Origin of the sequence: Enterococcus casseliflavus NBRC 100478 (assembly GCF_001544095.1) — a bacterium.
Classification (GTDB): domain Bacteria; phylum Bacillota; class Bacilli; order Lactobacillales; family Enterococcaceae; genus Enterococcus_D; species Enterococcus_D casseliflavus.
The window spans coordinates 115,344-169,803 of sequence record NZ_BCPT01000007.1; the positions used below are offsets into that span (position 1 = coordinate 115,344).

Annotated in this window: 53 protein-coding genes, 1 rRNA gene and 1 pseudogene (1 of these 55 running past the window's edge); 38 read left to right on the forward strand and 17 right to left on the reverse strand. The window is 42.0% G+C overall.

The features are described 5' to 3' along the window. From ECA1_RS07865 to ECA1_RS07890, 6 genes are all read left to right on the forward strand, one after another. On the forward strand, window positions 1–68 hold the final stretch of the coding sequence (locus ECA1_RS07865) for a serine hydrolase domain-containing protein (protein WP_060792160.1). It extends 916 nt beyond the left edge of the window; 68 of the gene's 984 nt are visible here — the last part of the coding sequence; the start codon falls outside the window, past its left edge; it ends in the stop codon at window positions 66–68. A 270-nt stretch (window positions 69–338) separates the two neighbouring features. Beyond that, window positions 339–713 (forward strand): hypothetical protein, encoded by a 375-nt coding sequence (locus tag ECA1_RS07870; RefSeq protein ID WP_005230091.1) that lies wholly within the window; start codon window positions 339–341, stop codon window positions 711–713. A 164-nt stretch (window positions 714–877) separates the two neighbouring features. Then, window positions 878–1,180, forward strand: a complete 303-nt coding sequence (locus tag ECA1_RS07875) for an antibiotic biosynthesis monooxygenase family protein (RefSeq protein WP_060792161.1) — start codon at window positions 878–880, stop codon at window positions 1,178–1,180. A 58-nt stretch (window positions 1,181–1,238) separates the two neighbouring features. Next, entirely contained in the window at window positions 1,239–1,703 is a 465-nt protein-coding gene (locus ECA1_RS07880; RefSeq protein WP_005230093.1) for a hypothetical protein, read from the forward strand. Between the two features lie 48 nt (window positions 1,704–1,751). After that, window positions 1,752–2,210, forward strand: a complete 459-nt coding sequence (locus ECA1_RS07885; protein WP_060792162.1) for a DUF3788 domain-containing protein — start codon at window positions 1,752–1,754, stop codon at window positions 2,208–2,210. Between the two features lie 315 nt (window positions 2,211–2,525). Next, a complete protein-coding gene (locus ECA1_RS07890) occupies window positions 2,526–2,939 on the forward strand; it encodes a VOC family protein (RefSeq protein WP_060792163.1) in 414 nt (137 codons plus the stop codon). Between the two features lie 88 nt (window positions 2,940–3,027). On the opposite strand, the gene ECA1_RS07895 is transcribed toward ECA1_RS07890, so the two are convergent. Beyond that, the gene (locus ECA1_RS07895) at window positions 3,028–3,912 is read right to left on the reverse strand and encodes a LysR family transcriptional regulator (RefSeq protein WP_060792164.1); all 885 of its coding nucleotides are present in this window, start codon (window positions 3,910–3,912) and stop codon (window positions 3,028–3,030) included. Window positions 3,913–4,123: 211 nt separating this feature from the next. Here ECA1_RS07895 and ECA1_RS07900 point away from each other — a divergent pair, with 211 nt between their 5' ends. From ECA1_RS07900 to ECA1_RS07910, 3 genes are all read left to right on the forward strand, one after another. Then, a complete protein-coding gene (locus tag ECA1_RS07900; protein WP_060792165.1) occupies window positions 4,124–5,221 on the forward strand; it encodes an alpha/beta hydrolase in 1,098 nt (365 codons plus the stop codon). A gap of 122 nt (window positions 5,222–5,343) precedes the next feature. After that, window positions 5,344–5,856, forward strand: a complete 513-nt coding sequence (locus ECA1_RS07905) for a cyclophilin-like fold protein (protein WP_060792166.1) — start codon at window positions 5,344–5,346, stop codon at window positions 5,854–5,856. A 22-nt stretch (window positions 5,857–5,878) separates the two neighbouring features. Further along, window positions 5,879–6,448 (forward strand): sugar O-acetyltransferase, encoded by a 570-nt coding sequence (locus tag ECA1_RS07910; protein WP_060792167.1) that lies wholly within the window; start codon window positions 5,879–5,881, stop codon window positions 6,446–6,448. A gap of 78 nt (window positions 6,449–6,526) precedes the next feature. Here the strand turns inward: ECA1_RS07910 and floT are convergent, their stop codons facing one another. Together floT and ECA1_RS07920 are read right to left on the reverse strand one after the other, a co-directional pair. Then, on the reverse strand, window positions 6,527–7,981 hold the full coding sequence (gene floT / locus ECA1_RS07915) for a flotillin lipid rafts scaffold protein FloT (RefSeq protein ID WP_060792168.1): 1,455 nt from the start codon (window positions 7,979–7,981) through the stop codon (window positions 6,527–6,529). Between the two features lie 25 nt (window positions 7,982–8,006). Further along, window positions 8,007–8,534 (reverse strand): NfeD family membrane protein, encoded by a 528-nt coding sequence (locus ECA1_RS07920; RefSeq protein WP_060792169.1) that lies wholly within the window; start codon window positions 8,532–8,534, stop codon window positions 8,007–8,009. A gap of 427 nt (window positions 8,535–8,961) precedes the next feature. Between ECA1_RS07920 and ECA1_RS17810 the strand changes: the two genes are divergently transcribed. Further along, window positions 8,962–9,090 carry a hypothetical protein gene (locus tag ECA1_RS17810; protein WP_005236316.1) on the forward strand — a complete coding sequence of 43 codons (129 nt, stop codon included), beginning with the start codon at window positions 8,962–8,964 and terminating at the stop codon, window positions 9,088–9,090. 80 nt (window positions 9,091–9,170) lie between these two features. Here the strand turns inward: ECA1_RS17810 and spxB are convergent, their stop codons facing one another. The 3 genes from spxB to ECA1_RS07940 all read right to left on the reverse strand — a co-directional run bounded on the left by spxB (window position 9,171) and on the right by ECA1_RS07940 (window position 12,390). After that, complete coding sequence (gene spxB, locus ECA1_RS07930) at window positions 9,171–10,904, reverse strand: pyruvate oxidase (RefSeq protein ID WP_060792170.1); 1,734 nt, start codon at window positions 10,902–10,904, stop codon at window positions 9,171–9,173. A 127-nt stretch (window positions 10,905–11,031) separates the two neighbouring features. Further along, a complete protein-coding gene (locus ECA1_RS07935; RefSeq protein WP_060792171.1) occupies window positions 11,032–11,724 on the reverse strand; it encodes an N-acetylmannosamine-6-phosphate 2-epimerase in 693 nt (230 codons plus the stop codon). Window positions 11,725–11,904: 180 nt separating this feature from the next. Then, on the reverse strand, window positions 11,905–12,390 hold the full coding sequence (locus ECA1_RS07940) for a MerR family transcriptional regulator (protein WP_005230125.1): 486 nt from the start codon (window positions 12,388–12,390) through the stop codon (window positions 11,905–11,907). Between the two features lie 137 nt (window positions 12,391–12,527). Between ECA1_RS07940 and ECA1_RS07945 the strand changes: the two genes are divergently transcribed. Both ECA1_RS07945 and ECA1_RS07950 read left to right on the forward strand, forming a co-directional pair. After that, a complete protein-coding gene (locus ECA1_RS07945; protein ID WP_015509856.1) occupies window positions 12,528–14,006 on the forward strand; it encodes an MDR family MFS transporter in 1,479 nt (492 codons plus the stop codon). Further along, window positions 14,003–14,710, forward strand: a complete 708-nt coding sequence (locus ECA1_RS07950) for a DUF4811 domain-containing protein (RefSeq protein WP_060792172.1) — start codon at window positions 14,003–14,005, stop codon at window positions 14,708–14,710. Before ECA1_RS07945 ends, ECA1_RS07950 begins: the two co-directional genes overlap by 4 nt. A gap of 133 nt (window positions 14,711–14,843) precedes the next feature. Here the strand turns inward: ECA1_RS07950 and ECA1_RS07955 are convergent, their stop codons facing one another. From ECA1_RS07955 to ECA1_RS07965, 3 genes are read right to left on the reverse strand one after another with little or no spacing between them, the layout of a single operon-like run. Beyond that, window positions 14,844–15,998: a pyridoxal phosphate-dependent aminotransferase gene (locus ECA1_RS07955; RefSeq protein ID WP_060792173.1), complete on the reverse strand. Its 1,155-nt coding sequence runs from the start codon at window positions 15,996–15,998 to the stop codon at window positions 14,844–14,846. Window positions 15,999–16,015: 17 nt separating this feature from the next. After that, window positions 16,016–16,738: an amino acid ABC transporter ATP-binding protein gene (locus ECA1_RS07960; RefSeq protein WP_005230134.1), complete on the reverse strand. Its 723-nt coding sequence runs from the start codon at window positions 16,736–16,738 to the stop codon at window positions 16,016–16,018. Continuing rightward, the gene (locus tag ECA1_RS07965; RefSeq protein ID WP_005230136.1) at window positions 16,731–18,212 is read right to left on the reverse strand and encodes an ABC transporter substrate-binding protein/permease; all 1,482 of its coding nucleotides are present in this window, start codon (window positions 18,210–18,212) and stop codon (window positions 16,731–16,733) included. The genes ECA1_RS07960 and ECA1_RS07965 overlap by 8 nt, the downstream gene beginning before the upstream one ends. Before the next feature lie 415 nt (window positions 18,213–18,627). On the opposite strand from ECA1_RS07965, the gene ECA1_RS07970 reads away from it, so the two are divergent. From ECA1_RS07970 to ECA1_RS07990, 5 genes are all read left to right on the forward strand, one after another. Then, a complete protein-coding gene (locus ECA1_RS07970; RefSeq protein WP_015509852.1) occupies window positions 18,628–19,290 on the forward strand; it encodes a 2,3-bisphosphoglycerate-dependent phosphoglycerate mutase in 663 nt (220 codons plus the stop codon). Window positions 19,291–19,393: 103 nt separating this feature from the next. Beyond that, window positions 19,394–19,660: an ACT domain-containing protein gene (locus ECA1_RS07975; RefSeq protein ID WP_005230142.1), complete on the forward strand. Its 267-nt coding sequence runs from the start codon at window positions 19,394–19,396 to the stop codon at window positions 19,658–19,660. Window positions 19,661–19,668: 8 nt separating this feature from the next. Next, a complete protein-coding gene (locus tag ECA1_RS07980; RefSeq protein ID WP_060792174.1) occupies window positions 19,669–21,018 on the forward strand; it encodes a PFL family protein in 1,350 nt (449 codons plus the stop codon). 140 nt (window positions 21,019–21,158) lie between these two features. Further along, window positions 21,159–22,751 (forward strand): TPM domain-containing protein, encoded by a 1,593-nt coding sequence (locus ECA1_RS07985; RefSeq protein ID WP_060792175.1) that lies wholly within the window; start codon window positions 21,159–21,161, stop codon window positions 22,749–22,751. Between the two features lie 216 nt (window positions 22,752–22,967). After that, window positions 22,968–23,585: an HAD-IA family hydrolase gene (locus tag ECA1_RS07990; protein ID WP_005230151.1), complete on the forward strand. Its 618-nt coding sequence runs from the start codon at window positions 22,968–22,970 to the stop codon at window positions 23,583–23,585. A 72-nt stretch (window positions 23,586–23,657) separates the two neighbouring features. On the opposite strand, the gene ECA1_RS07995 is transcribed toward ECA1_RS07990, so the two are convergent. Next, window positions 23,658–25,100 carry a sensor histidine kinase gene (locus tag ECA1_RS07995; protein WP_060792176.1) on the reverse strand — a complete coding sequence of 481 codons (1,443 nt, stop codon included), beginning with the start codon at window positions 25,098–25,100 and terminating at the stop codon, window positions 23,658–23,660. Continuing rightward, window positions 25,090–25,758, reverse strand: a complete 669-nt coding sequence (locus tag ECA1_RS08000) for a response regulator transcription factor (protein ID WP_005230154.1) — start codon at window positions 25,756–25,758, stop codon at window positions 25,090–25,092. Before ECA1_RS08000 ends, ECA1_RS07995 begins: the two co-directional genes overlap by 11 nt. A gap of 170 nt (window positions 25,759–25,928) precedes the next feature. Between ECA1_RS08000 and ECA1_RS08005 the strand changes: the two genes are divergently transcribed. After that, window positions 25,929–27,728: a penicillin-binding transpeptidase domain-containing protein gene (locus tag ECA1_RS08005; protein ID WP_060792177.1), complete on the forward strand. Its 1,800-nt coding sequence runs from the start codon at window positions 25,929–25,931 to the stop codon at window positions 27,726–27,728. A 198-nt stretch (window positions 27,729–27,926) separates the two neighbouring features. Next, entirely contained in the window at window positions 27,927–28,967 is a 1,041-nt protein-coding gene (locus ECA1_RS08010; protein ID WP_060792178.1) for a CAP domain-containing protein, read from the forward strand. Window positions 28,968–29,084: 117 nt separating this feature from the next. Here the strand turns inward: ECA1_RS08010 and ECA1_RS08015 are convergent, their stop codons facing one another. Continuing rightward, window positions 29,085–30,110, reverse strand: a complete 1,026-nt coding sequence (locus ECA1_RS08015) for an AraC family transcriptional regulator (RefSeq protein WP_010749643.1) — start codon at window positions 30,108–30,110, stop codon at window positions 29,085–29,087. Between the two features lie 167 nt (window positions 30,111–30,277). Here ECA1_RS08015 and ECA1_RS08020 point away from each other — a divergent pair, with 167 nt between their 5' ends. From ECA1_RS08020 to holA, 6 genes are all read left to right on the forward strand, one after another. After that, window positions 30,278–31,567, forward strand: coding sequence for a PTS sugar transporter subunit IIC (locus tag ECA1_RS08020; protein WP_060792179.1), 1,290 nt, complete (start codon window positions 30,278–30,280; stop codon window positions 31,565–31,567). A gap of 19 nt (window positions 31,568–31,586) precedes the next feature. Next, window positions 31,587–34,181, forward strand: a complete 2,595-nt coding sequence (locus ECA1_RS08025; protein WP_060792180.1) for a family 78 glycoside hydrolase catalytic domain — start codon at window positions 31,587–31,589, stop codon at window positions 34,179–34,181. A gap of 87 nt (window positions 34,182–34,268) precedes the next feature. Next, a complete protein-coding gene (locus ECA1_RS08030) occupies window positions 34,269–34,910 on the forward strand; it encodes a ComEA family DNA-binding protein (protein WP_060792181.1) in 642 nt (213 codons plus the stop codon). Window positions 34,911–35,003: 93 nt separating this feature from the next. Further along, entirely contained in the window at window positions 35,004–35,501 is a 498-nt protein-coding gene (locus ECA1_RS08035; RefSeq protein WP_005230159.1) for a ComE operon protein 2, read from the forward strand. Continuing rightward, a complete protein-coding gene (locus ECA1_RS08040; protein ID WP_060792182.1) occupies window positions 35,473–37,716 on the forward strand; it encodes a DNA internalization-related competence protein ComEC/Rec2 in 2,244 nt (747 codons plus the stop codon). Before ECA1_RS08035 ends, ECA1_RS08040 begins: the two co-directional genes overlap by 29 nt. 31 nt (window positions 37,717–37,747) lie before the next feature. Further along, entirely contained in the window at window positions 37,748–38,767 is a 1,020-nt protein-coding gene (holA, locus tag ECA1_RS08045; protein ID WP_034869424.1) for a DNA polymerase III subunit delta, read from the forward strand. Window positions 38,768–38,819: 52 nt separating this feature from the next. On the opposite strand, the gene rpsT is transcribed toward holA, so the two are convergent. After that, window positions 38,820–39,074, reverse strand: coding sequence for a 30S ribosomal protein S20 (gene rpsT, locus ECA1_RS08050; protein WP_005230162.1), 255 nt, complete (start codon window positions 39,072–39,074; stop codon window positions 38,820–38,822). A 236-nt stretch (window positions 39,075–39,310) separates the two neighbouring features. On the opposite strand from rpsT, the gene ECA1_RS08055 reads away from it, so the two are divergent. Then, entirely contained in the window at window positions 39,311–40,366 is a 1,056-nt protein-coding gene (locus tag ECA1_RS08055) for an inorganic phosphate transporter (protein WP_060792183.1), read from the forward strand. 12 nt (window positions 40,367–40,378) lie between these two features. After that, window positions 40,379–41,002, forward strand: coding sequence for a DUF47 domain-containing protein (locus tag ECA1_RS08060; protein ID WP_005230171.1), 624 nt, complete (start codon window positions 40,379–40,381; stop codon window positions 41,000–41,002). A gap of 76 nt (window positions 41,003–41,078) precedes the next feature. On the opposite strand, the gene ECA1_RS08065 is transcribed toward ECA1_RS08060, so the two are convergent. The 3 genes from ECA1_RS08065 to ECA1_RS08075 all read right to left on the reverse strand — a co-directional run bounded on the left by ECA1_RS08065 (window position 41,079) and on the right by ECA1_RS08075 (window position 43,419). Then, window positions 41,079–41,912 (reverse strand): undecaprenyl-diphosphate phosphatase, encoded by an 834-nt coding sequence (locus ECA1_RS08065; RefSeq protein ID WP_005230172.1) that lies wholly within the window; start codon window positions 41,910–41,912, stop codon window positions 41,079–41,081. Between the two features lie 148 nt (window positions 41,913–42,060). Next, window positions 42,061–42,765 (reverse strand): histidine phosphatase family protein, encoded by a 705-nt coding sequence (locus ECA1_RS08070; RefSeq protein ID WP_005230175.1) that lies wholly within the window; start codon window positions 42,763–42,765, stop codon window positions 42,061–42,063. Between the two features lie 33 nt (window positions 42,766–42,798). Then, window positions 42,799–43,419: an MBL fold metallo-hydrolase gene (locus tag ECA1_RS08075; RefSeq protein ID WP_060792184.1), complete on the reverse strand. Its 621-nt coding sequence runs from the start codon at window positions 43,417–43,419 to the stop codon at window positions 42,799–42,801. A 98-nt stretch (window positions 43,420–43,517) separates the two neighbouring features. Here ECA1_RS08075 and ECA1_RS08080 point away from each other — a divergent pair, with 98 nt between their 5' ends. From ECA1_RS08080 to ECA1_RS08090, 3 genes are all read left to right on the forward strand, one after another. After that, entirely contained in the window at window positions 43,518–43,931 is a 414-nt protein-coding gene (locus tag ECA1_RS08080) for a GNAT family N-acetyltransferase (RefSeq protein ID WP_236596044.1), read from the forward strand. A gap of 280 nt (window positions 43,932–44,211) precedes the next feature. Further along, window positions 44,212–44,748 carry a hypothetical protein gene (locus tag ECA1_RS08085; RefSeq protein WP_016611127.1) on the forward strand — a complete coding sequence of 179 codons (537 nt, stop codon included), beginning with the start codon at window positions 44,212–44,214 and terminating at the stop codon, window positions 44,746–44,748. A gap of 256 nt (window positions 44,749–45,004) precedes the next feature. Next, window positions 45,005–47,503 (forward strand): ATP-dependent DNA helicase, encoded by a 2,499-nt coding sequence (locus ECA1_RS08090; RefSeq protein ID WP_060792186.1) that lies wholly within the window; start codon window positions 45,005–45,007, stop codon window positions 47,501–47,503. Window positions 47,504–47,594: 91 nt separating this feature from the next. Here ECA1_RS08090 and ECA1_RS08095 read toward each other — a convergent pair whose 3' ends face one another. Then, a complete protein-coding gene (locus ECA1_RS08095; protein ID WP_060792187.1) occupies window positions 47,595–48,086 on the reverse strand; it encodes a YajQ family cyclic di-GMP-binding protein in 492 nt (163 codons plus the stop codon). Between the two features lie 153 nt (window positions 48,087–48,239). Here ECA1_RS08095 and ECA1_RS08100 point away from each other — a divergent pair, with 153 nt between their 5' ends. The 8 genes and pseudogenes from ECA1_RS08100 to ECA1_RS08135 form a co-directional block, all read left to right on the forward strand. Then, complete coding sequence (locus ECA1_RS08100) at window positions 48,240–49,175, forward strand: YitT family protein (protein ID WP_005230189.1); 936 nt, start codon at window positions 48,240–48,242, stop codon at window positions 49,173–49,175. Between the two features lie 74 nt (window positions 49,176–49,249). Further along, window positions 49,250–49,579 carry a metal-sulfur cluster assembly factor gene (locus tag ECA1_RS08105; protein ID WP_005231940.1) on the forward strand — a complete coding sequence of 110 codons (330 nt, stop codon included), beginning with the start codon at window positions 49,250–49,252 and terminating at the stop codon, window positions 49,577–49,579. A gap of 755 nt (window positions 49,580–50,334) precedes the next feature. Beyond that, window positions 50,335–50,652 carry a DUF2500 domain-containing protein gene (locus tag ECA1_RS08110; protein WP_060792188.1) on the forward strand — a complete coding sequence of 106 codons (318 nt, stop codon included), beginning with the start codon at window positions 50,335–50,337 and terminating at the stop codon, window positions 50,650–50,652. A 452-nt stretch (window positions 50,653–51,104) separates the two neighbouring features. Then, window positions 51,105–51,636: pseudogene (locus ECA1_RS18025) on the forward strand (zinc-binding dehydrogenase); the annotation flags it as partial. 209 nt (window positions 51,637–51,845) lie between these two features. Then, window positions 51,846–52,784, forward strand: coding sequence for a dihydroorotate oxidase (locus ECA1_RS08120; RefSeq protein ID WP_060792189.1), 939 nt, complete (start codon window positions 51,846–51,848; stop codon window positions 52,782–52,784). Window positions 52,785–52,849: 65 nt separating this feature from the next. Next, window positions 52,850–53,371, forward strand: coding sequence for a GNAT family N-acetyltransferase (locus tag ECA1_RS08125; protein WP_060792190.1), 522 nt, complete (start codon window positions 52,850–52,852; stop codon window positions 53,369–53,371). Between the two features lie 139 nt (window positions 53,372–53,510). Then, window positions 53,511–53,696, forward strand: a complete 186-nt coding sequence (locus tag ECA1_RS08130) for a hypothetical protein (protein WP_005230211.1) — start codon at window positions 53,511–53,513, stop codon at window positions 53,694–53,696. A gap of 541 nt (window positions 53,697–54,237) precedes the next feature. Next, a 16S ribosomal RNA gene (locus tag ECA1_RS08135) occupies window positions 54,238–54,460 on the forward strand; the annotation flags it as partial.

Sequence of the window (54,460 nt, forward strand, 5' to 3'; positions counted from 1 at the left end):
TTAAGCCAACTGTCTTTGATCGCATCGACTTTATCGAGACAGAGCTAAAACCGTTCCTTTTGCACTAATGAGCGTTAAGAAAAAGCAGTCTGCTGTCAAAAGTTGATTGCTTTTTTTGTAGGCGAAAGCTTAATGATCCCTTTTGTGACTATGGCAGGCAGGTGACCTACTGATAAAGCTCGGCTGCTAGCCTTTTTATGAAATTATAATTTAGCAATTTGATCCCGCAGGTAGTAGGCTAAATCAATAATAAACGGAAGATAAATGAGAAATGAATAAAATGACCAAACTATCAACGACGTAAACTTGGTATACTATAATTGAGAAGAAAATCACAAGTGAAAGGAGCGGTCGGGGTGTTTTCAGAAATCAGTATCTATCAAGTGAAACCCAGTAGTGTTGAGACCTTTGAAGCAGTCATGCAGGAAGCAACAGAGGCAATGAAGGCCATGGAGGGGGCTTTGTTCTTTCGATTAATGAAACGAACCCATTACATCAAAGAAATGAGGACCATCAAGGAAGGTCGCCTGCCAGATCCATTGACGAGAGTCATAAAATGTGTGAAATATGCTCACTATTGGGAGTTTGATAGCGAAGAAAATTATGGCAAAGCTCAAAAAAAGTTGTATGAAAGTTACTGGAAAGCAATGGAGAAATGTTTGATCGTTCCCCACGACAAGCTATTGGGGGAAGTTCTTGAGTGCTCGCTTTAGTTCCAAATGCTCTCCTGCTGAACGGACTTTTTGTTGCAACTGTTAAGAAAGGACAGGGTAGAAATACAATGGATGTTAAAAAAGTCATTTGAACGGTTGAATGGAGGACTGGTATTTTTTTAAACACTCTATTTCTTGAAGGAATCTAAAAGGAGGAAGCCCCGATGACACAGGTTGCTTTTCATAATTCGTACAAATTAAAAAAAGGCGTCTCAACAGCGGAATTTGTTCGTGTTGTTGAACAATTAAACCGAGAATACATTTCCAAACAAAGAGGATACCTTTCTTTTGAATTATTAGTAGATGGAGAAACTTGGGCGGACATCACCAAGTTCGAAACGAAAGAAGATGCGGAAACATTTGCCCGATGCGGCACGCCTAATGCCTTTGCACAAAAGTTTTATTCATTCATCAATCTAAACAGTTGCAGCTCTCACCTATACACGATTGAAAAAACGTTCCAATAACTAGCCACCATGGAAAGAACAGCGCAAAAAACAATTCATATGAAAAGAGGAACTTCTTATGACAAAACCAGCAGAATGGTATCAAGGAAAAGCCGGTCGGGCAGAACATTTGGTCTATTTAAATAAGGAAGCCAAAGAGCTTGAGAAACTGATTCACGGTGACAAAACAATGATCATTCGGGGGGCAGCCGGCAGAAAATCACCTTTAGGAGGAAGAGCCAAAATCAACGATCTTGTGTATTTTGTGGAGACCGGCGGCGATTTGACCATCACTCATCGGGGCATCATTGCCAACGTGATTGAATCTGAAAAGATGACGAAAGAAGAATCCATAGATTTTGTAAAACGCTATGAAAAAGAGTTGAATTTATCGAAAAAACAAGTCGATCGTTGGGCAGGGAAAAAGTATCTAGCGGTCTATGAAATCGCTGAATTAGAAGAAATAACACCATTTCAGTACAATCGTGAAAAAAATATGGATGATTGGGTCATCACAGATGATATCAACAAAATCAAATTGTAACGTAGCGAAAACCTTAAAAAACGAAGCGCAAAGGAGTTGAGTGGAAGGATGGACGGCAAAAAGCAATTGTTTCGAGACAAAAACGTGAAACCAACAGAGCAGCTGATTGCTGAATCTCTGGGTGAAGGATATGTCATTTATCAACGTTTTATCGAAACCCTTGAAAACGAGGGCATCTCTCTTATGGATTGGCGCTATTACCAAGATGGAAAAGCGTGGTTGTCAAAAGGCGAATACAAATGGACAACGACTCGTGGAACGAATAAAGTGAAACCAATTTTTTGGCTCTCGATGTGGGAGGGCTTCTTCAAAGTCTCCTTTCACTTTAGCGAGAAAGTCCGAACACAGTTATTGTCTTTACCAGTCAGCGATGAGACAAAGGAAACCATTCTTAAGGCGCCAACTAATGGCACGAAAATGAAGTTTTTTTCTGTGATTTTTGATGTCGCTAATCCATCACTCTTTGAAGATATCACCGAATTGATCGTGTTCAAAAAAAGTAAATAAAGTAAGAGTATGTTTATTTAACTTGGATAGTCTGATTTTATTACATCTATCAAAAAGGAATCTTTGTTATAGTTTACCCATTTTTTAGGTTAAGAAAAGTAAAAGTCAATCAGAAGACTCTAAGTTTATCGCCTTTCCTCTGATTGGGTTTTAATATAAGTAACTCTTGGGAAAACCAACGCTAATTTTGATTAGATTATCGGATAAAATTCACAATGAAATAAATTTTACTCGCTAAATATGCTATTATGGGTAAAATATGCTTTAATTACTTATGAATTGATGGAAGACACATTGGAAAAGGAGAAAAGACCAATGACTATTCAACGAATCACAGCTTGCGTTCAAGTCAAAGGAGACTATCAGAAGTGTTATCATTTTTATACGGAAAAAGTTGGTTTGGTACCAACTTATGGCGATGAGTCAGGTCCTTATACAAGCTTTGCATCGAAGAAAGAGGAGGCGCCTTTTTTTGGTATGTTCCAAGTGGATGCCGTGATCGATCAAATGGAGGGCTATCCGATTTCGGATAATCGGATTTCATCTGATACGCTTTCGGCAACGTTTCACACCACGGATTTTGAAGAAGATTATACGAGAATGAATAATGCTGGTGTAGTGTTTGAAGTGAGTAAAACCGTTTTTGGGGAAGGGGACCAAGCTTTTCATATTGCTTATTTCCGCGATCCAGAAGGAAATTTGCTAAGCTTGGAGGATGGTGGTGTCTAAAGAGGTCACATTTAAAAAGAATCAGAAAAAAACGTAAAGAAAGATTTATCTCATAATTGTTTTGAGATAAATCTTTTTTTATTTGAAATCATTCCTCTATAAAGCGTTCCTTCATCCGCTCCAAGAAAAGTCCAGAGGCTTTTGAAAAAACTTGGGTGTTTTTCCAAATGACCGCAAGATCTGATTCAAGGGTGGGACTCAATTTTCTAAAGCATAAAGGACTGTCAGGGGTGAAGTTGATTAATTTGTCGAGGGTCAACGCATAGCCGACACCTTCTTCAACTAACTTTGACGCATTGTACACGAGATTATACGTAGCAACGACAGTCAATTTGTTCATGTCTTTTTTCAACCATTTAGAAAGCTCACTGCTGACCAGACTTTGTCGTGAAGTAATCAAGGGAACCTCCCAGAGATCCTTTGGTGTGATGACTTCGTTACTAGCAAGGGGACTGTCTTTTCGCATCAAGACGCCCCAGGTGTCTCTGGCAGGTAAGCGCAAGGAATGGTATTTTTTGACGTCGACGGGGCTGATCACGACGCCAAAATCCAACAATCCTTTGTCCAACCGTTCTTTGACCTCGTCAGCATTGCCGCTAAATAAATGAAATTTGACGTTAGGGTACTCAACTTGAATCTCCTTGATGATTTTTCCCAACAGCTGGATCACGAAGGTTTCTCCAGCACCGATCGACACGTTGCCGGCAATCGTATCTCGAGGTGACAAAAATTCTGAACGGGTCTTTTCTATCAATTCTACGATTTCTTCCGCCCGCTTACGAAACAAGAGGCCATCTTCCGTCAGCGTAATTTTGCGATTGCCTCTGGTGAACAACGTCACGCCTAATTCTTTTTCTAACTCCATTAACTGTCGTGACAGGGATGGTTGCGAGAGATGCAGATGCTTTGCGGCAGCTGAAATCGTTTCTTTTTCTGCAACTGTTAGAAAGGTGGTTAAACTTTTTAATTCCATAGGTCTATACTCCTTTTTCTATGCTGTATATGAATAGTTGGGTATTTAATATTAGTATTTTACATAGAAAGATGCGGCAAGTACAATAGGTTTATCCAAAAATAGCTCAAGCGATCAAGAAAAAACGATCATCCAGACCTTGATCATTTGAGAAACATTGGACAATCGCCCTAAGGTACAGGATAGTTGACCGAGAAAGAAGGCGAATGAAATGAAAAAATGGCAAAAGAAGGCCCTTGTGTCTTTAGTTGTGCTGGCACCGTTGGTTTTAGGTGCTTGTAGCAGCAATAATGAGGAGACGAATGAAGAGCCGCAAGCCAGCTCAGGAGGAGAAACGATGACAGAAAATGTTTCATTGACAGATGAATGGGATAAAGTCTTCCCAGAAAGTGACACGGTGAATCACCGAAAAGTGACTTTCCAGAATCGTTACGGAATTACTTTAGTTGCTGATCTTTATGAACCAATTGATGCGCAAGGACCACTTCCAGCAATCGCTGTTAGCGGACCTTTTGGAGCAGTCAAAGAGCAGACATCTGGTCTATATGCGCAAACGATGGCAGAGCGTGGTTTTGTTACGATCGCTTTTGATCCGTCCTATACAGGTGAAAGCGGTGGCGAACCACGCTATGTGGCTTCCCCAGACATTAATACAGAAGATTTTCAAGCAGCCGTCGATTTTCTATCTGTCCAAGAAAACTTAGATGAAGAAAGAATCGGTTTGATCGGGATTTGTGGCTGGGGTGGTCTAGCTTTGAATGCCGCAGCCATCGATACCCGTGTGAAAGCGACTGTTTCTGCCACCATGTATGACATGTCGAGAGTCAATGCTCAAGGGTATTTTGATGAAATGGGGGCTGAAGGACGCCATGAATTGCGCCAGCAGCTGAACGCCCAACGTACAGTTGATTTTGCCAATGGCAGCTACGAACGAGCAGGTGGGGTACCAGATACACTGCCAGAAGATGCGCCTGTCTTTATGCAGGATTATTTTTATTATTACAAAACAGAACGAGGCTACCACGAACGTTCCTTGAACTCTAATGATGGTTGGAATGTCACGTCTTCGCTGTCATTCTTAAATATGCCACTTTTGTCTTACATTGATGAGATCCAAAGCGCCGTTTTATTGCTTCATGGAGAAGAAGCCCACTCACTTTACTTCAGTCAAGACGCTTTTGAGCAATTGCAAGGTGATAACAAAGAGCTAACAATTATTCCTAATGCTTCGCATGTTGATCTATACGACCAAACAGAGGTGATTCCTTTTGACCAAATGACCGAATTCTTCCAAGAGCATTTGAATTAAACAGCAACAACCAGCTGCACGACTGTTCAGTCCCATATCTTCTGCTGAGCAGTCGTATTTTAGAAAATAAGCATTCCGTTGCCCGCCGCTACATCGAATCATCAGCAGAAAGGAGTGAAGCCATGTTGATAAAACTCATCCCTGCTGTCTTGCTGTTCCTACTAAGTGCCTGTGGGACAAATGGAACAGAGGAGAGGCATGCGCTGTCTGCCAGCGAAACTTCCTCTGAGGCAAGTCAGGATCATGATCAACCGACGATTGAATCAGCAACAGATGTGGTCATTACGGTTGGTCAACAGGATTTTATAGCAAAGTTTTATGAAAATGAGGCGTCTGAATACCTAATGAATCAAATGCCCTTCACGTTGACAATGAGTGACTTGAACAATAACGAGAAATATTATCGTTTTTCTGAGAATTTGCCAGAAATGACTACAGAACGGCCGGAGATCCTTCACGCAGGAGAAATCATGAGCTGGAATAGTCATACGTTGGTGCTGTTTTATCAGACCTTTACCAATTCTTATAGTGGCTATAGTCGTATCGGCGTTATTGAAGATCCAGCAGGATTAAGGGAAGCGTTGGGGGGAGAAGACGTGGAGGTTGTCTTTTCGCTAAAAAATACTCGTGAGTAACGAATGATTAGGAGAAAAACAAATGACGATCGATCAATTAAACAAACTTATGGCAAGTGGTGAACCCTTACTTGCCGGTTCGCAAGCTTCAAAACAAATGGTGGCTTTGAGTGCTGAGGCGAGAAAACTGACCATGAAAATCAATACGGTTTATCATGAACCTCATGAATTACAAGAACTTTTTGCCCAATTGACTGGGAAAGCAGTTGAACCGACATTTTCGCTTTTTCCGCCTTTTTATACAGATTACGGCAAAAACATCCGCATTGGTAAAGGGGTGTTTCTTAACGCCGGTTGTCATTTTCAAGACCAAGGAGGGATCACGATCGGTGATGGTACCCTAATAGGGCACAACGTAGTTCTAGCTACCTTGAATCATGGCCTTCACCCTGAAGATCGTAGTACGCTTTATCCAGCACCCATTACGATTGGGAAGAATGTCTGGATTGGCTCAAATGCAACGATCGTTGCTGGTGTGACCATCGGTGACCATGCGATCATTGCTGCTGGGGCAGTGGTGACCAAAGATGTCGCTGAACGCACGATCGTGGCTGGTGTACCTGCAAACTATGTCAAAGAGGTCGCTGAGTAAGCACAATAGCAATGAGTAAGAAAAAAACTGCTGTTCGCCTTGTCGCTTTTGAAGCGATGAAGACGAACAGCAATTTTCTTATTCTTGAGGCGGCTCGCTCGTATTGGAACCGGCGAAGTTTTCGATCAACGATTTCACATCGAGACCGAGGGTTTCTTTCAAAGTTTCTTGTGTGGTCGATAGGAGATTGGTGGCGTAATTGGTGACACGATTGGCACCGCCGCCTTCACCTGATCCTGTATCAACGACCGAAATTTTATCGATATTGCCTAATGGGGCGGCAGCCTCTTTGACTAATTGCGGCATGATCTCAACGATCATGCTAAGGATCGCTGCTTCATCATATTTCTTGAAGGCTTCAGCGATTTTTTCCTTCGTTTCAGCTTCCGCCGTTCCTTTCGCCAAGGTCGTCTCGGCTTCTGCCAAACCAATCAGACGAATTTTATCGGCTTCAGCTTTTGCCAACGACTCTGTTCGAAACTGCTCAGCTTCAGTGGTTGCTAACGCAGACGCTTTTTTCGCTAATGCTTCTTGTTCAAGCGCATAACGATCGGCATCGGCTTTTTTCTTGATCTCAGAATCAAATTGGCGTTCACGACGCAAGATTTCTTTTTCTTCCAATTCGATTTGTTTTTGTCGTTCAACGACTTCGACTTCAATCTCTTGTTCTCGGACTTTTTGTTTCATGATGGCACTTTGCAGATGATAGGCTTGATCGGCATCGGCTTTGGCGATGTCTTGTTCTTTCTTATAAAGCGCCAGCTTCAATTCTTTTTCCTTCAATGCTTCAGCGATTTCGGTCATGCGTTTTGATTCCGCTGTTTGCGATTCTTGTTCCGATTGGGCTTTTTTGATGCGGGTTTCTTTCAGCGCTTCGGCTTCCGCAATTTCAGCATCCCGTTTGACTTGGGCGATTCTAGGTTTTCCAAGAGAATCTAAATAGCCATTTTTGTCTCGTACTTCTTTGATCGTAAAGGAGACAATGATCAAGCCCATTTTCGCTAGATCGACAGAGGCCACTTCTTGCACGCTTTGGCTAAATTTGTCGCGATTTTGATAGATTTCTTCGACGGTCATCGAACCAAGGATCGAACGCAGGTGACCTTCCAAGACTTCTCGTACCTCATTTTCTAATTCTTCACGGGTTTTTCCTAGAAACTGTTCCGCTGCCGTTGCGATTTCTTCCACGGATGAGCCGATCTTGATAATGGAAGTTCCATCACACATAACGGGAACCCCTTGTTCCGTATACACTTCTGGTGTTGAAACATCCAGCTTGCTGGAAAGTAAGCTGATTCGGTTTGATCGTTGGAACACTGGCAAAACAAAGGCTCCGCCACCACGCACGATTTTGATTTTGTTATTGCTCTCATCCGCATGAACATTTTTGTTGCCAAGGTAACTTCCGCTGATAATCAACGCTTCATCGGGCTTAGCTGTTTGATATTTCGTGACAAAGATGATCAAAAGCATCAGTAAAATGAACGCCACGATTGCGATCGGAAAGACAATTGGTGATAAGAAAATATCCATAGATGCACCTCTTTAGTGATTTATTTTAGTTGTCCAAAAATTTTTCTGTATAGGGAACGACGTAGCAAATACGCTCTTTGACTTCAATAATCAAAACTTTTGATCCTGTTGCTAATGGTTCATCGATAGGTTGAAAAGCCGAGGCTGGACGATTACTTGAACCAGTGACACTTGTGAGTTGAATTTCACCCATTCCTTCACAAGGAATCGGCGTCAGCACCGTTGCGATTCGACCTTCAAAGTCTTTCTCGGAACTCGAAAGCGTCGCTTCAGCATTCCTCATGGGAATCAGCACGTAAAAATTCAAGAGAAAAACGAGCCCTGTAGAAAGACAACCGCTACCAATGAAAAGCATCATCGAATAGCCTGGGAAAATAGTTTCCCCTAAGTAACCGAAAAGACTCGTAAAGGCAAACCAGGGGATGATCAACATCGGATCAATTGGACCATCAAAATCGAAGATATCGCCAAACAGAAGCAGCAAAAAGGCTAAAATGGCACAGCCAATCAATACATACAAATAAATCTGATCAGGTGCGTAAGTGTGCAGCACGTATCCACCTCCTTTCAAATAGAGTGATTTGTAAGAACAATGAAAGCTAAGAAACAATCGGAAGAAGAACGAGGGAAGGAAAAGAACGGAATAGGTGTTCTGTTATAATTATACCAATAAATAATAAAAAAACTTAAATAAAATAGTAAATTTGAACAAATAGTACAACAAAGGGAGGTTTATTTTTCTTGAAAGAGCCAATCAAAAGTCAGCTTTTTTTCACCAGCCATTGACAAACCAAGAAAATCCAAGTAGATTAAATCAGGGTACTAGAAAAAGGAAAAATCAGCTGCAGATGATTTGAATCTTAAGAGGCAGCTTTTATTTTCTATTACCATAGATCGAAGGTAGTTGTTCGCAAACATAAAAGAAGTCAGGAACACTTCTTTTCAACCGACAGTATTGCTAAGAAATAGAGGTGGAATCGATGGATCAAAAAGAAAAAATGTTAGAACTAATCAAGAAAAAACAAGGCGGCGGCCGTTCAAAAAAAATGGAATCCCCAAAAAATGATCGAAAAAACATGCGTAAAGGCCCGAAAATCTATAATAAGTAAGGCGATGCATTAGAAACATGAAATGGTTGATGAAAAAAAAAGAGAGAAGGACAGGATTTCTGTCTTTCTCTCTTTTTTATTTACTCTTGAGAATCCACGTACAACTCACTCAAAGCTGGCAGATCATGAACTTGGTATTTTGCTTTAAAAGCTGCGATTTCTTCAGCGCTGAAGCGGTTCGGATCAAGTTTCAGTTCTTCGACAGGAAGAGGTCGTTCGTTAGCGATCTTGACATCGATCACCACAGGTCCGTTGATTTCTTTAGCTTGTGTAAAGACGGATGCTAATTCTTCTTCCTTCGTTACCGTGAAGCCTTTCGCACCTAATGCTTCCCCAACTTTACCAAAATCAGCACCGGCTAGTTGGACACCGAACTTGGTTTGCTCGGTATCTTCTTGCTCCGCTTCGATGAAGCCGAATGAGTCATTGGAAAAGACCACGTTGATGATTGGCAAATCATATTTCACTTGGGTGATGATGTCTTGCATTTGCATCGCAAAACCGCCATCCCCACTAAAGGTAAATACTTGGCGATTCGGATAGCTCAATTGAGCGGCGATCCCACCAGGTACACCATTGCCCATTGTCGCAAACCAGCCAGACGTTGTGAAACGCTGTTCACCCGTCATTTCTAAATGACGGATACTGTGAATCGTCACATTACCGACATCCGTGACAAACAGGGCATCAGGAGCTGCAATTCGGTTGATTTCTCGATAGACAGGTTCAGGACGCATAGGAACTTGCGAATCATGGTAAAAATGATGGCGCCATTCATGCCAATTGCGACAGTTTTCTTGATTGGCTTTTAACCAAGCATCTGCAGGACGAGGGGCTGCCATCTCTGTCCATTTTCTAAGAGCGGTCGCACCATCTCCTAAAACGGAGACATCCGTCTGATGACGACGACCAAATTTCGAGGCGTCGATATCAACTTGGATAAAGTTGGCACCAGGATTGAAAAAGCGGCGGCCAAAAGGGAAGTCACTGCCGACAAAAACGATGAGATCGGCTTCTGCTAAAGCTTCATTGGCAGGTTTTGTCGCAACCCGTCCAGCAAATCCAAGAAAGTTTTCATAAAGATCAGGCACGATGCCTTTGGCTAAGACAGAAGCTGCGATAGGCATCGAGAAATGCTTAGAAAAAGCATCGATGGCATCAAAATGACCAAAGAGACCTTGTCCGATATAAAGGACGGGTTTTTTTGCTTGTTCAAAATAAGGAAGGGCAGCCTGTAAGTCCTCTTCATCAGGTTGGAGAACACCTGTCTTATGATTTTTTGCGGTTGCAATCTCCTGTTCGTCGATTTCTGCAAACCCGTAATCGACCGGGATCGTTACCACAGCGACTCCTTTAAATTTGTAGGCTGCTTTAATGGCTTCGTCCACCACGTGGGGCAAACTTTCAGGGGACATGACCGTGCGATTGTAGATACTGACATCAGCGAACATCGGATTTTCATTCATTTCTTGAAAATCATTGTAGTTCATCGAGCTCGAAGCTACTTGTCCTAACAAGGCAACGACGGGCACATTATCCATTTGAGCATCGTATAAGCCATTGATCAAATGGGTGGCACCCGGACCAGCAGAACCAAAAACCGCACCGACTTTTCCCGTTAGCTTGGCATCAGCCGCTGCTGCCAGCGCACCTGCTTCTTCATGACGTACTTGAATATACTTGACCGATTGCCGTTCATGGTACAAAGCATCCATCGTTGAGTTGAAAGATCCACCGGGGATTCCATAGATATGGTCGATGCCCCAAGCTTCAAAAACCTTGATCATTGCTGTACCAGCATTGATTTTTGTCATTTTCTTCACTCGCTTTCTCTGTTGTCATTCGTTCTCTTTTAAGTATAAACGTTTCTCAAAAAGACAACAAAGAATGCGCCTTCTGTCACAAGGCGCAGCGAAAGACTTATTTTAGGAAATGAACGACTCAGTTGCGCAGCTCTTGCACGAATCGGCTGGCGATCTCTTTTGGTCGGGTGATGGCACCACCAACCACGATACCTGTCACACCCATATCTTGGATTTTCTTTGCTTGCTCAGGTGTATGGATCTTGCCTTCGGCTATCACTGGAACCTTCGCCGCAACCAATTGCTGGATCAATTGATAATCTGGTTCGTCATTGGTGGGACTATTCGCCGTATAGCCGGACAAAGTTGTACCAACAAAATCGACGCCCGCTTCAAAGGCATTGATGCCTTCCTCATAGGTGGCGATATCTGCCATGAGTAGTTGATGGGGATAAAGAGTTTTGATTTGTTTGATAAAGGCATTGACCGTCAAGCCATCGTGACGTTTGCGCAAGGTGCAGTCCAAAGCGATCACCGCAATCTGTAAAGCTGCTAATTCGTGCACCTCTTTGATGGTCGCTGTGATAAATGGTTCTTCAGGTGGATAGTCTTTTTTGATGATTCCGATGATCGGCAGATCAACAGCGGCTTGGATTTCGCGAATATCGCGAACGGAATTGGCACGGATGCCAACAGCTCCAGCTTCTTGAGCTGCTTTTGCCAATAGGGGCATGACACCGCCTTTTTCGGTATACAAGGGTTCTCCAGGCAATGCTTGACAAGAAACAATCAACCCGCCCTTGATTTGTTGGGTAAAGACTTCTTTTTCCATTTATATGACACTTCCCATTCTGATAAAGGTTCGTTTCTCCCTTCGACTATATCATGAGGTTTTTTGCTTGTAAATGAATCAACACCTCTTTGAATCAAAGGCAAGACATTCAAAAAACGTGCAGCAAGCATCATTGTCATGGATACTTGCTGCACGTAACGAATATGCTAGGCAGATTTTTTATTCTGCTTGTTTTGACGTGCATTGCTTGAACTTTTCAAAATCGATCGTTTGATTAGCAGGCAGCACTTCGTATTGCAATCGTTCTGTTTCTTCATCGTGAATGATATGGAGGATTTTTCCTTCGTCATCTACTGGTCCCAGACTGATGATCGTAAAGCGTTCATTGATGACTTCTAAATTTTGTAAAACCCCAGAAAACACTTTGCGAATATGATGGGCGGTTTTGATTTTTTTGTCCGCTTTTTCAACAGCCTTGGCCAACGTAAAGCCTTCATCTAAAAACGTTTTGATCATTTCCACTTTGACGACCGTGGGCAGTCGGTATTTTCGTGGGGCATTTTCTTCTTGTGGGACCGATTGAATAAATCCTTTTTGTTCCCAATAACGCAATTGGCGAGGGGAGATATCACACATTTGGCTAAGTTCGCTGATGCCGACCAACAAGTTTTCATTATCAACGAGTTTTCGAAAAAGATGAGACATACGGACTCCATTCTTGTAAAGGTATTTGTTAATATTGTAACTTGTTTTACTTTTATGTCAAGTAGGTTGACAAATTTCAGGGAAAGATTTAAAGTAAAGAAGGTTTTATGAAAAATATACTGAAAAGAGTGTGAAATATGTCAACGAGTCGTCCTTTAGATATCTACGGCAAACCTTACAACCGTTCCTTACTGGTCATGGTTTTGCTGATCGGTACGTTTTGTACTGTTTTGAACCAAACATTGTTAACAACGGCTTTTCCAACTTTGATGGATGCCTTTGACATCTCAGCATCTGATGTTCAATGGCTGACCACTGGTTTCTTGCTGGTCAATGGGATCATGATCCCGATCACCGCATGGCTGATCAACAAGTTCAGCTCGAGAAGTCTTTACTTAACGGCAATGAGCATCTTCCTTGCAGGAACGATCGCTTGTTTTGCTGCACCGAACTTTTCTACATTATTGATTGGCCGCTTAGTGCAAGCTGCCGGTGTAGGGATCTCGATGCCGCTTTTGCAAAATATCATGTTGTCGATCTTCCCACCAGAAAAACGCGGTTCAGCCATGGGCATGTCAGGAATCGTTATTGGGTTAGCACCAGCCTTAGGCCCAACGTTATCTGGTTGGATCATTGATCATTATGACTGGCGCTATTTGTTCGGAATGGTCATTCCGATCGTCGTTTTAGTCTTAGTCTTAGCGCTCTTTCTAATGAAGAGTGTGATTGAATTGTCGCATCCGAAAATCGATCTGTTCTCAGCGATTTTATCAACCCTTGGTTTTGGTACATTGCTCTATGGCTTTTCAAGCGTCGGCGACAAAGGGTGGGGCAGTATTGAAGTGATCGGTTTTCTAGCAGCCGGTGTCTTTTTCATTGCTTTCTTTGCATGGCGTCAATTGCACATTGAGCATCCGTTCTTAGAGTTGCGCGTGTTCAAATCAACGACCTTTACCTTGGCGTCGATCCTTTCAGGGGTCACGAATATGGCGATGATCGGTGCTGAAATGGTTCTCCCATTGTATATCCAAAACATTCGTGGTGAGTCAGCGTTTCATTCAGGATTGATGTTATTGCCAGGTGCGTTGATCATGGGGATCATGATGCCGATCACTGGTGCGATCTTTGATAAGTATGGTGCAAAACGTTTAGCTATCACCGGGATGTTTATCTTGACTGCCGCAACCTTACCATTTGCTTTCTTAACAAAAGATACACCGATTTTGCATATCATCATTCTTTATGGGATTCGGATGTTCGGGATCTCAATGGTGATGATGCCAGTAACGACTTCAGGAATGAATGCCTTACCTGGTCATTTGATCAGTCACGGTACCGCGGTAAACAATACGTTCCGTCAAGTAGCCAGCTCAATTGGTACGGCTATCTTGATCAGTGTCTTGACAAACGTCACCAAGGGCAACTTGCCAAGTGATTCTTTGCTGGATGCAACGCCTTTGGCATACAAAGAAAAAGCAATTGAAGCGACTTTATCTGGCTACCATGCCGCCTTTTATGTGGCAGCGGTCTTTAGCTTCTTAGGATTCTTGATCGCCTTCTCCTTAAAGAAAAAAGAACCACGATTGACGGTTCTTGAAGGAGGTGCGGACAAATGATCTTGCTTTTGATCGTTCTTAGCGTGTTAGGGTTTGCGGTACTGAATGTCTTTGCCAAAAACAAGCTGCAAACAGGTTTATCATTGGTCTTAGGTCTAGTCTTCGTGGCAAGTGTCGTCGCATTGATGGCCAATTTGACCTATCATTTTGGAATGGAAAAAGAAACGACTGCTAAAACAACCCCACTGGTTTCTAGTGCCGATAACGAGAATTTTGATTTGCTATTGTATCAGCCATTAGGAGATGGTACGGAAAAAATCTACCTATATAAAACGGATGCTGATCAAGAGGAACCCAAACAAACCGGTACTGATAAAGTGACTAATGTGGTGGAAACAGGGACTGATTCAGCTCAATTAGAAACAAAAACGACGCGCTGGGTTTATAAAAGTGACCTATCACGCTTCTTGTTCGGGATCGCTGATAACGATGGCCAATATGTCAGCCGTACCAATACGTTCTCATTGCCAGATTCATGGGAAGTCTTGAGTGTGGATCAAGCAAAAAAACTGGCTTCTTTAGCGAAAGAACAAGCGGACACCATGAAAACACAAGGACAAGCATATGTCCAAGAAAAAATGCAAGCTGCATTAATGGCTGATCCAACTATGGATGAGGCAGCCCAAAAAGCAAAAATCGCTGAATTGACAGAAGCTTATCAAAAAGAAGCGATGGCAAAACTGCTGGAAGAAGCAAAAAAGTAAAAACGAGCAGATAGTCAGGGGAGGGAAGAATCAAATCGGATTCTTCTGTCCCTTTTTTATATGGAACGTGATACTTTTGAAAAACGGCTGCCACCAAAAAAAATCCCACACACTAGAAGTGAGTGGGTTTTCTTTAATCAAATGAGCACGCGGCAATCCGGTCGAAAGCTTCTTTTAACAAGTCCAACGATTGGGTGGCAGCTAAGCGAACATAGCCATCGCCGGTCGTTTCTCCAAAGGCTTTCCCAGGGATCATCAGCACACTGGTTTCCTTTAATAGTTTCTCGACAAAGCTGACAGAGTCCAACCCCGTTTGTTCAATGTTGATGAAGGCATACATGCTTCCTTTGACTGGGGATAAGGAAAGGAACGGGATCTCAGCAACCCGTTGTTCAATGTAAGTCAGTCGTTCCTTAAAGACAGCAACCACTTGCGGCACGAGGGTATCATAGTGATTCAATGCGTAAATACCTGCCCGTTGTGAAGGAGTTGGTGCCGAATAGGCGATCGCCTCATTGATCAGTTTTGCCGTAAGATTGATCGATTCAGGTGCGATCATGTAACCGATCCGCCAGCCTGTCATGGCAAAGGCTTTTGAGAAACTGCTGAATGTGATGGTGTTCTCAGGTGCGAAGGCTGCCATCGGTACAAAGGTGTCATCAAAGCAAAAGGCTTCATAGACTTCATCTGAGAGGATTAGTAAGTCATGGTCAATGGCAACTGCTGCGATTTTTTCAAAAGTTTCTGGAGAAAAAACAGCACCAGTAGGATTGTTGGGTGAATTGATAATGATTGCACGGGTTTTCTCAGTGATAGCGGCCTTTAAAACCTCGACGTCGATTTGAAAGCCATCTTTTTCAAAGGTCGGAATAAAGACTGGCACACCACCGACTAGTTCGACTTGTTGTTTGTAAGGCGAAAAGTACGGTTCGTGAATAATCACTTCATCACCGGGATCAGTGATGGCAGCCAAAGCTAAGTACATGCCATGCAATGCACCGACAGTTCCTCGTACTTGACTAGGAGAAAAAGTAAGCTGGTATTGCTTTTGGTAAAAATCACCGACAGTTTGGATAAAATCAGCACTGCCGTCTGAAGCGGTGTATTTTGTATGACCTGCTTTGACGTCAGCAAAAGCTGCTTCAATGATTGTCGCATCTGTAATCAAATCAGGATCACCAATCGACAAATCAATCAAATTTGGGGTTTTCTTCGCAAGAGTGGCGATCTCCATTAAAAGATTTTCTTCTGGTTGTAAAAAACGTTCTGCAATCAACGGACGGTTCATTTTGTCATCTCCAATTTCTATAAAACTTTGCTTAAAAAATCCTGTGTCCGCGCATTTTGCGGATGCTCAAAGATTTGTTCTGGTGTTCCTTGTTCTTGAATGATACCGTCAGCCATAAAGATGACACGATCGGCAACTTCTTTCGCGAAGCCCATTTCGTGGGTAACGACGACCATCGTCATGCCTTTTTCTGCCAAAGCTTGCATGACCGTCAACACTTCTCCAACCATTTCTGGGTCCAATGCTGAGGTTGGTTCGTCAAAGAGCATTACATCAGGATCCATTGCCAATGCTCTAGCAATAGCGACCCGTTGCTGCTGCCCGCCAGAAAGGCTAGAGGGGTAACTATCCGCTTTTTCAGCTAAGCCAACTTGCTCCAGCAATCCTTTCGCTGTCTCTTCGGCAGCAGCTTGCTCTTGCTGTTTGACTTTGATCGGGCTGATAGTCAGATTTTCTAACACCGTTTTATGAGGGAATAAATTGAAGCTTTGAAAGACCATTCCCATTTTTTGACGAATCTGATCGATTTTCACCCCTTTTGCCAATAAATCATTGCCTTCGAAGGTGATTTTCCCACCAGTCGGCTGTTCAAGTAGATTCAAGCAGCGTAAGAAAGTACTTTTCCCACTTCCTGAGGGTCCGATGATCACAACGACTTCACCAGGTGTCACTTCAAGATCGATTTCTTTTAAGACGGTATTCTCGCCAAATGTTTTTACTAATTTTTCAACTTTAATCACTAGTTTTCATTCTCCTTTCAGCAACACCCAATAGACGTGAGAGGGCGAAGGTCAATACAAAGTAGATCAATGATACGATAACGTATGGTAAAAATGGTTTGAAGCTGGCCCCTTGAACGACGCCTGTTTGGAAAATCAGTTCAGACACACCAATCACCGATACGACCGAAGACTCTTTGATGACCGTGACAAATTCATTTCCTAGAGCAGGCAAGATGTTTTTGATGGCTTGCGGGAAAATGATGAAGCGCATCGCTTGGATCTGATTCATGCCTAATGAACGAGCGGCTTCCAGCTGTCCTTTATTGACGGCATTGATCCCAGCACGAATGATTTCTGCCACATAGGCGGCACTGTTTAGTGCTAAGGCAATACAGCCAGCAGCTAACTTCGAAAGCTCTAAGCCTAACACGCCTGTTCCAAAGTATACAATAAATATTTGTACTAACAAAGGTGTTCCCCGAACATATTCAATATAGACAGCGGCAATGACTTTCAATGCTTTTGACTTAGAAAGCTTCATAAAGGCTAACAAGCTGCCACCGATAGAGCCGAATAATACCCCAACCAAGGCTAGGAAGATCGTATAGCCAGTTCCAGTGATGTAAAAAGGCAGATATTTTTCCCAAAAGCTTTGCTCTTCATCGATCGTGCCTTCTTCGGTAAACATCAATCGATAGGCATCTTCTTTGTATTGGCTTAAAAGATCATTACTAATGATAGTTTCAATGGAGGAATTGAGTTTTTCCAGTAAAACTGGCGCTTCTTTCGAGATGGCGATCGCGGTCTCCTTCACGCCGTTTTCAAACGTGACATTTTCGGCTAATGCCAAGGTATCATTCGCCGTCACATAAGCTTCAGCGACGGGACCTTCCATCACGATCGCATCGATCTTGCGTGATTTTAGATTGGTGATCAAATCAGGCACCCTTTGCAAAGAGGTGACGGTCGAGCCAGTCAATTCTGTATTTGCCAGCTCTTCTTGTGTGGTTTGTCGTTGTGCACCGACAGCTACACCATCAAAATCAGCCGTCGATTGGAAACGATCCGCGTCTTCTGCTCGAACCAGAACGGTCTGTTGGACTTCCATATAGGTGTCAGTGAAATTGACTTCTTTACGGCGCTCATCCGTAGCAGCCATCCCAGAGATGACGACATCGATTTTGCCCGTTTTTAGAGCCCCTAACAGCGCGTCGAATCCAAGCTCCTCAATTTTCAGATCGACCCCTAAGTCATCTGCAATTTTTTGGGCAATCGAGATATCGATCCCCACGATTTCATTTTTTCCATCAACATTGGCACGGAATTCATATGGTGCATAATCGGCAGATAAACCCACGACCAATACACCATTTTCTTTGACTTTTTCATAGATTGGATCGGTTTCTTCTGCATGTGCTTGTCCGACAAAGAAAAACGGCAGCAATGCTGTGATGATCCCTAATAAAACAGTACCCTTACTAAACCTTTTCATGTAAACGCCCCTTTAACTTTTTCTGCGCATCTATTAAAAATGCAAATAATAACTAATAAATGTATAAAAATACATATAAGTGATAGAAACTATCATAGCATAACATCAGTTGAAGTCAATAAGTCAGAGAAAAAAAGTCAAAAATTGTTGTAGAGCGTAAAACCATTTATTCAAATTATTTGCAATCCAAGGAAGAAGAAAGTGGAAAAGGCGCAGCAGCCATTTTCTATACACATCTATTTGAAAGGATGCTTAGAAAATAACGGATAATGAAGAAAGAAAGCAGCTTCGCTTAAACGAGAAACAGAATCTGCAATGACAAAATAAAAAGTTGTCTGAAACAAAGCGGCAAAAACGAAACATAAGACATTTTTTGGATTTCTTGCGATAATAAAAGAGAAGAGGAGGCGATAGAATGAAGGTCGTATTGATTCGACATGGTGAAAGCGAAGCAAATTTTGAAAATTACTGGACAGGGTGGCTGGATGTTTCTCTGACCGAAAAAGGCCGACAACAAGCTTGGGCTGCGGGGGAACAGATCAAAGAATTAGGGATTTCCTTTGATTTTGCCTTTGCATCTGTGCTGCAGCGAACGATCATCACTTGCGATGCCGTTCTGGAAGCCAGCAATCAGCTTTGGGTTCCTGTGAAAAAAACATGGCGCCTAAATGAACGTCATTATGGCCAATTAGTAGGGGTCAATAAAGATGAGATGGTGGCAAAGTATGGAAAAGAACAGGTGCAAAAATGGCGACGTGGATATGATGAACCGCCTTTATATGTGGAGGAAAATGATTTAGACCGACGCTATGATTCTTTAGACCCTCGCTTGATACCTAAGGGAGAAAATCTGGGGATGGTGGTGGCGCGAGTAGTCCCATTTTGGCAAGACCAGGTGGTTCCGTTACTTAAAGATCATAAGAATATTCTCATTACTGGTCATGGGAACAGCTTGCGGGCGTTAGTCAAATACTTGGAAGACGTGCCAAAAGATGCCATGGATACGATCGATATTCCTAACGCACAGCCGATCATTTATGAGTTTGATAGCCAAGCAAACTTGATTGAACGGGCGTAATAACGAACATTTAAAGAATAAACCACATTTTCGTTTGATGTTACATCGAAAATGTGGTTTTGTTGTGCTATAATAAGAAAAATTTTATGAAAGGCGGGAGGATATGAAAGCCGTATTAACCGTTATTGGAAAAGACAAGGTTGGGATCATTGCTGGTGTTAGCCAGAAATTAGCAGAATTAGAAATCAATATTTTAGATGTGTCCCAAACGATCATGGAAGATTACTTCACGATGATGATGCTTTTAAACATGGATGCCAATCAGGATTTTGATGGTGTTCGTGAGGAGCTTCACCAAATTGGTCGTACATTAGGTGTAAAAATCAGCATTCAAAATCAAGAGATTTTTGATACCATGCACAAATTATAGGAGGCACTATGGAGACAAATCAAATACTTGAAACCATTCGCATGGTGGAAGAAGAAAACTTAGATATTCGTACCATCACAATGGGGATCTCATTATTGGATTGTATTGACGCCGACATTGATCGTACCTGTGAGAAAATTTTTCAAAAAATTACAACAAAAGCGAAAGATCTTGTCAAAGTCGGCGAAGAGATCGAAAGTGAATATGGCATTCCGATCATTAACAAGCGGATTTCGGTTACCCCTGTAGCGATCGTAGTGGCAGCTTGCCAGCCGACACCCGCAGACTGTATCAAAGTTGCGAAGACCTTGGATCGAGCGGCGCAAGAAGTCGGAGTAAATTTCATCGGCGGCTATAGCGCACTAGTAGAAAAAGGCTATCAAGGCGGCGACCTTGCATTGATCGAATCGATTCCAGAAGCCTTGGCTCAAACCAATTTTGTCTGTTCGTCGGTCAATATTGGATCAACGAAAGCTGGGATCAACATGGATGCAGTACGTCTGATGGGAGAAACAGTCAAGAAGACGGCTGAGGCATCAGATATGGGCTGTGCGAAGCTCGTCGTCTTTGCGAATGCAGTGGAAGACAATCCCTTTATGGCAGGGGCTTTTCATGGGGTCGGTGAAGCTGATGTGGAAATCAACGTTGGTGTCAGCGGACCTGGTGTCGTCAAACGTGCCTTGGAAAAAGTCAAAGGCGAGTCCTTTGATGTTGTGGCGGAAACAGTCAAAAAAACAGCTTTCAAGATCACGCGGATGGGGCAATTGGTCGGGCGCGTGGCTTCCGAGCGCTTGGGCGTTCCATTCGGGATCGTCGATCTTTCGCTGGCGCCAACTCCTGCAGTCGGCGATAGTGTGGCATTGATTTTAGAAGAAATGGGTCTAGAATCTGTCGGTACCCACGGAACGACAGCGGCTTTGGCCTTGTTAAATGATGCAGTAAAAAAAGGCGGCGTAATGGCATGTAACCATGTTGGGGGTCTGTCGGGTGCCTTTATCCCCGTTTCTGAAGACGCAGGGATGATCAAGGCTGTAGAAGCTGGTTTATTGAATTTAGAAAAACTTGAAGCCATGACGGCGATCTGTTCTGTCGGTTTGGATATGATTGCGATTCCAGGAGATACTTCTGCTGAGACGATCGCCGCAATGATTGCGGATGAAGCAGCGATCGGCGTCATCAACCACAAGACGACAGCTGTCCGAATCATTCCAGCGAAAGACAAAAAAATCGGCGACCGCATTGAATTTGGTGGATTATTAGGGACGGCACCAGTGATGAAAATCAATCCTGCACAGTCTACTGATTTCATTTTACGTGGGGGACGTATTCCCGCTCCGATCCATTCATTCAAAAATTAATTTGTACTCCTTTACTAGGAAAATATGATAAAATGACCTTTAAAAGACCGACCAAAATGCTGTCTTTTAAAGGTTTTTTAGTCATCTAACTATTTTTTTCATGCTTAAGGCGGATGTTTTATCATTTGAAATCGAATACAATGAAAGATAACACGATGAAAAGGGGTGGTAAAATGAAGAAAATCTTCCAACTTGGGATGTTGGTTTTTGTTGGTTTGATGGGATTTTTTGTCCTTCAACCATCAATTGCCTTTGGACAGACATTTGTTCGTGATGATGCCGGGGTCCTTTCACAAGAGACGATCAAACAAATCGATACTTTGAATAAAGAGGGCTTTCAATCATTGACTGGAGCACCAGAATATGCTGTGATCACGATCCCTTCTTTAGATGGGCAATCGATTGAAGAGCGTAATTTGGAACTGTTCAATGAGTATGGTTTAGGAAATCCAGAGGACAATAATGGACTATTGTTTCTCTTTGCCATTGACGATCGTGAATTTCGTCTAGGTTATGGCGATGGACTATCCTATGTCTTCAGTGAGCTATCGGAAGATGATTTAGTGGATGAAGATGCCAAAGACGCATTACGAGATGAAGATTATGATACAGCGATATTGGCAGCTTCTAATGAAGTCTATCAGCGAATGAAAGAAGCGGATGAAACGATTGGTTTAGGGACGATCTATCAAGATGGCAAGCAAATGTTAGCAGAAAAACAGGCACAAGAAGCAGAAGCCACTAAGCAGATGTGGTTCACTATTGGTAAAATCGTCAGTGGTGTCGTAGCGGCAGCAGCTGCAGGCCTTGTCGGGTTCATCAGTTTTCGCCATCTTAAAACCAAACGGCGTTTTGAAGAGCACCTGCCATTGCCGAAACATCTGTTAGAAGATAGTCACTTCCAACAGAAAGATTTCTTGAAATGGGCTAGCAATAGAAAGAACTATCAGCGTTACCATCAGTATCAGACAGCAAAAGATTGTCAACAAGCATTTACGCAGTATGTGACGAGGACTTATGTGCCAGCGAAATTGACTTCGGTCACTGGATTGTCGACAGCGGATAAACGAGTCATCCAACACGGCTTGACGAATCCAGCAATTGGCGCCTATTTTTCAAACTTGCTGATGAAGAAACAAACCACGGTCAAACATTTCGGTCAGGTGATCCTTACACAACATGACACCTTAAAAACCTATGAAGCCCAATTAGGCAGGGAAGTGACTGAACGGATGACAGACTACGATTTGCCTGATGCGGTGTTACCCGAAAATCTGCCTTTAGCAGATGCTTATCGAGCAGAAATAGCCAAGCAAGCCAAAGAAGAGATCAGAAGACGCAATGAGCAAGGGCGATACTTAGCTCAACTTGTGACGGAAAAAGCGACCTATCCTGAGATGGTACAAGCCATTCCAAAAGAAGTTTCTGATGTTCTAGCGGAAGTGAAAACAGATGCCTTGTTCCAAGTTGACTTGAAACAGGTTTATCAAAATCACCCAGATTTAGCGAACAAATTATCCTCATTTGATGCTTCTGATCGAGCAGCCGTTTTGAATAATGCTCGCCAAGAGTATGACCCCCATGGTATGAATATGGCGTTGTTCTTTGTGATGATGAATAATCATGTGACCCATCAAGAACAAGTCATTGCCGATACGCAAAGTTCTTCGAATGATTTTGGCGGCTTTAGCGGAGGAAGCAGCAGCGGTGGCGGTGTTTCTGGTAGCTGGTAATTTTTCGTAAGGAAGAACGTTCATTGTTCTGCAATACATTCGCTTGCATGTAGGTTTGTGCAAGCGGAAGGATTGTATGGTCAATGGCGTTTTTTCTTGTAGAAGAAATCCCTTGATAAATAAGACAAACCAAACAAAGTGTGGTAAACTTTTTAGAGTTACTGAAAATGAATGGAACTTTCATTCATTTGAAAAAGGGAGAAAACGAGGGATATCATGTACCAATCTTACATATGGGATTTTGACGGAACACTTTACGACAGCTACCCAATCATGTTAAAAGCTTTTATCAAGACATTGAAGGAGTATGGCTTTGATCCAGATCCAGCGGAGATTTATTATATACTGAAAGATTCATCTTCCAAAAAAGTTGCTGAAAAATACAACTTAGATTTTCAAGAGTTCACTAAAGCATTCAAAGCAAATGAAGCGCTGGATGATCGTTTGCCGCTTTCCTTTGCAGGAACCAAAGAAACATTAGAAGCCGTGGTTGCTGCTGGGGGCAAGAACTACATTTTGACCCACCGCGATGTCGTCTCAACGAAAGAACTGTTAGAAAAAGAACAGATGGCAGACCTGATCGTTGAGATCGTTGGCCCAGAAAACAACTTCCCCCGCAAACCGGATCCAACTTCCCTGATTTATCTTGTTGAAAAGTATCAACTAGACAAAGATCAGACTGTCATGATCGGCGATCGCACGATGGATGTTTTTGCAGGACAAGGAGCAGGTGTCAAGACGATATTTTATGATATAGAAGGTCTCTTAAAAGATGTATCTGCCGACCATACCGTCCAATCAATGGCTGAAATACAAGAAATCATTAAGTCTTGAGAAATCAAGGCTTTTTTTGTGCAAAGAAAGTAAGTCATTCAGTCCTCATGACGAACGGTATAAACGTGGTTCTCACTGATCTTCTAGTCTCGGCACAACAAACCAAAAACAAGTCACGCCATTTTTCGACTCAGCGCCATATTCGAAGGCATGAGAAGTCAAAATGGTTTTTACGATCGCTAAGCCGATGCCGGTTCCTTCTTTATGTCCTGCTTGATGTTGGATGCGTTGGTATCTTTCCCAAATAAGTTCGAGTTGTTCTGGAGGGATATCTTTTCCAGGATTGATGACAGCAACTTTTGTTCCTGCAGATGTATTCGTTAATTTGATTAAGAGTCGTTCATTTTTAGGTGTATGGTTGATGCCATTGTTTATTAAATTACGCAAAACCTGTTCCATTTTGATGCGATCAAAAAGAGCATTTCCATCCGTACGATCTGCTTCAAAATCGACAGTGATGTCATATTGATTGGCGATCCCTCTTGCGTAAGCAACGACGGAGGAAACCACCTCGTATGTATTCCAGATTTCATTTTTAAGTTGTGTGTAGCCAGCTTGCATGATAGAGAAATCCATGATGTCATCGACCATAGCACTCATGCGGTGGGCTTCGCTGATAATTAGGTCCATATGTTCTTTTCGAAGGCGTTCGTCGTTTCCAGATACATCACGTACCATCTCCCCATAGCCAGTGATCAACGCAAGGGGGGAGCGTAGTTCATGAGAAACATTGGCAATCACTTCTTTTCGCAAGACGTCTACTCGCTGAAGTTCTGTGCTTAAGTCCGCAACCGATTCAGAAAGTGTACCTAATTCATCACTACGCTTAAGTTTGGGTACGGAATAAAGCTCGCCGTTGGTTAAGCGGATGATGGCTTCTTTGATGGTTTTGATCGGGCGAATAAAATGCTGTGCTAAAAAAAAGGAGATCGTTGACGCAAAAATAGTTAATATGATGGTGAATAGAAAGAGTTGCTGTCGATTCAAGCTTTGAAGCGCTTCGATTTGAGTGATCGTATTGGAGAGCAAAAGGGCAGCTGGGCGTTGGAAAAGAGTGGTAGGAACGCCAATAAGAATGGCAGAAGACTTTTCAAAGTCTTCTACAGCACTCAGGCTCTCACCATCAAGGACAGTTGGTGCGTGAGATAACAACCAGTTGTATTCGTTGCTCAACCCATCTATGTTTAATTGCTGTCCATTGTTAAATGCCGCCAGAATTTCGCCATCCTCGTCGACTAAGAAAAGAGTCCCAACTATCGTTTTACTGAGGAAAAGTAATGGCTCTTCTGGTAAGTCATCTGGATCTACTGCCATTTCTTCAATAGCGGCAGCTGTTTCCTGAACTGTTTCTAAAAGTGATTCTTTCGTTACATTGATATAATTTGGTTCAAAGAGCAAAATTTGAACAGTCCACAAAAAAGCGATGCCAATGATGACCAGCAGCATATTGGCGGACCAAAGCCGCACGAGTAATTTACTTTTGATGTAAGTAAAACCTAACCGACTAGTCTTCATAATCAAATTTATACCCAACTCCCCAAACCGTTTGGATCAACTCTCGGTAATCCCCTAGACGCTCTCGCAAGGACTTGATGTGTGTATCCACTGTTCTGGTATCTCCGAAATAATCAAAGCCCCAGACACCTTCTAAAATTGATTCTCGGCTCAAAGCGATATGATTATTTTTCGTCAAATAGACCAGCAGATCGAATTCTTTTGGCGTAAGCGGCAGAGGATTCCCATTGATCGTTACAGTATGAGAAAAAACATTGACTTCGAGATCACCAAAAACGATCTTTTCGAACTGAAACTGACTGCTTCGTTTCAACACAGCTTTGATGCGAGCCATCAGCTCTTTAGGGCTAAATGGCTTGGCAATATAATCATCGGCACCAAGATTGAAGCCAAAGAGTTTGTCATACTCTTCCTTTCGAGCGGTAATCATAATGACTGGCGTGTTACAGCTGCCTCTGATTTCCGAAAGCGTCTGAAAGCCATCTTTTCCCGGCATCATGACATCTAGGAGGATCAAATCGAATGAATGATTGGTTAATTTTTCCAAAGTTTCTTTTCCATCCGCTGCCTCAAAACATAGATACCCTTCGATCTCCGCATAAGTTTTCACTAAGGCGCGCATATGAGTATCATCATCAACGATCAATATTTTTTGCAAATTTATTCACATCCTTAAAAATAATTTATATTTTTTAAAGTATATCACAGCATAATCGCTGATTTAATAGGAAAATGACTCTTTGAAAAATAATTGTTCTTTCCCTCACAAGATCATTACAAATACCCAATACTATAGAGGTATATTCAATCGAAAGGAGCGCTTTGACGATGTATGACTATCATATGGTCAGAAAGAAAAAAGCAAAGAAAAATCGTAAGCTAGTCGGTCATTGGTTATACATAATCAGTCTTGCGCTTTTTATGGGTTTTTCTGCACGTTTGATTTACATTGTTCAAGTCGGCGTGATTGCTGGCGTCTCTTTGTCTGAAAGAATAGAAAATTTGTATTATAGTTCACGATCGATCGAAACAAGTCGAGGGGCGATTTTTGATCGGCAGGGGACAGTGATCGCACAGGATATTCTTTCCTATACTGTTCGAGCGGTTCTTTCTGAAGATTACATTGATAATGGACGACCCATGTATCTAGACAGAGCGCGCTTTGAGGAGACCGCAGCGATTCTTTCGGAGTATTTACCTATTTCTAACGAGCAAGTTTTGTCAATCTTGTCAGATGGTGCGAATCAAACAGATCCGCCTGTCTTTCAAGTGGAATTTGGCAATGTTGGCAGTGGTCTAAGTGTGACTACTCGAAATCAAATCGAAGCGGCGTTTGATGCAGCTGGAATCAATGGTATCTATTTCGATGCTCGTTCAAGTCGCAGTTATCCGAATGGTATCTTTTCTTCACATTTGATAGGGACAACGTCAGGTGATGAAGAGATCCGAGTCGGAGTTTCTGGATTAGAATATGTACTGAACGACTTTTTGAAGAATCAAAATGGGCGAGAGTCCTTTCAAGTCAATGCTTCAGGGAATCCCGTTCCCGCAACCAATCAAACCGTAGAAGAAGGAGTAGATGGGAATGATGTTTGGACGACATTAGATGCTCATCTGCAGTTATTCACTGAATCAGTGATGGATGAAGTTATGGAACAAACACGACCAGAAAATCTAACGGCTTTATTGATGGATGCGAAAACTGGGGAGATTTTAACGATGGCTCAAAGACCTAGTTTTCATCCAGAGACCCAAGAAGGAATTGCGGATGAGCACTTTATTTGGCGTAATCTTTTTACGGAAGAGATGTATGAGCCTGGTTCGACCTTGAAGCTGGCAACCGTTGCGGCAGCTATTGATGAAGGTGTTTTTGATCCGACGGAACGCTACAATCCTGTGAGTATGCAGATTGAAGATCGAGTCATTAATGACCACGACTCAGGAGCAAATGGTGAGTTGACGATGCGGCAAGCGTTAGCTTGGTCAAGCAACACGGGGATGGTTCGACTTCAGCAACGGATCGGTTTTGATCATTGGGCACAGTATTTAACTGATTTTGGATTAGGGAAAGTTACAGGAAGTGAGCTTCCTGGGGAAGTGCCTGGGATCTTACCTTCAAGAAATCGGGTGGATTATGCCATGAGTTCCTATGGCCATGCGATCGGCGTCAATCAGATGCAGATGATGCAGCTATTTAGTGCATTTGCCAATGGTGGCGAGATGATACGTCCGCAATTGATTCGGCGAGTAGGGGAAGAGACCCAAGTTTTTCCAGAAGTCGTTTCCCAGCCTATTTCACAAGCAGCAGCTGATGCTGTATTGGAATACATGACCGATGTAGTGACGGATGAACGTTATGGCACCGCTTATGATGTATACCAACTGACGAACCATGAGATTTCTGTCAAAACTGGGACTGCTCAGATCGCCAATGAGAATGGTCAAGGCTACATGACGGGAGAGTTTGATTATATTTATTCGGCGGTCTCCATCTACCCAACGGATGATCCACAGTTTATTCTTTACCTCACTATCAAGCGACCAGAAGAATACGATCGACATACATTAGCTAAAATCGCCAATCCCTTGATGGAGCGTTCGATGGCGCTGCAAAGTTTTCGTGAGTAAAAAAAGTTTCTTAACAGGAGCTTAAAAAGACCTAGATCATCTAAGAAATTTCATGATGCAGCTGGTCAACTTCCCACAGGAATGATAGTCTTTAGAAAAGACAGGAAGGGTGCATCAGCGATCCAATCTAGGGATGAATGAATGGATAAACGATCGCGCTAAAGCTAACACATAAAGATTCATTGACGGAGGTGTCATATGAAAAAAATAAAATTCTTGATCAAAAGCATTTTTCTCATCGGGCTTCTTTATTTTGCAAGCCAGATGATCACATGGCAAGACGGACGCTTGGCATTTCGTGATGCCCGACTCAACGAGATCACTCAATCTCTCTCGTCCCAATTTTCTCTTTCACAAGACACTTCAGCAAGGCCAGCGGCAGAAACGCCTGCCCAGACATATTTATATAATGAATCACGACAAGTGATCGAAGAAACCTTTGGGGAAGCGATCAATGAATCAGCGAATCGGTATGGACTGAACTGGACTTCCTATCACGATGATTTTCGTAACTTCATGATGGTGATGTACGATGAACATGATATTGCGCAAGGGATCTATACGAATCAAGACACGATTCTTATCGATGACACGCTAGGTATCGGGTCTTCAAAAGCAAGCGTTCGTAATCAGATGGGGACGCGTCAAGAAAGTCTACAACGAGGATCACGACGGTATCGCATCGATTCGGATGCCGACTATGATCTGTTCTTGCAAGACGATCAATTGATTACTTTTTTCTATGATGTTCATGCCGAAGATACAGTGACTGCGATCCAAATCATCAATCGCTCCCTAGAAACACGCCATGCGAATGATTTTCGCCAAAATCAAGCCGCCATTTTAAGCGGTTTACGAACACAGTTATTTGAATTAACGAATGCCACCCGAGTGAAATTTGGTTTGTCACCCCTTGGTTTCAGCGAAGCAACCAGTGAGACTGCCGTGAAGCATAGCCAAGACATGGCAGAACATCGATACTTTGACCATATCGGGTTAGATGGATCGACTCCATTTGATCGGATGCAAGAAGACGGGATCAGCTTCACTGCTGCAGGGGAGAATTTGGCATTTGGCCAGGCCAGCAGTATTTACGCCCATCAAGGTTTAATGAATTCAGAGGGACATCGGGCAACGATTCTAAACGATGAGTATCAATTTCTCGGGATCGGTATTGCGATCGATACCAGCGAACAGCCATATTATACAACGTTGTATCACCGAGGATCGGCGTCGTAAATTCCTGAATTGCTTGAAACTGATTAGTTAAAAAACACTGCTCATTTGAGATTGCTACGTTAGCAGCATCAAGTGAGCAGTGTTTTTTGTCGATAAAATGGTGTGCAGCAGTATCATTTAGTTTTGACGGTAGGCATGAGGAGAGCACTGATACTTCTTTTGAAACAGCTTATAGAAGAATGAGACATTTTTATAGCCGACTTGGTGTGCGATTTGTTCCACAGGCAGAGAAGAGTTTCTCAACAATAAACTGGCTTGATTGAGTTTTAATTCTTGAAGGATCGTCACAAAGGATCGACCAAGCTGCTGACTGATACGGCGACTCAAATAGCTCGGGTTGTATCCAAATGTCTCCGCAACCGAAGCTAGTGTGCAAGTAGCGAAATGTTTCTCCAGATAGTCCAACACTTCTCCGAGGTACAATTGGTCACTGTTTTGCGACTCGATCCGTTGTTTTTCCTGGAAGTTACGAACAAGTTCGGAAAAAATAATGATCATATAGGAATGGATGACCTCATGAGAACCGAAGGAGGGGTTGAAGAACTGGGCCAAGACCCCGAAAATCGCATCAATCAAATAGTCGTTGTTACTCGTTTCAAACACTAGGTATTGATTGTGCTTTTGGCTTTCAGATAACGCATTGATGGCAAAATCGGCGATCATGCTATTGGAGGCCAACCGACTGAGCATCTGCGTGGAAAAGTACTCTTTGCTGATCAAAAAGTTAATAACAATGTCGTCTTGATTTGTTTCGATAATTTGGTGGATCACCCCAGTATCTAGTAAGCAAAAGTCACCCGCCTTTAGGATCACTTTTTTCTCATTGATCATGATCGTGACTGTTCCAGAAAAAACATAATTCATTTCGATAAAATCATGCTGATGTAGTGGTGTAGAAGAAAAGCGTGCATGTTTTAAAATCAAGAGCTGGCTTGTCTTAAGAAATCCGCTATCCTGCGGTCGTTTTCGTATGAGACGAGAAAGGTGTTTTTCGAAGGTATATTGGTAAATTGGCTCATTTTTCTCAGTGTAGACTTTCTTGAAATCCTCATAATTGTATGGAAGGGTTTGCGTCTTTTTAAGGGCTATTTCTTCAGTAGTCGTCAATTGTTGTAACTGCTGCAGAATGTTTTGTTTATCCATCGCTTTCTCCTTAGGTAAAAAATAGTCAATGAAATAGTAGAGTATCGTCATTGAAGACAGGTAGAGATAGTATATAATACTTGTATGATAGCGTTATCAATTATCATAATCCGGATGATAATAATAGTCAATAGTACCAGCAAATTCGAAAGAAATGGGGAATCACCATGAACCACGACAAACCATCATTAGGGGATAAGATCCAAAGTACCCTTGGTCCATTTGCAAGTAAAGTCAATGGGAATATTTATATTACTTCAGTTAGGGATGCAATGTTAGCTTACATGCCATTCACCTTTATTGCGTCGATCTTTTTAATTATTGCTTTTTTTCCGATCCAACAAGTGACCGATTTTATTACTATGGTGTTGCGAACAGAAGATGCTAGTGTCTGGCAAGAGAAATTGCTCTATGTCAACAATGCCACACTCGCAATCGGGGGTTTGCTAGTTGTCATTTCCCTCGCAAAATCACTGGCAGAAAAACTTGAAACAAATTTTTTGCAATGTGTCTTAACTGCTTTTGTTTCCTTTTTACTATTAACACCGTTGGATGCAATGGAAGCAGGAACTTTTTTAGATATCACCCGCGTTAGCGCGCAATCGATGTTTTTAGCGATTATTGTCGGTATTTTTAGTACTGTTCTGTATAAAAAAATTGAGGAAAAAGGAATCAAAATCAAAATGCCAGCAGCGGTTCCACCAGCTGTTTCTGGACCATTCGAATCGGTGATTCCATCTTTTCTTGTCATCACGACGATTTGGGTCATCCGACTCATCATCGAAGCCTTATTTAACAGTGATGCCATGACGTTGATCAATGGGACCCTTGGGATTCCATTAACTATGTTAGGTGGCTCCCTAGTTGGAATGGTCGTTGTGAAAATTTTCGAGCAATTCTTGTGGTTTTTTGGCCTTCATGGAACTTCGATCATTCAAGCAGTGATGGACCCAATCCATCAAGTCCTTGAAGATCAAAATCGTGTGGCATCAGTGGCGGGAGAGATTCCAACGAATATTATCAGTATGAGCTTTCGGAATCATTTTGCCTCGATTGGGGTCGTCGGTGCGATCATTGCTATTTTGATCGTAGCAAAAAGCAAACAGTACAAAGAGGTTGGAAAAATTGCTAGTGTTCCTTATATTTTCAATATCGGTGAACCAGCGTTGTTCGGGATACCGTTAATGTTGAATTTCAGTTTTCTCATTCCCTTTGTTTTTGCGAATGCCGTCACAACGATCGTCGCTTACTTTGCCTTTTATTTCGGGTTAGTCCCGATCCCAACAGGGCTTGCACAAATTCCTTGGACGACTCCGCCGATCATTAGCGGCTATTTTGTCACTGGTAGTATCATGGGCGCATTGCTACAAATCGTCTTGATCGTGATCGCAACGGTGATTTGGTTGCCATTTATCAAAGTTGCTGATAAGCAGATCTGTATTGAAGAAGCACAATAACCCACGAAAGGAGCAGCGTATGAAAGAAACGATAACCATCAACGGGAAGACAAAGCCATTAACAGTGGATTTAAATGATCCGGTCCTTATTGAGTGGTCAATGACCAATCACCAAGGCTATCGATTGCAACTCTTCAATGAACAGCAGCAAGCAGTGTATGACGTTTCCAACATAGCCGCTTCTGAGAATAAACTGGCGGTCCATTTACCACAGCATCCACAGCGAAAAAAATATCAAGTCAAATTGACAGCAGGAGCAGGAAACGATGTCACCGTTTACAGCAGTGTGTTTTTCACGATAGAAAAGCGTGAGCAACCTAAAGAAACCATGGGCAAGTGGATCACTCGCTTAGATGATCCAATTAAAAAAGAACGGTTTTATTTTTCAGAAGAGAAAAATAGCTGCTTGTCCCGCTCCTTCACACTGGAAAAGTGTCCTTCCTATGCAGTGATCGATTGCTGCGGGCTTGGTTTTTATCGCTTGTCTGTTAATGGAAAAACGGTATCAGATGTTTATTTAAACAGTGATGTAACGAACTATGATCGAGTCGTCTACTATGATACTTATGAGTTAACTGATTTTTTACAGGAGGGAGACAATCGGATCGAAGTTGAACTTGCGAATGGCTGGTTCAACCCTGCTCCGATTGAGATTTTAGGTCGGTATAACATCCGCAAACAACTAGCGATTGGTAAACCTTGTTTCTGGGGGGAGCTTCAGTTAAATGACGGAGGAGAGAATCGCTACATTTACTCAGACAATCAGTGGCAGAGTAGTTTTGGGTCTTATTTGCAAAACAATCTTTATATAGGAGAAATCGTTACCGATGTACCTGATCCTCGTCCAGAAGGAAAAACGGTACAAATTGCTGGTCCCGCGGGACGTTTTAAGCCAAGCTTTATTCCTAAGATCAAGCGCACACAATCGATCGTTCCCCAAAAAATGACCGAAACTGCAGCGGGACTGCTTATTGACTTCGGTCAAATCATCAGCGGTCAATTTGCTTGTACACTTGAGAAAGATTTCATTGGTCAGATCAGAATCAGCTATGCAGAAACATTAGATGAGCAAGGCACCCCTGATTATACGTCTACGATCAGTGGAACTTATGGCGTCTACGATCCCTATGAAGGGAAGCAGCCAGATGATCGCATCGTTCAACGAGACATCATTGAGAAAACGGCAGCGAGGACGTTCGTTTTTGAAAACCGCTACACGTATCATTCCTTTCGCTATGCGTTGATCGAGACGAAACCTGCTAACAAGCTTCAAGCGATTGTGGGCGCAATCAAAGCCTATCGCCTGCATACGGATGTGAAATCGTTGGTAACCCTTGAAACCTCCGATCCCTTCTTAAATCAGTTATGGGCGGTTGGCCAAGCCACGCGGTTGAACAACATCCACTCGTATTTTGAGGACTGCACCCGTGAGCGGTTCGGATATGGGGGAGACATCGTCGCTTTATTGCCAACACAGATGGCAGATCTGGCGATTGAGCCGTTGTTGGAAAAAGTGTTGTGGGATTTTGCCAACGACCAACGACCGGATGGTGCAATGACTGCAACTGCGCCATTTGTAGGAATCATGACAAATGGTCCATCAAATGATGGTGGTGCGTTAGGGTGGCAATTGGTAGTTCCAGAGCTTGCTTTGGCATTGGTCAAGACCTATGGGAAACAAGCAGCGGTTGCCAAGCTGCGTCCACAGTTGGAACGGCACTTCAACTATTTACTCGCTTTTGATTTTGATTATATCGCCCAGTGCTGCCTCGGTGATTGGGGAGCAATTGATGAAATTCAGCAAAACGGGGTCATTACTTCGCCAGATCAGTCCTTTTGCTCTGCCTGTATGTATCTGCTTTTACTACAGCGTTACCAAGAATTGATCGACTTGAGGATCATTGGTAACGAGGACTATTGTCAGCGAGTGACAGCAGCGATCCAGTACACGACACAGCAAATCAAACAGCAGTTTTCTAAAGGAAATGAGCAATACGGCGCGGGTACCTTGTCTAGCATGATCTTTGCAATGAAAACAGGACTCAGTGAGAAAAAACAAACCCTGCCAAAACTAGTACAACGGATCAAGCAGCAAGAGGGGATTTTCTCTTTCGGCATCTTCGGGATGGCATGGAGTTATCAGCTGCTGGCTGAAGCTGGCTATAATGATATTATTTTTGATTGGTTAACGAGGAAATCTGCGCCTAGTTATGCAGCAATGCTGGCAAGTGGAAACGGCACTTTGATGGAACATTTTCCAACGCCGCAACATTCAGCCACTTACGAGGGTTCGTTGAATCATGCCATGTTTGCTTCTTATGGGTATTGGTTTGTTCGTCATTTATTAGGCATTCAGATGACAAGCGCTGGGATACTGATACAACCAGCCTTCGATGTACCTGTAGCTCATGTCAAAGGCTCCTTACAAAGTACGTTTGGATTAGTAACTTTAAGCTGGGAAAAGACTGATCGTACCGTTCGCTTAACGGTGGAGTTGCCACGAACATGTGGCTATGAAATCAGTCAGATGAAAGGTTTTAGAAAAGTCAGCGAGAAAATAGAGGATGTGGGGAGCCAAAAGAAAGTTACCTGTCACTATACGATTACTTCTTAGCTGGTGAAAAAGTCGACACGTGGAAAGTGTTGACTTTTTTTCTGTCCTTGATTACTTTTTGCGTATTTCATCTATGAGGTGGTGAAAATGGATCGATGGAAGCTGCTCAAAGACTATTGGCGATTTGCAGTTGGTGGTGCTGTTTTGATGGTTTTGCTGATCATCTGGTTTGTACCGTTCTCGCAAAACAAAGAAACAAGCTGGCAATCAATGGCAGATGCAGAAGGTCAATCGTCTGAAATGGGGGAAGGTGGAACCCTTCAAGAAGATGGTCTTCACGATGAAGAGTATGAGATCGTTATCGATGTCAAAGGAGAAGTGCACCAACCGGGCATTTATCGTTTAAAATCAGGTGTGCGGATGTATGAATTGATCGAACAAGCAGGTGGTCTGACAGAAGAGGCGTTAGAAACAGCCATAAACTTAGCACAGGTGTTGCAAGACCAACAGATGGTGATCGTCCCTCATAAAGAGGATCAAGCGTTTATGGAGATGAATGCTTCAGGAGTAGGTGGCAACCAGACAGCAGTGACACAAATCAATCTGAATCAAGCCAATGCGCAGCAACTGCAAGAACTGCCAGGCGTGGGTGCCAAAAAAGCAGAAGCAATCATCGCTTACCGCGAAGAATATGGCTTTTTTAAACAGATTGATGACCTAAAAAAGATCACAGGCATCGGAGAGAAGACCTTTGAGTCCTTGAAAGAGATGATTACAGTGACGGACTGAACCAAATAAAAGTAAGAAATACTAAGAAATGACGGTTGAAAATTCAAGAAATTCGATTAGAATAGAACTAATCAATCGCAAAGGAGCAAATGAATGAGCAATACGAGAATCCCTTGGGACCAGTATTTTATGGCGCAAGCTGTTTTACTTTCTTTACGCAGTACGTGTTCCCGACTTGAAGTCGGCGCTACATTAGTCAAAGATCGCCGAATCATCGCTGGAGGCTACAATGGGTCAGTCAGTGGCGATGTACACTGCATCGACGATGGCTGTTATGTTGTCGATGACCATTGTATTCGGACGATTCATGCAGAAATGAATGCCTTATTGCAATGTGCAAAATTAGGGGTGTCAACAGACAATGCGGAAATCTATGTGACGCATTTTCCTTGCCTTCCCTGTACGAAAGCAATTTTGCAAGCAGGGGTCAAAACGATCCATTATTTGAATGACTATCGCAACAATCAGTATGCAATGGAACTGATTCAACAAGTAGGTGCTTCCGTCCACCAAGTTGAACTTGATCCGGTGTATTTTGAAAAACTTTCATTTGGTGTGCTGAATGATGCACAACCAACAAAAGAGAACTGATTCATTTTTATTTCTTAGTATTATTTTTGCTTGTTCGGTGACTGCTTACTATGTGCAGTCCATCTTACTGGGACTCATTGCACTTTATTATTTCGGGATGCTTGTCTTAAGACGACAAGCATTTTTGTGCATGATTTGTTTTGTCGGACTGTTGCTGTTAAGTGTCCGCGTCTGTCTTTCTCGGACTGGAAACATACAAGAAGGTGAGTATCAAGGGGTAGTCAATGTGTTGCCAGACACGATCAAAATCAATGGTGATCTGCTTACGTTTGAAGCAAAATCTTCCGCAGGTAAAGTGATTGGCCGTTACACGATTTCTTCAGAGACTGAAAAACAGCAATGGCAGGATCGATCCGATTGGGGAAGAAAGCTGCTGGTGAATGGAATTTTCTCTCTTCCTGAAAAACCACGAAACCGCCACGGGTTTGACTATTCTGCCTATCTAGCCAGTCGATCAATAATTGGCACAGTCCATATCGAGCAAGTTGTAGGAATGGAAGCAGCAGACTCAGGCTTTTCGCTTGCAAAAATTCGAGCAGAGGTTATTTCTTCTGTGCAACGAATCTTTCCTGAACGCTCAGCAGCCTATATCAATGCGTTGCTCTTTGGTTTTAAAGACCATGACTTTCAAGAAGTACGTCAAATGTATCGTGCTAGTGGCTTATTGCATTTCTTTACGATCTCAGGAATGCATGTCGTCTTATTTTTCAAGTGGTTTCGCGGATGCTTCTGCCGATTGGGGTTTACGCAACAAGAAATGCTGTTGCCAATGGGGGTCTTTTTCTTGGTCGTAATTGGGATTTGTGGCGGCGGCATTAGTGTCTGGCGTGCTGTCTTGGCATTGTCGGTTACTCAAGTGGCCACTCTTTATCAACAACGGCTATCGGCAAGTGATCATTATGGGATCGTCTTAACGGCTCTTTTATTCGTTGATCCCAAAGTATTGCTTCAAACATCGGGGCAACTAAGTCTTTTGATGACCTTCCTGATAGTGATGCAGCGACCGATCAAATTGACGTGGTTTTGGCGCAGTCAGTTCCTCACGGTGCTGGCTGCGCCTGTCATTGTCTCGCTCTTTTATGAATTTCCATTATTTGGGGGCTTTTTGACGTTTGTCTTTTTACCGTTTTTTCAATTGGTTTTGCTGCCAGCCTGTTTCTTAATGTTCATTGCTGGGACGCTTTTCCCAACCATCAGTGGGCTGATTGCGCTTTTTGAAGAGCTTTTATTACTTATGGAAGTTGTCGTGGGCGCTGTAGGAGGCGTATCGATAACGGTGGGTGCCCTTCCTGCAGGATTGGCAGCTAGTTGTTGTTTGCTTGGCCTGCTCTGTTACCAAAAGAAACGGTGGCTGCTGGTGATCTGTTTTTCGATTGTTGTACCAATCGTCTTTCAACAGAATCGCGTTTTACCCACCATTAGTTATGTCGACGTTGGTCAAGGCGATAGTATCGTTTTACAGGCAGAAAAAAATCGCGAAGTTTATGTGATCGATACTGGAGGTTCTCTATCTTTTCCGAAAGAAAACTGGCAAGAGCGCAAACGACAAGCTGCCGCGGAATCTACATTGATTCCTTTTTTGAAAGGGGAGGGAGTCAGGAAGATTACTGGTTTGTTTCTAACTCACGGGGACACGGACCATATGGGAGATGCGCTAGCATTGATGAAGGCGATTCCTGTTGAAACGTTATATCTTGTACCAGGAAGTGAACAAGATCACCGCATCGCCAAGCTTTTAAACGAACTGCCTAATCAGACAAGCGTTGTTTGGACGACGGTTGGCCAAGTGGTGGGTGATTTCCTTCAGTTGCAAGTATTGGCACCAGAATCAGGTGCAGGACAAAACGAAGATTCGATGGTGATTAAAACCAAGGTAGGGGATAAAACATTTTTGTTTACTGGCGATCTCGAACAAGCAGGGGAAAAAAGGTTGATTCATGATTATCCGAATTTAAAAGTTGATGTATTGAAACTAGGGCATCATGGCAGTCGAACCTCGACGGCACCTGAGTTTGTTGCGGCAATCGATCCCCAATTCGGGATTGTTTCAAGTGGACGGAACAATCGGTACGGGCATCCTCATGAAGAGGTGCTTGAAACATTGGCAAATCAGACCGTTTTGCGAACCGATCAGCAGGGCATGATTCAATTTATTTGGTCTGAAAAACAACAATCATTTTTGATAAAAACGCTGCTAGACTATCCGATTGACTAATGGTAGGATAAGAATGAAAGCGGGGGGAACGATGGAATTACAAAAAGCGTTGCAAGCAATTCGAACCAAGGAGTTGCAATCGATTTATCTGGTCATCGGCAGTGAAATGTTTCTACAAGAGCAAGTGCGCACGGCCTTTTTGGAGCGTTTTTCCGTTGGGAAAGATGATCTGAATTTTGCTTCCTTTGACATGGAGAAAGATCCCCTTGATATGGTGATCCAAGAAGCCCAATCGTTGCCTTTTTTTGGCGATCAGCGATTACTGTTCGTTGAGCGGCCATTTTTCTTAACGGCTGAAAAAAAGAGCAATGCACCTGAGCATGACCTAGATGATTTTTTGAATTATATCAAAGACCCATTGGAATCATCGGTAATGGTGATTTTTGCAGATGTCGATAAATTAGATGAACGGAAAAAAATTACTAAGCAGTTGAAGAAAGCCGCAGTTGTAATTGATGTCGCACCTATGAAAGAAGCCGACGTGCGTCAGTATCTCCAACAGTCGTTGGCCAATGATGGCATCGAAATGAGCCGAGAGGCGTTTGATTTGTTTTTACGGTTAACGGATCTGCACCTATCAAAAGCGATGCAGGAGTTACAGAAACTACGGCTGTATGCAGGAAATGGCAATAAAATTACGAAAGAGATCGTCTTGCAGTTGATCCCTAAGACGTTGGAACACAATGTCTTTGAATTAACCAGCGATGTCTTAAAGGGGAACGTATCGGATGCGTTGCGCTTGTATGACGATCTATTATTGCAAGGGGAAGAGACGATCAAGATCAATGCTATCTTGATCAGCCAAGTCCGTCTGCTTTTACAGGCGGCGATTTTGATGAAAATTGGCTACCAGCAAGCCAATATCGCAGAAACGTTGGGGATTCATCCGTACCGAGTGAAGTTAGCGATGCAGCAAGCTCGGGGGTTTGGAGAAAAGCAATTAGCGGCACTATATAGTGAATTGATCGAAAATGATTACTTAGTGAAAAGTGGTCAGATGGACAAAGAGTATTTGTTCCAGCTATTTGTTTTAAAACATGGCAAACAGTAAGTCAAAAAGAAAGGCGCAGCAATCGATGATTGCTGCGCCTTTCTTAATTTGCTTATTTTGCAATTTTTTTACTTAAACGAGATTTGTCGCGACTAGCTTTGTTCTTGTGGATCAATCCTTTAGTCTCAGCCATATCGATTGCTTTAACAGCATCTTTATATAACGCATCTACGTTATCAGCACCAGCTTCAACAGCTTGATCAAATTTTTTGATTGCTGTACGCATTGTGCTTACTTGAGATGAATTCTTAGCATTAGCCGCTTCGCTTGTGCGAACACGTTTGATTGCAGATTCAATGTTTGGCATGTATTTCACCTCCGAAAAAAAAGTTCAATTACGTTTAGAAAACGTATAAATCAACACTAGTCATTATACCTAATGCCAAGAGTGATTGCAATAAAAGTTGTAAAGAAATTTTACTTAACACAAAAATTTGTTTTTTGGCCGTGCTATTTTTTGCTTTATGGATTTTAAAAATGCTTCTTTACACATTTTTTACTGAATAGTTATAAAAAGTTTACACAGAAACAGCTTTCTATGCTATGATTACTTCGGAATTTTTAAATGGGGGAATCTATGTGAATATCGCTTTGTTTCTAACGATTGTGTTGTCATTAGGGGTGATTTTCGTCAACGGCTGGACGGATGCGCCGAATGCTATTGCAACCGCTGTCTCCACGAGAGTCTTACGCCCGAATATCGCCATTGGCATGGCAGTCGTCATGAATTTCTTAGGTGTGCTAGTGATGACGTATTTTAATGCGCAAGTTGCAGAAACCATCAGCAACATTGTGACTTTTGATTCAGGCGGGAGTTTTCGGGTCTCACAGATCGCATTAGCCGCTGCCTTGTTTTCAATTGTTGTTTGGACGGTCGCAGCTTGGTATTTTGGGATCCCAACCAGTGAATCCCACGCGTTGATCGCAGGACTGACTGGTGCAGCCATGGCCCTTGGTGGGTTACATGCAGTCAATGGCGAGGAGTGGCTGAAAGTTTTGATCGGTCTTGTCGTTTCTACGTTGATGGGCTTCCTTGGCGGCTTTCTGATCACGAAACTGATCGTATGGCTCTTTCGCGATACCCAACGGCGAAAAGCCAACAAAATTTTTACAGTTGGTCAAGCCATTGCGGCTGGTGCCAATGCGTTCTTACATGGTGCACAAGATGGCCAAAAATTTATGGGTGTCTTCATGTTAGGGCTTTTCTACAACAATCTTGCTGAAAAGACCGGCAATGGCTTTTCGATCCCACTCTGGGTGATGGTTCTTTGTTCCTTGACCATGGGGATCGGTACTTCTGTCGGTGGGATGAAAATCATCAAATCAGTAGGGATGGATATGGTAAAACTGGAAAAATACCAAGGCTTTTCTGCAGATGTTACCGCTGCGATCTGTTTGTTCTTGTCTTCCGTATTCGGTATCCCAGTTTCAACGACCCATACAAAAACGACTGCCATCATGGGGGTAGGGGCTTCTCGACGTTTTTCTAGCGTTGATTGGCGCATCGTGAAAGAAATGATCTATGCTTGGATTTTAACGTTCCCTGGTTGTGGGTTGATTGCGTTTCTAATGGTGAAAATTTTATTGCTAATTTTGTGAGGAGAGAAAGTAATGGCACGAAAAAAAGGATTTGATTATTTTGCGGCAATGGAGCAGTTGGCAACAAATGGCCATCTAGCTGCGAAACGTTTTTCGCTGTTGATCAATGATTACTCTGAAACAGCGTTAAGTGAAGCGGCAGCTGAGATTCATGGATTAGAAAAGGAAGGCGATCAGGTGATCGCTGAGTTAACGAATGAGTTGTACGACTCATTTATCACACCGATCGATCGCGAAGACATCCTGGTCATCTCAGAGCGCTTAGATGATATTTTGGATGGCATTATGGGACTGACTTATTTATTTGAGAATTTGGTCATTACGAAGATTCGCCCTGAGACGAACTTATTTGCTGAAATGATCGTTCAAGCGACACAGGGGGTCGAAACAGCATTAAAAGAGTTTCCGAAGTTCAAAAATTCAAAAACATTGCGTCAAATGATCAACGATGTAAATACGATTGAATCAGAAGCAGATCTTTTGTATTCAAAAATGAAAAAAGCGTTGTTTACGGATGAAAAAGAAGTGCTGGAAATTATTAAGTGGAAAGATATTTATGATCGCTTTGAATCGATTATCAACGACACCGAAAGTGCGGTTGATATTATCGATGGTATGGTGATCAAAAACACGTGAGGAACTAGAGAGCATTCAAACGAAAAAAAAGAGCAACTATTGCGGCAGTTACCTGCCCAAGAGTTGCTCTTTTTGCTTATAATTGGATCAGCCAATAGCCGATCAAAATGATTCCTAAAACGATGCGATACCATCCAAATACGGTAAAATCATTCCGTTTGATGTAGTTCATCAAGAAACGGATCGCGATGATCGAAACGATGAATGACACGATGGTTCCTGTCAATAAGATGACGGTTCCTTGGAAATCAAAGGCATTGCCATCTTTCAAAAACTTGAAGATTTTCAAGGCACTGGCACCAAACATGGTGGGAATACCTAAGAAAAATGAAAATTCAGCAGCAACATAACGAGAAGCGCCGATCATGATAGCACCTAAGATAGTAGCACCAGAACGAGAAGTTCCTGGGATCAATGCCAATACTTGGAACATCCCAACGATCAATGCCGCTTTGTAGGTGAACTTGTTCAAATCGGTACATTTTGGTGCTTTATTTTTGTTGCGTTTTTCTACCACGATAAAGCCGATCCCATAAACGATCAAGACGATCGAAACGGAGAAAAAGTTGTAGAAGTGCGCATCTAACCAATCATCTAACGGTAATCCGATAATAACCGATGGCAAGACCGCCACGACGACTTTAAACCATAACGTCCATGTATCTTTTTTCTCTAACTCATTTTTCTGCGGTGAAAAAGGGTTTAGTTTATGGAAATACAAGTAGACGACTGCTAAAATCGCACCCAGTTGTATGACAACATTGAACATCGTCATAAACTCGGGAGTTACATTCAATCCGATAAATTCGTCGGCTAGAATCAAGTGACCCGTGCTGCTGATTGGCAGCCATTCCGTGATCCCTTCAATGATCCCAAATAAAATCGCTTTTATGAAATTTGTAAAAAACATTGGTTCAGTCCTTTCTATGACAAAATACAACTCTTAGTATACCGTTTCCTGATTCGAATACCAATCTTTTTCCTAAAAAAAGGGGGCAGTTTTTAAAACAAAAACTGCTCCTTTCTTAAAGAAATTGATCAACTGCCAAAGGTTTCTCTTAGGATAAAAGTTCTTGAGAGAGTGCCAAGCCTTTTTTGATGTAATCGGTATTGCCCACTTCAGCAATCGTAAAGCTGCCATCTTCGTAGATCAGTCGAGTGACCGAGCCATTTTCAATATCCATGCGAACATTGTTCTCATCATTGATCAGATGCAAAAGAAAAGCGATCGTTAAGCCATGAGACACAACTAGCGCATTGCCGCCGCCTTTTTTCTCAACGCGGTAGGCGATATCTTCAAACCCTGTTTTGACACGTTCGGTCAACACATCAAAGGTTTCCGCCCAATTGGCTGTATCTGCGTGATAGATCGCATTGGCGATCGCCTCAAACGAGACATGATTCGCAATCATATCATCGTAATCAGGAAAATCAAGAATCCGTGGCAGAACGCCCCACATTTCTGCATCATAGGCACCTTCAAGTGAGCCAAAGCACCATTCACGAATCCGTTTGTCGATATGATAAGGGATCTCTGGCCCTCTGACATGTTCACCCAGTATCAGACGCATCGTTTCGATCGCGCGGCCGCTGTCACTGGATACTGCTTCCACAAAATCCACATCTCGTAACCCGAGTCCTAAATAATGGATGCCTTGTTCACCAGTACGAGTCAATGGGGTGTCGCACCAACCTTGAACACGCTGCAATGTGTTGAACATGGTTTTCCCGTGACGCACGACATACAATTCCGTTTTTGCCATAAGTAGTAATTCCTCCTTTGGTTCGTCATTCGTTTATGCGTTAAAAAACGGATTGGTCCGTTTCTCAATCTCGATCGTTGTTGGTTCCCCGTGACCAGGATAAACGGCCATCTGATTCGGTAAAACAAAAAGTTGCGTTTGGATGCTGGTCAGCAATTGCTCAAGGTTGCCAGTTGGTAGATCGGTCCGACCGATGCTGCCTTTAAATAAGGCGTCTCCAGAAACGACAAACTTGTCAAAAATAAAACTGACGCTGCCGATGGAATGACCTGGGGTTGCAACAACCTTAAAGGACATGCCAGCTATCTCGTACTCTTTCAATTCTAGCTCGAATTCTGCTGGACGTGCGGTGATGGTTCCTAATTCAGGGTGACGACCAGAAAGGTTTTTCATAGGATCACTTAGCCATTCTTGCTCAAGCGGACTAACGTAAACGGGGATCTGATAATAATCCCGCAAATGCTCAACTGCGCCGATATGGTCATAATGAGTGTGGGTCAATAAAATCGCTGCTGGTTTTGCGCCTGTTTTTTCGATCTCAGCGATCAATCTCGCTGCTTCTGCTCCAGGATCAATAATCAACAAAAAATCTTCTTTCCAAATAAGGTAACAATTTTCTTGAACGGGTCCTGTCACTAAACCAATGATTTTCATGCTAAAACCTCCTAGGATCACAAATACTTGTGTCTGACTATAAGTATAGCTTAAAGTATAAGAGGAAACAAAGAAAGGTTTTTAGGAGTGAAAAATTAATGATAAAAACGATGAACACAGAAGACAATCGTCAGGCGATCTGTCAATGGCTCAATCATTCAACGAAAAAAACAGAGGCAGTGAGTGCCTTTTCCGATCAAGAACAGCTTTCATTTGCATTTTTTGACAATCAGGATCAACTTGGTGGGTTGATTGGGAAACGGACAGGTAATACGATTCATATTCAATTGTTTGCAGTTGATCCAAACCATCAGAATCAAGGGGTGGGGAAACAATTAATGCAAGCACTTTTCGATCACGGTAAAAAAGCGGGGTGTCGTTCCGTGACAGTTACCACCCAAGACTACCAAGCGCCACAGTTCTATCATGCAGTCGGCTTCGAACAATTTGCTGTGCTTTCTGACACGCCTGTACTTGGCACGGATAGGCTTTATTTCGTGAAGATGCTGTGACCACCCTTTGGCAGGCGGGTGATAAGGCTAACCAATAGTTTGATGAGAGAAAAGCTCAGAATTATTGTGGGAATTCGAAAATTTTTCTAAGAAACCGCATTAGCAAAAAACTGCTGTTATACTAATTAAAATAAGAAAGCGCGTGTTTCGTTTGAAACTGGTCTAATTTTTTCCTGCAGCAGAAACATTCGTCGTGACTAAGTTCGGGGAAAGTAAGTGTTCAGGACCTTGTGTTCGTTTTGATTGGTATACATCAACTTTTTGTAAGAAGGTGTTTTTTATGAAAAAATCGCTCCAATTCTTTTTCACTGTATGCTTTGCTGTGCTTCTTTTAGCGAGCTGTGGTGAGGAAGAGCTATCCATCGATGATTCGAAAGAAGTTTCTGAAACCGTTACTTCCGCCTCGAAAGCGGTTGAAAATGGCGACCTTGATTTGATGTTGATCCAAGATGAGAGTGTCATCTTTCCGCAAAGCCAAGGGGTTTATGATTTTCATGAGAATGAGTTGACGATCGTTAAGCAGTATTTGCCGATGGCAGACTTAGAAGATAGTTCAGCCAGCTCTAGTGATGTTGCCTTGTATAAAGGACAAATCGAAAGTGATTTTCAGCGTCATTTTTCCCATTCAGAGGTACAGTTGTCCAACGATCCTTATCAAATTTATGAGATCACCTATCAAGATGCCTCATACATCGTCGAAGGAAAACGTTTGACGATCATGGCAGATGGGCGAACCTTTGAGTTCACCTTAGATCCCAATAATCAGAAGGCCTATGATCAAAATGGCGTTAGCTATGACATTCAGGTCGATCAATAAATTCTCTTAAAAAATATTCCTGCTTTACTTGCTTAGGTGAGTAGAGTAGGTTTTTTTGGTAACCTTTCGTCAAACCCATTTTCTGGAAGTGGAAATGGCGTTGATTACCTGATGAGAAGGCATTTTGCCGCAAGTGGTTTTTTTAGAGATCAAACCTGTTTGGATAGGATACTATCCGCAGAGGATGAAAAGCTGTTTCTGTTCGCTTTTCCAAAAGTGATCTATCCGCTATAATGGCAAACGAGAAGGTGAACACGTGTATAAAGGAAAAGTTGCGGTTAGAAAAATCGTAGAATTTATTTTGCGCAGAGGCGATATTGATAGCCGCAAAGTCAGTAATCATACCGCACAAGAAGGCGCCCGTATCCATCGCCAACTACAAAAAGAGGCTGGGGATGCGTATCAAAAAGAAGTCTTTTTCAAACGAGAAAGCCAAATTGAGAAAGATTCGATCACTGTCGAAGGACGTGCCGATGGTCTCTTTTTTGATGCAGCTGCTAATTCTTGGGTGATCGATGAGATCAAAACTTCAGAACCAGCTTTCGAAGATATCCCTGAAGATCAAATCGATTTGTTTTTTGCCCAGGGAATGGTTTATGCTTATTTGTTTTTACTACAAGAAAATGAACAAGCAGCGCTTAATGACAGTGAAAAACAAGAGAAACCAGAAGCAGAAGCAGAAGCTACTGCTGATGGAGAAAATGATCCGAGGAGACCCATCGATCGGATCGCCGTACAATTGACTTATTATCAAACCACTGAAAAGCTGACCACCCGTACGAGAAGAACATTTCAGTTCTCAGAATTAGCTGTTTTTTATGAAGAATTACTTCAGGAATATCATAAATGGTTAGTTTTTCAAGAGAATTGGCGCCGTGTCCGCAATACGTCTTTGCAGCTGCTGTCTTTTCCCTTTGAAACCTTTCGCAAAGGGCAGCGAGAGTTAGCAGCAGCGGCGTATAAAACACTAAAAAATGGCAAGCGACTTTTTGCGGAAGCGCCAACGGGAACTGGAAAAACCATGTCAACGCTGTTTCCCGCATTAAAAGTTCTCGGGGAAGAAGGGGCAGATCGGGTCTTTTATCTGACGGCGAAGACGATCACCAGGCAAGTGGCTGAAGATGCGTTGAGCAAGTTAGCAGATAACGGTAGTGAAACCAAGAGTGTCACGATCACTGCCAAAGATAAAATTTGCTTTCTGGATGAACGAAACTGTACGCCAGAGCATTGTCCTTATGCACAAGGTTATTACAATCGAATCAACGAAGCTTTGTGGGATCTGTTGCATCACGAAAACCAAATAACCCGAGAAGTGATCGAGACTTATGGAATGAAGCATACGGTTTGTCCCTTTGAGCTTTCACTGGATGTCAGTGTCTTTTGCGATGTCATTATTGGTGATTATAATTATTTGTTTGATCCAACCGTTTATTTACGGAGATTTTTTGAAGAGCCAGACGAAGAGTATTTCTTTTTAGTGGATGAAGCCCATAACTTAGTTAATCGTTCGAAAGAAATGTATTCTGCAACGATCTCCCGACAGCCATTTAAGGAATTAAAGAAGAAGCTGCCGAAGGATCAACAGAAATTAAAACGCGCACTAAACAGAGTTGATAAAGAATTTGCGGCTTTAGCCCAATTAGCAAAAGAGGAAGGATGGTCATACCACCATCAAGCAGCTCCCCATGAAACAATGGTCAATCAGCTATACAAATTAGCTGAATTGATGAAGGAATGGTTGCCGGCAAATCCTGAGCATGAATTGCAAGAAGAAGTGCTGCAAGTGTATTTTGAAGCTAACCATTATTTGAAGATCAGTGAATTTTATGATGATCACTACGAAACGACGGTGGAGATCGACCGCTATGATATCAAACTACGGCAATTTTGCATCGAACCAGCGCCGTTTTTGGAATCCGTGTTAGATAAGGGCAAGGCCAGCCTGTTGTTTTCTGCGAGCTTTACCCCTTTGTCGTATTATCAAGAAGTATTAGGTGGCGGCGATGAAGCTTTGCGCTATCGCTTGCCAAGTCCTTTTGATCCGAAAAATCAGGGGATTTTTATTGCGGACTATATCCAAACGACGTATCGCCAACGTGAAGCCAGCATTCCTGCGATCGTTGATGCGATCCAGCAAATGACGGCAGCGAAAGCGGGAAACTATATGGTCTTTTTCCCATCTTATCGTTACTTGGATGATGTGGCGGCAGCATTTTCTCAACAGGCGCCAGAGGTGGAGGTCTTGATTCAGGGGACTGCTATGAACGAAGCAGAGCGCGAGGCGTTTCTTGCGCAGTTTCAATCTTTTGACCCGCAACAATCATCCTTGCTGGATAAAAGTCAAGACGAACCAAAGAGTCAACCAAAAACATTGGTGGCATTTTGTGTCCTTGGAGGAATTTTTTCTGAAGGGATCGACCTAAAAGGCGATCGGTTGATCGGTGCAGCAGTGGTAGGAGTCGGACTGCCGCAAATCAATCACGAGCAAGAATTGATTCGGGAATATTACGATGAGAAAAAGGCAGCTGGCTTTGCATATGCCTATCAGCTGCCAGGGATGAATAAAGTCCTGCAAGCAGCCGGTCGAGTGATTCGGGATGTCAGCGATCGTGGCGTGGTGTTATTGCTGGATCAGCGCTTTCGGACACCGCGTTACCAAGAACTTTTCCCACTGCATTGGCAGCATGCCTTGCAGATTCGTCGGCCGCAAGAGTTATCAAAGGCATTGACTCATTTTTGGCAAGAAAAAAACTAGAAGCAGAGCTTTCAAGAGCGGTTGCGCAAAATCAGTAGATAAAGCTGATTTTGCCTAACCATCACGTTGACTCTGTTCTAGTTTTTTTTGATTAGCGATAATTTGTAAACTGTAAATCGATTGTCAGGGGCAGTTTACGTAACAATTGGATCACCTCTTGCAGATCGTCACGGCTTTTGCCTGTTACCCGAATTTGATTGTCTTGAATTTGGGTTTTAATTTTTAGCTTGGCGTTTTTGATCGCTGTCGTTATTTTTTTGGCGTTTTCTTTATCGATCCCATTGATCAATTCTGCCGTTTGACGAGCTTTTGCCCCCAAGGCATGCTCCGTTTCGCCAAATTGAATATTTTTCGTTGGTACATTCCGTTTGATCAGCTTCGCAAAGAGCACATCTTTGATTTGTTCCAACTTAAATTCGTCATCTCCAACGATCGTCAGTTTGCCCTCAGTCATCTTGATTTCTACTGTGGAGCCTTTAAAATCAAATCGGTTTTTCAATTCTTTTTCCGCCTGTTGAATGGCGTTTTTCACTTCTTCTGTGTTGATCTCAGATACGACATCAAAACTTGCTTCTTTTGCCAAAATCAATCACTCCTCTCATCTCTTACCTATGATTTTAACATGGAGGCGAACGATGCGGGAATGAAAAGTAAATTTTTGCAAATAATTGTTTCATTTTTTCACACAAACTGCTATTCTTTGGAAGGAGATTTTTAGTGAAGGAGCTAGATCATTGTGAGTAAGTTATTAACGAAGCACGAACAATCAGAACGATTGAAAAAAATAGGGGTTATTTTGCTGTCAGGTATCACTGCAGCCATTGCTTTAAATTTCTTTTTGATTCCCGCAAACGTTCTTTCTGCTGGGATGAACGGGGTCGCCCAATTGATCGTGGCACTTGCCTTGGAACATTTTGGCGTTCACCTTAGTACGGGGCTGTTTATTTTCCTCTTAAACTTGCCTATCTTTGTTCTCGGGTTCATCAAACTCGGGAAATCATCGACACTATTGAGCTTTATCAATGTCGTTGTCGTTTCCGTCTTAACGATGATCCTTCCGCAAGGAGCGATCACTGACAATATTTTGGTTAACGCTTTGCTAGGTGGCGTACTGTTAGGCGTCGGCGTTGCGTTTTCACTGAAAATGGGTTTTACCACCGGCGGAATGGATATTCTTTCGTTGATATTATCAAAAACGACTGGAAAAACAGTTGGTAAATATATGTTTATTTTAAACGGCATCATTGTCATGGTCTCAGGTTTCGTCTTTTCTTGGGAAAGTGCCTTGTACACGATCATTTCGATTTTCGCAATGAGCTACGTTGTGGACATGCTGCACACAAGTCATCAAAAGGTAACGGCAATGATTATTACGACCAATGCGGAAGCTGTTGGGAAAAATATTTCTAAGCATGTGTTTCGCGGCATGACTTTGTTCCCCTCAGTCGGAGGGTATTCAGGCGTACCTGGCAATATGATCATGATGGTCGTGACGCGCTACGAGATCTACGATTTAGAACAAGCCGTTTTAGAAGCTGACGGCAATGCGTTTATTAATTTTGTGCCGACCCAATCGATTACAGGCCGTTTTGCGACAGATGATGAACAACGGACCTTTAAAACGACAGGGGTCTTCCCAGAACTGAAAATACACAAGAAAAGCCGTCCATAATCAAGGATCGTCCATTTACAAATCTTGCAAAAGAAGGTATTATTTGAAACAAGAATTAAAGGAGGTCTTCAACCGTGGCATATACTGAAGTAGAAGCAGAAGCAATCAAAGAGCGTGTCTTGGCTGCCTTGGAAACCGTGATTGACCCTGAGTTGGGGATTGATATAGTGAATCTAGGCTTAGTTTATGAAGTCGAATTTGATGCAGAAACAGGCAATACCGTAATCAAAATGACCTTAACAACAATGGGCTGTCCCTTAGCCGACGTATTGACTGAATCGATACACGAAGCACTAAGCGATATTCCAGAAGTCAAAAATCCAGAGGTAAAATTAGTCTGGTATCCCGCTTGGACGACCGATAAAATGAGTCGTTACGCACGGATTGCTTTGGGGATTCGTTAAGGATTTTCAATCATAGAAAGTTGTTTCATATTTGTTAACTAGATGGAACAAGCTGTTTTCTTAGGTGTCGGACAGTTGGCAAAATGAGGATATAAACACAGAACTCTTTTATTAACTTTGAAAAAGTTGGTAGAAGAGTTTTTATATAGAATACTTTCTTAAATAAACAGTTACTTGGTGAAAAAGTTATGCTTTTTTACTAAAAGCATTAAAGAAAATCATATATTTTTAAACCTGAAAGCTCAACGTATTTTCCATTCATATGACAACTCAAAGTGAGTTAGTATTTAACTTTACCGAAATAGTAATACTTTCTATAAACCTTCGATCATTTTGACAAAAAGAGAGCACAGATTAAATTCTTATTCATCCACATTGATAACCTTAAGGTGCATCCTAGAAAACATGTCTAAATAAACGTTACTGAATTTATCAGAGACTTTGGGATACGATGGTTTTTCCTTAAGGAGTCAATGTAGAGTGAAGAAGGATGATTCTAGGAATGCTTTTTCAAAAGTCATGTGATTTCATCCTATCAACTGACTCTTGGTTAACAAATATACAAATGTGTTCTATGCAACCATACATATAGGAAAACGATAGCCAAACTACAGTTTCGGTCAATCATTTAGCGAGTTACATATTTTTATTAGAGGTTCGAGATTAATTAATTAAATTAATGTATAATTATAGTTAAGTTGTAAAAATGATTTGGTTGATTCCCTTGATCATAAAAACAAAAAGGAGTGTGTTTTGTGGATTTTCTGTTTACTTTATTTTCTTTTATTTTCGTCGCAGTTATCTTATATCATATTGTCGAATTCTTAAAGAATCAATCTACGCCAGAAGTGGCAGCACTTGCCACGCTAGTAGACAAACGAATGACCAGTAGCACGAATATTGCTGCAAACGGCTTTACGAATCAATCCATTACCTATTATCTTTTATTTGAAATCGCAAGTGGCGAAAGATTAGAATTTAAAGTAGGGTATGGAAAATACAAATTATACGTCATCGGAGATACTGGAGTGTTGAGGTATCAAAGAAAAAGGTTTAATTCACTTGATAGGTAAAAAATTTGTATGTATATAGTATGTGTTTATTCGTTTTCAATTTCAAAAAAAGTTGAACAGTCAATTAAAAAACTCCTATTCAAGTGTCTTATCATTTGAAATGATTTGAATTGTGCGCTTTCGATGGAAAACGCAAGTATCATCGAGTAACACTTGAGAATTTCTACTTATGAGGTCGCATAAATAAAACCAAAACCGAAGGAAATTCCTGCGAGGAATGGCTTAATTTAGTTCACCCATTCGTTTTATTGGCGGAAGTGATGAGCTACGGATCGTTTTTAAATACTCATAAATAGAATAGATTTCTTCACCAAAACCTCGTGACTCATTGTTACGAGGTTTTTTGTTTTTTACGTGACTTCAGAAATAATTGCAAAAAGGAAAAATCGTTCTTGGTTTTTCACAAACATTTTCTCTTTCAAGTGACAAAGTCGTTGCCGTCTTGGGTTAGAACGATTGGGTTGCTGACGATACAATGGTTAAAAATTGCGGGTGTGAAAAAGATTATTGGCATTGATATTCAATCAGAGAAACTGAAACAAGCATTAGATTTAGGTGTCAACGATACGATCGATCCTAGTGTTCAAGACCTCGAAAACGAGATTTCTCGGATAACGGATGGTTTAGGCGTAGATATTGCAATGGAATGTGCAGGTACTAAAATAACCGAAGAACAATGTCTCTTAGTGACAAAAAAAGGCGGGAAAATTGGATTTCAAGGGATCACTTATTCTGATGTTTTGATTAAGCAACGGGCATTTGAAAAATCTTTCGCAGTGAATTAACCATTAAGGGTTTTTGGAATAGCTATTCTGCGCCTTTCCCAGGCAAAGAATGGTTTGATTCAATCACCTTTTTAGAAAGCGGACGCTTGAGTGCCAGTCATATGATTTCCCATCGCTTTCCGTAGAATATCTTCAAAGAGCATTTGATTTAGCGGTAAATAGAAGTGAAAGCTTTAATAAAATCATGATCATGCTCTAAAAACTAAACATTTGATTACAGCATAAACAGATTATTTTCAAAAACCATTTTTATTCAGCAAGCTTTAACAAGCTGCTATGGATATGTTTTTTGATTTGCTACAGTGATTAAATAGGTTGCTCCTTCTAAAACCTGTCCCAATCAAAGACACCGTTGCATTTTCAGAAATGAAACGGTAAACTAGTTGAAAAGATTGGAGGAATGAATCAATGTTAGCTACGAATTTTGGGAAATATACATACGAAAATCCGTTTATGAACGCCTCAGGAGTCCATTGTATGACGATCGAGGAATTAGATGAATTAGCGGTATCAGCAGCTGGATCATTTGTCACAAAGAGTGCAACGCTAGAAGCACGTGCCGGAAATCCAGAACCACGTTATACCGATTTACCTTTAGGAAGCATCAATTCGATGGGATTACCAAATCTAGGGGTGGACTACTACTTAGATTATGCCATCAAAAAACAGCAGGAAATGACTCAGCAAGCGCCTTTCTTTTTCTCTGTCGCTGGTATGAGCGTGGCTGAAAACATTGAGTTATTGAAGAAGATCCAAGAAAGTGATTTTGAAGGAATCACTGAGTTGAATCTTTCTTGTCCAAACGTGCCAGGAAAACCACAAGTTGCCTATGATTTTCCTTTGACCGATCAAATTCTTGAAACAGTCTTTGGTTTTTTCACAAAACCTTTAGGTGTCAAATTGCCGCCATACTTTGATTTGGCTCACTTTGATGAGATGGCTAAGATATTGAATAAGTATCCGTTAACCTACATCAATTCAATCAATAGTATTGGGAATGCTTTATTCATCGATCCTGCTACTGACTCGGTAGTCATCAAACCAAAAGATGGTTTTGGTGGTCTCGGAGGCGAATATGTGAAACCGACGGCATTAGCCAATGTGCGGGCTTTCTATACACGTCTCAAGCCAGAAATCAAAATTATTGGTACAGGTGGGATTCGTAATGGTCAAGATGCGTATGAGCATTTGTTGTGTGGTGCCTCTATGTTGCAGATCGGCACAGAGTTGCAAAAAGAAGGGCCGGCGATCTTTGAACGATTGACGAAAGAATTAGAAACGATCATGAAAGAAAAAGGATATCAATCAATCAGTGAATTTCAAGGCAAACTAAAAACGATTGATTAAAACGACTTTCTATCATCCTCTGTTTCTTTTTATAGAAGAAAGTCATAGAAGAAAGGTGGGGTTAAATGGAGAAATTTCGTAAAACAACTGAGGACGATTTAACGGAGTTAATGGCGCTGATTGAGGAAGGAATTGCTTTTTTAAAAGCTCAAGGATCACCACAATGGCAAAATGGCTATGGCCCAAAAGAAATTCAAATCAAAGAAGATATCGCAAAAGGCGAAAGCTATGTGTTAGTGAAAGATGGGAAAATCGCAGCGTCTGCGACACTGGTTTCTGGTGATGATCCTGTCTACAACGCAATTACCGGCGCAGGATGGGATGGAAACGGTCCGTATCTATCCATTCATCGCGTCGTTGTCAGTTCTCATTTTAAAGGGCAAAAGTTAAGTGCCAAATTGCTGCAAGCTCTTGAAGTGGTTGCATTAGAGCAAGGAATCGTTGATTTGCGTATCGATACGTATAAAGCCAATATTGGGATGCAAAAGAATATCCAAGCAGCTGGCTATCAATATAAAGGAGAGGTAACATTTCCTTTTCCGAATGGAGAGCGATTGGCGTTTCAAAAACGTTTGATCACAAACTAAACATTCTTTTTCCATTCTTGTCATTTGTCTGAAAGAATGGAAAAGGTGTGTCAAAGTGAATTTTTGGTATGAAAATGTGGATAATGGTTGTCAGAATCCTTTCGGCTTGCTAAGATAAGCACGTAAAGGACGGTGCCAAATGAAGAAAAGAATCAAAAAGAAAAAAGCTTATAAAAAATACATCCATGATATTTTTGCAGGTTATGAAGAAATGCTTGAAAATCCAGCGATCGATGAGAAGAAGTTCTCTTATTTGAAAGAAGAAACAACCTTAAAACGAGACGATCAAAATCAAATCCGTTTCCGTACGATCGATATTGATTAAACTACCTTTTGGGTAGTTTTTTTCTTTGTTTTTGTTAATTGGAAAAATTTCAGAAAAAAAGCTTGCTCTTTCATTCATAGAGTGATAAAGTATTCAACGTTGGCAATTGAGCCAGCGGGTCAAAACAACAGTTGAAAAATCTTCAAAAAAGACTTGACCAAAAATAAAACAGATGATATTATAACGAAGTCGCAATGATAAAACAGTTAATCAATGTTGATACATCAACAAAATTAATTGAAAAAAGTTGTTGACAAATAACAAATCATTTGTTATTCTAATTAAGTCGCTGAGACAGCCGCTACGAAGTTGAAAAACAACGAGCGAAAAAAACTTTTAAAAAAATAGTTGACAATCAAATGTCGCTCTGATATGATATAAAAGTTGCTAACACAGCACGGTAGACCTTTGAAAACTGAACAAAGCAAGCAAACGAACCAATGTGTAGGACGTTTCAATTTATTGAAACAAATACATGCAAGCAATAGCTAGCAAAGTTAATTTTTATGAGCTTAATGACCGTATGGTCATTCAAACAAATCATTATGAGAGTTTGATCCTGGCTCAGGACGAACGCTGGCGGCGTGCCTAATACATGCAAGTCGAACGCTTTTTCTTTCACCGGAGCTTGCTCCACCAAAAGAAAAAGAGTGGCGAACGGGTGAGTAACACGTGGGTAACCTGCCCATCAGAAGGGGATAACACTTGGAAACAGGTGCTAATACCGTATAACACTATTTTCCGCATGGAAGAAAGTTGAAAGA

Bases quoted from the DNA above. Each gene is read 5' to 3' on its own strand.
- ECA1_RS07875 (WP_060792161.1), top strand. From the start codon at position 878: ATGACACAGGTTGCTTTTCATAATTCGTACAAATTAAAAAAAGGCGTC.
- ECA1_RS07880 (WP_005230093.1), top strand. From the start codon at position 1,239: ATGACAAAACCAGCAGAATGGTATCAAGGAAAAGCCGGTCGGGCAGAA.
- ECA1_RS07885 (WP_060792162.1), top strand. From the start codon at position 1,752: ATGGACGGCAAAAAGCAATTGTTTCGAGACAAAAACGTGAAACCAACA.
- ECA1_RS07890 (WP_060792163.1), top strand. From the start codon at position 2,526: ATGACTATTCAACGAATCACAGCTTGCGTTCAAGTCAAAGGAGACTAT.
- ECA1_RS07895 (WP_060792164.1), bottom strand. From the start codon at position 3,912: ATGGAATTAAAAAGTTTAACCACCTTTCTAACAGTTGCAGAAAAAGAA.
- ECA1_RS07900 (WP_060792165.1), top strand. From the start codon at position 4,124: ATGAAAAAATGGCAAAAGAAGGCCCTTGTGTCTTTAGTTGTGCTGGCA.
- ECA1_RS07905 (WP_060792166.1), top strand. From the start codon at position 5,344: ATGTTGATAAAACTCATCCCTGCTGTCTTGCTGTTCCTACTAAGTGCC.
- ECA1_RS07910 (WP_060792167.1), top strand. From the start codon at position 5,879: ATGACGATCGATCAATTAAACAAACTTATGGCAAGTGGTGAACCCTTA.
- floT (WP_060792168.1), bottom strand. From the start codon at position 7,981: ATGGATATTTTCTTATCACCAATTGTCTTTCCGATCGCAATCGTGGCG.
- ECA1_RS17810 (WP_005236316.1), top strand. From the start codon at position 8,962: ATGGATCAAAAAGAAAAAATGTTAGAACTAATCAAGAAAAAACAAGGC.
- spxB (WP_060792170.1), bottom strand. From the start codon at position 10,904: ATGACAAAAATCAATGCTGGTACAGCAATGATCAAGGTTTTTGAAGCT.
- ECA1_RS07935 (WP_060792171.1), bottom strand. From the start codon at position 11,724: ATGGAAAAAGAAGTCTTTACCCAACAAATCAAGGGCGGGTTGATTGTT.
- ECA1_RS07940 (WP_005230125.1), bottom strand. From the start codon at position 12,390: ATGTCTCATCTTTTTCGAAAACTCGTTGATAATGAAAACTTGTTGGTC.
- ECA1_RS07945 (WP_015509856.1), top strand. From the start codon at position 12,528: ATGTCAACGAGTCGTCCTTTAGATATCTACGGCAAACCTTACAACCGT.
- ECA1_RS07950 (WP_060792172.1), top strand. From the start codon at position 14,003: ATGATCTTGCTTTTGATCGTTCTTAGCGTGTTAGGGTTTGCGGTACTG.
- ECA1_RS07955 (WP_060792173.1), bottom strand. From the start codon at position 15,998: ATGAACCGTCCGTTGATTGCAGAACGTTTTTTACAACCAGAAGAAAAT.
- ECA1_RS07965 (WP_005230136.1), bottom strand. From the start codon at position 18,212: ATGAAAAGGTTTAGTAAGGGTACTGTTTTATTAGGGATCATCACAGCA.
- ECA1_RS07970 (WP_015509852.1), top strand. From the start codon at position 18,628: ATGAAGGTCGTATTGATTCGACATGGTGAAAGCGAAGCAAATTTTGAA.
- ECA1_RS07975 (WP_005230142.1), top strand. From the start codon at position 19,394: ATGAAAGCCGTATTAACCGTTATTGGAAAAGACAAGGTTGGGATCATT.
- ECA1_RS07980 (WP_060792174.1), top strand. From the start codon at position 19,669: ATGGAGACAAATCAAATACTTGAAACCATTCGCATGGTGGAAGAAGAA.
- ECA1_RS07985 (WP_060792175.1), top strand. From the start codon at position 21,159: ATGAAAGATAACACGATGAAAAGGGGTGGTAAAATGAAGAAAATCTTC.
- ECA1_RS07990 (WP_005230151.1), top strand. From the start codon at position 22,968: ATGTACCAATCTTACATATGGGATTTTGACGGAACACTTTACGACAGC.
- ECA1_RS07995 (WP_060792176.1), bottom strand. From the start codon at position 25,100: ATGAAGACTAGTCGGTTAGGTTTTACTTACATCAAAAGTAAATTACTC.
- ECA1_RS08005 (WP_060792177.1), top strand. From the start codon at position 25,929: ATGTATGACTATCATATGGTCAGAAAGAAAAAAGCAAAGAAAAATCGT.
- ECA1_RS08010 (WP_060792178.1), top strand. From the start codon at position 27,927: ATGAAAAAAATAAAATTCTTGATCAAAAGCATTTTTCTCATCGGGCTT.
- ECA1_RS08015 (WP_010749643.1), bottom strand. From the start codon at position 30,110: ATGGATAAACAAAACATTCTGCAGCAGTTACAACAATTGACGACTACT.
- ECA1_RS08020 (WP_060792179.1), top strand. From the start codon at position 30,278: ATGAACCACGACAAACCATCATTAGGGGATAAGATCCAAAGTACCCTT.
- ECA1_RS08025 (WP_060792180.1), top strand. From the start codon at position 31,587: ATGAAAGAAACGATAACCATCAACGGGAAGACAAAGCCATTAACAGTG.
- ECA1_RS08030 (WP_060792181.1), top strand. From the start codon at position 34,269: ATGGATCGATGGAAGCTGCTCAAAGACTATTGGCGATTTGCAGTTGGT.
- ECA1_RS08035 (WP_005230159.1), top strand. From the start codon at position 35,004: ATGAGCAATACGAGAATCCCTTGGGACCAGTATTTTATGGCGCAAGCT.
- ECA1_RS08040 (WP_060792182.1), top strand. From the start codon at position 35,473: ATGATGCACAACCAACAAAAGAGAACTGATTCATTTTTATTTCTTAGT.
- holA (WP_034869424.1), top strand. From the start codon at position 37,748: ATGGAATTACAAAAAGCGTTGCAAGCAATTCGAACCAAGGAGTTGCAA.
- rpsT (WP_005230162.1), bottom strand. From the start codon at position 39,074: ATGCCAAACATTGAATCTGCAATCAAACGTGTTCGCACAAGCGAAGCG.
- ECA1_RS08055 (WP_060792183.1), top strand. From the start codon at position 39,311: ATGATTACTTCGGAATTTTTAAATGGGGGAATCTATGTGAATATCGCT.
- ECA1_RS08060 (WP_005230171.1), top strand. From the start codon at position 40,379: ATGGCACGAAAAAAAGGATTTGATTATTTTGCGGCAATGGAGCAGTTG.
- ECA1_RS08065 (WP_005230172.1), bottom strand. From the start codon at position 41,912: ATGTTTTTTACAAATTTCATAAAAGCGATTTTATTTGGGATCATTGAA.
- ECA1_RS08070 (WP_005230175.1), bottom strand. From the start codon at position 42,765: ATGGCAAAAACGGAATTGTATGTCGTGCGTCACGGGAAAACCATGTTC.
- ECA1_RS08075 (WP_060792184.1), bottom strand. From the start codon at position 43,419: ATGAAAATCATTGGTTTAGTGACAGGACCCGTTCAAGAAAATTGTTAC.
- ECA1_RS08080 (WP_236596044.1), top strand. From the start codon at position 43,518: ATGATAAAAACGATGAACACAGAAGACAATCGTCAGGCGATCTGTCAA.
- ECA1_RS08085 (WP_016611127.1), top strand. From the start codon at position 44,212: ATGAAAAAATCGCTCCAATTCTTTTTCACTGTATGCTTTGCTGTGCTT.
- ECA1_RS08120 (WP_060792189.1), top strand. From the start codon at position 51,846: ATGTTAGCTACGAATTTTGGGAAATATACATACGAAAATCCGTTTATG.
- ECA1_RS08125 (WP_060792190.1), top strand. From the start codon at position 52,850: ATGGAGAAATTTCGTAAAACAACTGAGGACGATTTAACGGAGTTAATG.
- ECA1_RS08130 (WP_005230211.1), top strand. From the start codon at position 53,511: ATGAAGAAAAGAATCAAAAAGAAAAAAGCTTATAAAAAATACATCCAT.